This is a genomic window from Mycobacterium nebraskense, from assembly GCF_002102255.1.
Lineage (GTDB): Bacteria > Actinomycetota > Actinomycetes > Mycobacteriales > Mycobacteriaceae > Mycobacterium > Mycobacterium nebraskense.
Map to the genome: position 1 here is coordinate 1 of NZ_LQPH01000099.1, position 57,307 is coordinate 57,307.

Annotated in this window: 54 protein-coding genes and 2 pseudogenes (1 of these 56 cut by a window edge); 37 read left to right on the plus strand and 19 right to left on the minus strand. The window is 66.2% G+C overall.

The annotated features are described in order from the left end of the window. The 4 genes from AWC17_RS10240 to AWC17_RS10255 form a co-directional block, all read left to right on the plus strand. Window positions 1-903, plus strand: a 903-nt coding sequence (locus AWC17_RS10240) for an FAD-dependent oxidoreductase (RefSeq protein ID WP_141224573.1), incomplete at its 5' end; no start/stop codon positions are given. A gap of 154 nt (window positions 904-1,057) precedes the next feature. Beyond that, a complete protein-coding gene (locus AWC17_RS10245) occupies window positions 1,058-1,867 on the plus strand; it encodes an IclR family transcriptional regulator (RefSeq protein WP_141224575.1) in 810 nt (269 codons plus the stop codon). A gap of 10 nt (window positions 1,868-1,877) precedes the next feature. Next, the gene (locus tag AWC17_RS10250) at window positions 1,878-2,225 is read left to right on the plus strand and encodes a hypothetical protein (protein ID WP_046183905.1); all 348 of its coding nucleotides are present in this window, start codon (window positions 1,878-1,880) and stop codon (window positions 2,223-2,225) included. Continuing rightward, complete coding sequence (locus AWC17_RS10255; protein ID WP_046183904.1) at window positions 2,218-2,844, plus strand: Dabb family protein; 627 nt, start codon at window positions 2,218-2,220, stop codon at window positions 2,842-2,844. Before AWC17_RS10250 ends, AWC17_RS10255 begins: the two co-directional genes overlap by 8 nt. A gap of 26 nt (window positions 2,845-2,870) precedes the next feature. On the opposite strand, the gene AWC17_RS10260 is transcribed toward AWC17_RS10255, so the two are convergent. Continuing rightward, window positions 2,871-3,758, minus strand: coding sequence for an SDR family NAD(P)-dependent oxidoreductase (locus AWC17_RS10260; RefSeq protein WP_046183903.1), 888 nt, complete (start codon window positions 3,756-3,758; stop codon window positions 2,871-2,873). Then, on the minus strand, window positions 3,755-5,686 hold the full coding sequence (locus tag AWC17_RS10265) for a flavin-containing monooxygenase (RefSeq protein WP_046183902.1): 1,932 nt from the start codon (window positions 5,684-5,686) through the stop codon (window positions 3,755-3,757). Before AWC17_RS10265 ends, AWC17_RS10260 begins: the two co-directional genes overlap by 4 nt. A 102-nt stretch (window positions 5,687-5,788) precedes the next feature. Here AWC17_RS10265 and AWC17_RS10270 point away from each other — a divergent pair, with 102 nt between their 5' ends. The 7 genes and pseudogenes from AWC17_RS10270 (at window position 5,789) to AWC17_RS10300 (ending at window position 13,087) form a co-directional block, all read left to right on the plus strand. Next, window positions 5,789-7,375 carry an acyl-CoA synthetase gene (locus AWC17_RS10270; protein ID WP_046183901.1) on the plus strand — a complete coding sequence of 529 codons (1,587 nt, stop codon included), beginning with the start codon at window positions 5,789-5,791 and terminating at the stop codon, window positions 7,373-7,375. Window positions 7,376-7,400: 25 nt separating this feature from the next. Further along, entirely contained in the window at window positions 7,401-8,540 is a 1,140-nt protein-coding gene (locus tag AWC17_RS10275; RefSeq protein WP_046183911.1) for an acyl-CoA dehydrogenase family protein, read from the plus strand. After that, window positions 8,537-9,562: an acyl-CoA dehydrogenase family protein gene (locus tag AWC17_RS10280; protein ID WP_046183900.1), complete on the plus strand. Its 1,026-nt coding sequence runs from the start codon at window positions 8,537-8,539 to the stop codon at window positions 9,560-9,562. Before AWC17_RS10275 ends, AWC17_RS10280 begins: the two co-directional genes overlap by 4 nt. 70 nt (window positions 9,563-9,632) lie before the next feature. Then, a complete protein-coding gene (locus AWC17_RS10285; protein WP_046183899.1) occupies window positions 9,633-10,112 on the plus strand; it encodes a nuclear transport factor 2 family protein in 480 nt (159 codons plus the stop codon). After that, entirely contained in the window at window positions 10,109-10,981 is an 873-nt protein-coding gene (locus tag AWC17_RS10290) for an SDR family NAD(P)-dependent oxidoreductase (protein ID WP_046183898.1), read from the plus strand. Before AWC17_RS10285 ends, AWC17_RS10290 begins: the two co-directional genes overlap by 4 nt. A gap of 1 nt (window position 10,982) precedes the next feature. Further along, window positions 10,983-11,943 (plus strand): annotated as a pseudogene (locus AWC17_RS10295) (alpha/beta hydrolase); the annotation flags it as partial. Between the two features lie 67 nt (window positions 11,944-12,010). Further along, window positions 12,011-13,087, plus strand: a complete 1,077-nt coding sequence (locus AWC17_RS10300; RefSeq protein WP_046183896.1) for a hypothetical protein — start codon at window positions 12,011-12,013, stop codon at window positions 13,085-13,087. Between the two features lie 84 nt (window positions 13,088-13,171). Here the strand turns inward: AWC17_RS10300 and AWC17_RS10305 are convergent, their stop codons facing one another. Further along, window positions 13,172-13,462, minus strand: coding sequence for a hypothetical protein (locus tag AWC17_RS10305; RefSeq protein WP_046183910.1), 291 nt, complete (start codon window positions 13,460-13,462; stop codon window positions 13,172-13,174). Between the two features lie 5 nt (window positions 13,463-13,467). After that, window positions 13,468-14,598, minus strand: a complete 1,131-nt coding sequence (locus AWC17_RS10310; protein WP_046183895.1) for a 3-ketosteroid-9-alpha-monooxygenase, oxygenase component — start codon at window positions 14,596-14,598, stop codon at window positions 13,468-13,470. 150 nt (window positions 14,599-14,748) lie between these two features. Here AWC17_RS10310 and AWC17_RS10315 point away from each other — a divergent pair, with 150 nt between their 5' ends. After that, on the plus strand, window positions 14,749-16,413 hold the full coding sequence (locus AWC17_RS10315; RefSeq protein WP_231588573.1) for a 3-ketosteroid-delta-1-dehydrogenase: 1,665 nt from the start codon (window positions 14,749-14,751) through the stop codon (window positions 16,411-16,413). Here the strand turns inward: AWC17_RS10315 and AWC17_RS10320 are convergent. Next, on the minus strand, window positions 16,410-17,099 hold the full coding sequence (locus AWC17_RS10320; protein WP_046183894.1) for a PadR family transcriptional regulator: 690 nt from the start codon (window positions 17,097-17,099) through the stop codon (window positions 16,410-16,412). The genes AWC17_RS10315 and AWC17_RS10320 overlap by 4 nt on opposite strands. Window positions 17,100-17,232: 133 nt before the next feature. Here AWC17_RS10320 and AWC17_RS10325 point away from each other — a divergent pair, with 133 nt between their 5' ends. Further along, the gene (locus tag AWC17_RS10325; RefSeq protein ID WP_046183893.1) at window positions 17,233-18,165 is read left to right on the plus strand and encodes a TIGR03619 family F420-dependent LLM class oxidoreductase; all 933 of its coding nucleotides are present in this window, start codon (window positions 17,233-17,235) and stop codon (window positions 18,163-18,165) included. Here AWC17_RS10325 and AWC17_RS10330 read toward each other — a convergent pair. Then, entirely contained in the window at window positions 18,158-19,051 is an 894-nt protein-coding gene (locus tag AWC17_RS10330; protein WP_276038447.1) for a hypothetical protein, read from the minus strand. The genes AWC17_RS10325 and AWC17_RS10330 overlap by 8 nt on opposite strands. A 68-nt stretch (window positions 19,052-19,119) precedes the next feature. On the opposite strand from AWC17_RS10330, the gene AWC17_RS10335 reads away from it, so the two are divergent. Then, entirely contained in the window at window positions 19,120-20,244 is a 1,125-nt protein-coding gene (locus tag AWC17_RS10335) for an FAD-dependent oxidoreductase (protein WP_047323873.1), read from the plus strand. Window positions 20,245-20,256: 12 nt separating this feature from the next. On the opposite strand, the gene AWC17_RS10340 is transcribed toward AWC17_RS10335, so the two are convergent. Together AWC17_RS10340 and AWC17_RS33815 are read right to left on the minus strand one after the other, a co-directional pair. Next, a complete protein-coding gene (locus AWC17_RS10340) occupies window positions 20,257-21,681 on the minus strand; it encodes a multicopper oxidase family protein (RefSeq protein WP_276038466.1) in 1,425 nt (474 codons plus the stop codon). Window positions 21,682-21,727: 46 nt separating this feature from the next. After that, window positions 21,728-22,468, minus strand: a complete 741-nt coding sequence (locus AWC17_RS33815; RefSeq protein WP_046187001.1) for an arsenate reductase/protein-tyrosine-phosphatase family protein — start codon at window positions 22,466-22,468, stop codon at window positions 21,728-21,730. Between the two features lie 140 nt (window positions 22,469-22,608). Between AWC17_RS33815 and AWC17_RS10350 the strand changes: the two genes are divergently transcribed. The 10 genes and pseudogenes from AWC17_RS10350 to AWC17_RS10400 all read left to right on the plus strand — a co-directional run bounded on the left by AWC17_RS10350 (window position 22,609) and on the right by AWC17_RS10400 (window position 31,927). Continuing rightward, window positions 22,609-23,805, plus strand: coding sequence for an APC family permease (locus AWC17_RS10350; RefSeq protein WP_141224576.1), 1,197 nt, complete (start codon window positions 22,609-22,611; stop codon window positions 23,803-23,805). Beyond that, the gene (locus tag AWC17_RS10355; RefSeq protein ID WP_046186590.1) at window positions 23,802-24,296 is read left to right on the plus strand and encodes a DoxX family protein; all 495 of its coding nucleotides are present in this window, start codon (window positions 23,802-23,804) and stop codon (window positions 24,294-24,296) included. Before AWC17_RS10350 ends, AWC17_RS10355 begins: the two co-directional genes overlap by 4 nt. 38 nt (window positions 24,297-24,334) lie before the next feature. After that, window positions 24,335-24,661 carry an ArsR/SmtB family transcription factor gene (locus AWC17_RS10360; protein WP_046186591.1) on the plus strand — a complete coding sequence of 109 codons (327 nt, stop codon included), beginning with the start codon at window positions 24,335-24,337 and terminating at the stop codon, window positions 24,659-24,661. Then, window positions 24,658-26,164: pseudogene (arsB, locus tag AWC17_RS10365) on the plus strand (ACR3 family arsenite efflux transporter). The gene AWC17_RS10360 and the pseudogene arsB overlap by 4 nt, the downstream one beginning before the upstream one ends. A gap of 25 nt (window positions 26,165-26,189) precedes the next feature. After that, entirely contained in the window at window positions 26,190-26,606 is a 417-nt protein-coding gene (locus AWC17_RS10375) for an ArsI/CadI family heavy metal resistance metalloenzyme (protein WP_046186594.1), read from the plus strand. Between the two features lie 81 nt (window positions 26,607-26,687). Further along, window positions 26,688-27,185: a flavin reductase family protein gene (locus AWC17_RS10380; protein WP_046186595.1), complete on the plus strand. Its 498-nt coding sequence runs from the start codon at window positions 26,688-26,690 to the stop codon at window positions 27,183-27,185. A 2-nt stretch (window positions 27,186-27,187) separates the two neighbouring features. Beyond that, complete coding sequence (locus AWC17_RS10385) at window positions 27,188-27,874, plus strand: pyrimidine reductase family protein (protein WP_082147656.1); 687 nt, start codon at window positions 27,188-27,190, stop codon at window positions 27,872-27,874. A 144-nt stretch (window positions 27,875-28,018) separates the two neighbouring features. Then, window positions 28,019-28,360: a hypothetical protein gene (locus AWC17_RS10390; protein WP_046187237.1), complete on the plus strand. Its 342-nt coding sequence runs from the start codon at window positions 28,019-28,021 to the stop codon at window positions 28,358-28,360. Between the two features lie 102 nt (window positions 28,361-28,462). Beyond that, on the plus strand, window positions 28,463-30,253 hold the full coding sequence (locus tag AWC17_RS10395) for a serine/threonine protein kinase PknE (RefSeq protein WP_047322717.1): 1,791 nt from the start codon (window positions 28,463-28,465) through the stop codon (window positions 30,251-30,253). 159 nt (window positions 30,254-30,412) lie between these two features. Then, the gene (locus AWC17_RS10400; protein ID WP_046182104.1) at window positions 30,413-31,927 is read left to right on the plus strand and encodes a serine/threonine-protein kinase; all 1,515 of its coding nucleotides are present in this window, start codon (window positions 30,413-30,415) and stop codon (window positions 31,925-31,927) included. On the opposite strand, the gene AWC17_RS10405 is transcribed toward AWC17_RS10400, so the two are convergent. The 3 genes from AWC17_RS10405 to AWC17_RS10415 are packed head-to-tail and all read right to left on the minus strand — an operon-like array spanning window position 31,918 to window position 37,047. Next, entirely contained in the window at window positions 31,918-33,393 is a 1,476-nt protein-coding gene (locus AWC17_RS10405; protein WP_046182103.1) for an MFS transporter, read from the minus strand. The two genes, AWC17_RS10400 and AWC17_RS10405, sit on opposite strands and share 10 nt — an antisense overlap. 55 nt (window positions 33,394-33,448) lie before the next feature. After that, a complete protein-coding gene (ngg, locus tag AWC17_RS10410; RefSeq protein ID WP_046182102.1) occupies window positions 33,449-35,245 on the minus strand; it encodes an N-acetylglutaminylglutamine synthetase in 1,797 nt (598 codons plus the stop codon). Then, entirely contained in the window at window positions 35,242-37,047 is a 1,806-nt protein-coding gene (locus AWC17_RS10415; RefSeq protein ID WP_046182111.1) for an N-acetylglutaminylglutamine amidotransferase, read from the minus strand. Before AWC17_RS10415 ends, ngg begins: the two co-directional genes overlap by 4 nt. Window positions 37,048-37,618: 571 nt before the next feature. Here AWC17_RS10415 and AWC17_RS10420 point away from each other — a divergent pair. Continuing rightward, window positions 37,619-37,906, plus strand: coding sequence for a DUF732 domain-containing protein (locus AWC17_RS10420; protein ID WP_231588347.1), 288 nt, complete (start codon window positions 37,619-37,621; stop codon window positions 37,904-37,906). Window positions 37,907-37,930: 24 nt separating this feature from the next. Here AWC17_RS10420 and AWC17_RS10425 read toward each other — a convergent pair whose 3' ends face one another. Continuing rightward, window positions 37,931-38,353, minus strand: coding sequence for a hypothetical protein (locus AWC17_RS10425; protein ID WP_046182100.1), 423 nt, complete (start codon window positions 38,351-38,353; stop codon window positions 37,931-37,933). 204 nt (window positions 38,354-38,557) lie between these two features. Then, complete coding sequence (locus AWC17_RS10430; RefSeq protein ID WP_231588346.1) at window positions 38,558-40,060, minus strand: wax ester/triacylglycerol synthase domain-containing protein; 1,503 nt, start codon at window positions 40,058-40,060, stop codon at window positions 38,558-38,560. A gap of 572 nt (window positions 40,061-40,632) precedes the next feature. Between AWC17_RS10430 and AWC17_RS10435 the strand changes: the two genes are divergently transcribed. Further along, entirely contained in the window at window positions 40,633-41,436 is an 804-nt protein-coding gene (locus AWC17_RS10435; protein ID WP_046182098.1) for a transglutaminase-like domain-containing protein, read from the plus strand. Between the two features lie 159 nt (window positions 41,437-41,595). Further along, window positions 41,596-42,048, plus strand: a complete 453-nt coding sequence (locus AWC17_RS10440) for a DUF5994 family protein (RefSeq protein ID WP_046182097.1) — start codon at window positions 41,596-41,598, stop codon at window positions 42,046-42,048. 176 nt (window positions 42,049-42,224) lie between these two features. Here AWC17_RS10440 and AWC17_RS33420 read toward each other — a convergent pair whose 3' ends face one another. Beyond that, window positions 42,225-42,854, minus strand: a complete 630-nt coding sequence (locus AWC17_RS33420; protein ID WP_308292922.1) for a DUF5994 family protein — start codon at window positions 42,852-42,854, stop codon at window positions 42,225-42,227. 721 nt (window positions 42,855-43,575) lie between these two features. Here AWC17_RS33420 and AWC17_RS10450 point away from each other — a divergent pair. Both AWC17_RS10450 and AWC17_RS10455 read left to right on the plus strand, forming a co-directional pair. Next, window positions 43,576-45,210, plus strand: coding sequence for a fatty acyl-AMP ligase (locus AWC17_RS10450; RefSeq protein WP_046182110.1), 1,635 nt, complete (start codon window positions 43,576-43,578; stop codon window positions 45,208-45,210). A gap of 58 nt (window positions 45,211-45,268) precedes the next feature. Continuing rightward, window positions 45,269-46,072: a GAF and ANTAR domain-containing protein gene (locus tag AWC17_RS10455; RefSeq protein WP_046182095.1), complete on the plus strand. Its 804-nt coding sequence runs from the start codon at window positions 45,269-45,271 to the stop codon at window positions 46,070-46,072. Between the two features lie 4 nt (window positions 46,073-46,076). Here AWC17_RS10455 and AWC17_RS10460 read toward each other — a convergent pair whose 3' ends face one another. Beyond that, window positions 46,077-46,835, minus strand: coding sequence for a GAF and ANTAR domain-containing protein (locus tag AWC17_RS10460; protein WP_046182094.1), 759 nt, complete (start codon window positions 46,833-46,835; stop codon window positions 46,077-46,079). Window positions 46,836-46,877: 42 nt separating this feature from the next. Next, window positions 46,878-47,585, minus strand: coding sequence for a GAF and ANTAR domain-containing protein (locus tag AWC17_RS10465; RefSeq protein ID WP_046182093.1), 708 nt, complete (start codon window positions 47,583-47,585; stop codon window positions 46,878-46,880). A 241-nt stretch (window positions 47,586-47,826) separates the two neighbouring features. Here AWC17_RS10465 and AWC17_RS10470 point away from each other — a divergent pair, with 241 nt between their 5' ends. Further along, entirely contained in the window at window positions 47,827-48,063 is a 237-nt protein-coding gene (locus AWC17_RS10470; protein ID WP_085164603.1) for a hypothetical protein, read from the plus strand. A gap of 124 nt (window positions 48,064-48,187) precedes the next feature. On the opposite strand, the gene AWC17_RS10475 is transcribed toward AWC17_RS10470, so the two are convergent. Beyond that, window positions 48,188-49,408, minus strand: a complete 1,221-nt coding sequence (locus AWC17_RS10475) for a fatty acid desaturase family protein (protein WP_046182091.1) — start codon at window positions 49,406-49,408, stop codon at window positions 48,188-48,190. A 564-nt stretch (window positions 49,409-49,972) separates the two neighbouring features. Further along, complete coding sequence (locus AWC17_RS10480) at window positions 49,973-51,157, minus strand: glycosyltransferase (RefSeq protein WP_046182090.1); 1,185 nt, start codon at window positions 51,155-51,157, stop codon at window positions 49,973-49,975. Between the two features lie 258 nt (window positions 51,158-51,415). Between AWC17_RS10480 and AWC17_RS32630 the strand changes: the two genes are divergently transcribed. The 6 genes from AWC17_RS32630 (at window position 51,416) to AWC17_RS32635 (ending at window position 55,921) form a co-directional block, all read left to right on the plus strand. Next, complete coding sequence (locus AWC17_RS32630) at window positions 51,416-51,553, plus strand: hypothetical protein (protein ID WP_167385564.1); 138 nt, start codon at window positions 51,416-51,418, stop codon at window positions 51,551-51,553. A gap of 453 nt (window positions 51,554-52,006) precedes the next feature. Beyond that, window positions 52,007-52,441, plus strand: coding sequence for an STAS domain-containing protein (locus tag AWC17_RS10485; protein ID WP_052742702.1), 435 nt, complete (start codon window positions 52,007-52,009; stop codon window positions 52,439-52,441). Between the two features lie 151 nt (window positions 52,442-52,592). Continuing rightward, window positions 52,593-54,149, plus strand: a complete 1,557-nt coding sequence (locus AWC17_RS10490; RefSeq protein ID WP_046182089.1) for a succinic semialdehyde dehydrogenase — start codon at window positions 52,593-52,595, stop codon at window positions 54,147-54,149. Between the two features lie 117 nt (window positions 54,150-54,266). Beyond that, window positions 54,267-54,845, plus strand: a complete 579-nt coding sequence (locus AWC17_RS10495; protein ID WP_046182088.1) for a cyclic nucleotide-binding domain-containing protein — start codon at window positions 54,267-54,269, stop codon at window positions 54,843-54,845. A gap of 156 nt (window positions 54,846-55,001) precedes the next feature. Then, window positions 55,002-55,433 carry a DUF4383 domain-containing protein gene (locus tag AWC17_RS10500; RefSeq protein ID WP_046182087.1) on the plus strand — a complete coding sequence of 144 codons (432 nt, stop codon included), beginning with the start codon at window positions 55,002-55,004 and terminating at the stop codon, window positions 55,431-55,433. A 221-nt stretch (window positions 55,434-55,654) separates the two neighbouring features. Then, window positions 55,655-55,921, plus strand: a complete 267-nt coding sequence (locus AWC17_RS32635) for a DUF4189 domain-containing protein (protein WP_264055949.1) — start codon at window positions 55,655-55,657, stop codon at window positions 55,919-55,921. 76 nt (window positions 55,922-55,997) lie between these two features. On the opposite strand, the gene AWC17_RS10510 is transcribed toward AWC17_RS32635, so the two are convergent. Further along, window positions 55,998-56,774: a cutinase family protein gene (locus AWC17_RS10510; protein ID WP_046182085.1), complete on the minus strand. Its 777-nt coding sequence runs from the start codon at window positions 56,772-56,774 to the stop codon at window positions 55,998-56,000. A gap of 242 nt (window positions 56,775-57,016) precedes the next feature. On the opposite strand from AWC17_RS10510, the gene AWC17_RS10515 reads away from it, so the two are divergent. Then, window positions 57,017-57,307, plus strand: partial view of a DUF2510 domain-containing protein gene (locus AWC17_RS10515; RefSeq protein ID WP_085164604.1) — the 5' portion only. It continues 390 nt past the right edge of the window; the window shows 291 of its 681 coding nt (coding positions 1-291); the start codon lies at window positions 57,017-57,019; its stop codon lies off the right edge, out of view.

The following is a 57,307-nucleotide window of genomic DNA, read 5'->3' on the forward strand; positions in this document are numbered from 1 at the left end:
GTCGAGACCGCCACCGCGGCCGGCGCGCGCGCCCTCTACGACGTGCGGGTGCAACGCCTGGTCGTCGAATCCGACGGCCGGGTGGTCGGCATCCGCGCCCGCCAGTACGGCAGTGAAATGACGGTCCGGGCCCGCACCGGTGTTGTGCTCGCAACGGGCAGCTTCGCCTACAACGACGCGATGGTGGCCCGCTACGCCCCGCGGATCGCGGGGCGCCCGGCCGCCTCGATCGAGCAGCACGACGGGCAGGCGATCAGGATGGCCCAGGCGCTGGGCGCCGATTTGGCGCACATGGACGCCACCGAGGTCGCGATCTTCATCGACCCCCAGCAGCTGGTGCGCGGCATCCTGGTCAACGGGCGCGGCCAGCGCTATGTCGCCGAGGACACCTACCCGGGCCGGATCGGCCAGCTCACGCTGTACCAACAGGACAACATCGCGTACCTGATCATCGACGACGACGCGCAGCAGGAGGCCATGGCGTCGTGGTCGCCCAAGTTCATGCTGCGCCCGGCGACCTGGGTGGCCGGCACCGTTGCCGACCTGGAAAGCGACATGGGCCTCGCGCCGGGTTCGCTGCAGGCGACCGTCGCCGCCTACAACGAGGGCGCCGCCCGCGGCGAGGATCCGTTGCTGCACAAGAAGCCGGAATGGCTCAGGCCGATCGGTTCCCCGGTCGGCGCCATCGACCTGCGGGAGAACACCGGCGGGTTCACGTTGGGTGGACTGGCCACCACGTTGGACGCCGAGGTGCTCCACGTCAGCGGTGACCCCATCCCGGGCCTCTTCGCCGCCGGCCGTTGCACGGCGGGGCTGGCCGCCTGGGGCTACGCCAGCGGTATCTCGCTCGGTGACGGCAGTTTCTACGGCCGCCGCGCGGGCCGATCCGCGGCCAAGGGCTGAGCCCAGCCGCAACTTCACCGCCGCAACCACACTGCCTCCAAGCCCGCCGACTCCCCGGGTCCTCTATGCGTGACAACCGCCACACCGGTGTGCTAGGAATATATTCCTAATAGGAATATATCGGTCAGGTACATTTGGAGGAGCGATGTCAGGTATCGCTGAACCCGCCACCCCCACGGCCGTCATCGACCGCATATCGCTGGTTCTCGACGCCTTCGAGGGTCCGGGGCGGCTCACCCTGGCGCAGATCGTCAGGCGCACCGGCCTGCCGCGCTCGTCGGCGCATCGGATGCTCGAACGCCTGGTACAGCTGCGCTGGCTGCGACGCAGCGGCCGCGATTATGAGTTGGGCATGCGCCTCGTCGAACTCGGATCGCTCGCCGTGCATCAGGACCGGCTGGTGCGGGCGGCCGGCCCGCTGCTGGGTGAATTGCACCGCGCCACCGGCCTTGTCGTGCACCTGGCCGTGCTCGACGGCCCGGACGTTGTGTACCTGGACAAGATCGGTGACCAGAGAATCCCCACCCGGGTGGGTGGTCGCCAACCCGCCCATTGCACCGCAGTCGGCAAGGCGATCCTCGCCTATCGCGATGAGGATGCCGAGCTCGATCTGCGGGTTCGGAAGACGAGATACTCGATCTCCAACGGCACCCAGCTGGCCGTCGAGTTAGCCAAGGTGCGGGCCCATGGCGTCGCGTTCGAGCGCGAGGAGTCACTGCTCGGATTCGGTTGCGTGGCAGCACCGATCGGCGGGCCGGGTGAGGCGGTGGCGGCGGTGTCGGTCTGCGGTCCAATGAACCGCATGATGTTCGACCAGCGACTGACGGCCCCGGTGCGCATGACCGCGATGGGCATATGGCGCAACGTCGAGGACGGCCCGCAGCGCGTCGCTCCAACCCTGCAGCCGCTGCGCCCACTGCGTCCCGCAGGTCCGGCGGCGCGGCCCGCGCTTCAGTACGCGTGAACGCGTGCACATGGCGGGCGGCCACGTCTTCGTGATCGACCGGGTGGTTACCCGGCCCGGCTGCGCTCGGCGGTTCGTCGACGCCTACCTCGCCGAGTATGCCCCTGGCGCACGGGAGCGCGGGATGACGTTGCGCGATGTCTTGGTCAGCCCGCCGATCTGGTTCGATGACGAAACCAACACCGTGACGATCACCTGGACGCTGCCCAACGTGCGGGCGTGGTGGGAGATGACGTGGAAGGGCAGGCCGGACCCGGCCCTCGGCGAATGGTGGTGCAACATAGCCGAACTCGTACAGGAGCGGTCCCGATCGTTCGCGGCGACCCCCGAGGACGTGGACCGACTTTGCGATGTTTAGCGTCACCAGGTTGTTAGACGTCGTCAAGGATGAACGCGACCGGATGCTCACCGCGTTGCGGGCGGCCGCCCGCGACGCCCAAGCGTTGCGCTGGGTGGTGCAGCCGACTTTGCCGGGGGCGCGTAACGGCGGAGACATCCTGCTGCACCTGAGGTTCGATGCCGAAGACCGGGCCGGTCTCGCCCTACGGCGATTAACCCCTCTTCTTACCGACTTCGCAGTCACCCGGGTCAACGGTGCGAACTATTGGGGCAGGCCCGTTCGCCGCAGCGAAACCCCGGGCACGGTGTATCGCGCACTGTTACTTCGGGTGTCCTCCGACGCCCCGGCCGCGATGGTCGCCCGCTTCGAGCACGAACTGTCGTCGATGGCGCACTATGTCTCGTCCATCCGCGCATGGCAACTGAGCCGGGTGTCCGAGGGCGTCGGCACCTCCGCCTGGACCCACGTGTTCGAGCAAGAGTTCTCCGACGTCGGCGGACTGATGGGGCCGTATTTGATGCATCCGATCCACTGGGCCGTCGTGGACCGCTGGTTCGACCCCGAGTGTCCCGACGTCATCATCCACGACCGCGTCTGCCACAGCTTCTGTGTTTGCCACGACCCGGTTCTCGGCTGAAGGACGAGCGTCGCGGATGCGGCGAACTAGAGCCCCGCGGCCCGGATATTCGGGTTGGCCGTCGGCGGTGGTGGCAGCGGCGGCAGCACCGCGGTTCCATCCAGACTGTGCACGGGCAGTTGCTGCGACCACGGAAAGTGCAGGCTGAACGCGACGAGTCCGGTGCGCTCGGCGGCGGGCAGGTGACACATCGCCAGCACAGTCTCGGCCAGGTATTCCACCGGCTCGGTCGGGAAGCCATTAGGAATGAGCTGGGCAGCACCGGGAGTGCGAACGGCCGTCGATGGGCCGACGCAGTTCACCGCGATGTTGGCATCGAGCAATTCGGCGGCGACGCCCTGGGTGAAGCGATGCAGGGCGGCCTTGCATGATGCGTAGATCACGTCGCCGGAGGTCTTGTTGTAGTCGCGATACGGTCGCACCGGGGCAACGCCAGTCACTGAGCCGATGTTGACGATCCAGCCTGCGCCCTGCTTGCGCATCTGCGGCACAGTGGCTTTCGTCAAGACGAACGGCGTGCGCAGGTAGTGCTCCACCGTGCGGTCGAACGTTTCCAGACTCATGTCCTCCACCAGGGAGTAGTCCGCGAAACCTGCGTTGTTGACCAGGATGTCGATGCGGCCGGTGCGGTCGAGCACCTCGTCGATCAGCCCGTCGCGCTGCCCGGCATCCTCGAGATTGGCCGCGACGGCGAATGCCTTCCCGCCGGCGGCCTCGACCAACTCGACCGTCTCGGCGACGGTGCCAGGAAGCGTGGTCGCCGCTCCACCGCGGACGGATGACGACGCGGCGTGCGAACGGGCCGTGACTGCCACGGTGGCGCCTTCCGCAGCCAAGCGCTGGGCGATCGCCCGACCGATCCCGCGGCTACTGCCGGTGACCAAAGCCGTCCTCCCGGAGAGCAACTCGTTCATCGCAACTCGAAATCGTCCTCAACCGGTGCACGGTGATCACGCCATACGTCGATCAGCCGGTATGGGAAGGCTGTCACGATCCGCCCGCCGCCCGAACGGTAGTACGTGTGCGCGGACGGGGTGTGGCACCACACCGTGCCCTCCATCGTCGCGTCGATGTCGGCGACGTAGTCGTTGTACGCGCGCTGCTTCACTTCAATTGTCGGCGCCGCTCGCAGTGCCATGAGCTGGAGGCATTCCATGACGTAGTGCACCATCATCTCGACGCCGAAATTGTGGCCCGCACCGTGTCCCGGGCTGTAATTGGGCGCCGACGACATGAACAAGTTGGGAAACCCGGGGACGGTCCCACCGCGGTAAGCCCGCGGTCGGTTGCCCCACTCGTCGGCCAGCTTCTTGCCGTCTCGCCCCTGAATGTCCATGGTGGACAAGAAATCCAGATGGTAACCGGTCGCGTAGACGATGACGTCCAAGTCGATCTGCCGGCCGTCGGCCGTCACGATGCCCGCCTCGTTGACTCGGGCCGGCTCGCTCGCTTCGACGTCGACGTGCTCGCGGGCTAGCGCCGCATAGTATCCGCCGGGATCGCGGATGATCCGCTTGCCGTACGGCGCGAAGTCTGGCGTGACCTTCCGCGCCAGTTCGCTCCCGGCGCCGAAGACGTCGTCGATGTACTTCAGGCACATCTGCAGCAGCGCATCGTTGGCCGGCGAAATGGACATATGGCCGCGCGCCCATTCGGGGTCGTACAAGATTACGGGGTAGTTGTTGTCTGCGGTTCCCCAATAGGATTTGAGTCGAATCCAATTGGCGTAGAAAGGCAATCGGGTACCCAGCCATCGCTGATGGTCGGGCACGTCATCGGTGAGCCGCCGCCGCGGCGCCACCCAGTGCGGCTGGCGCTGGAACACCGTCAGGTGCGACACGTGGTCGACGCACGCGTCGACGATCTGCACCGCGGTGCATCCCGCACCGATGATGGCAACCCGCTTGCCGGTCAGATCTAGATCGGGAGACCACTGCGCCGAATGGACTTCGACTCCCGCGAAAGTCCCCCTTCCAGGGAGTTGCGGCCAGCGTGGCCGGTTGAGGTAGCCGGCGGCGGGGATCACCACATTGGCGTAGCTGATCTCACGGGCACCGTCGGGGCCCAGCGCACGGATCTGCCACTGATGACGTTCGTCGTCCCACCAAAGGGCTTCGACTTCAGTACCGAAGCGGGTGCGCTCCCGCAGTTCGTACTTGTCGGCCACCGACACCAGATAGGACTGATACTCCGGCCCCATCGGGTAATAGCTGGACCAGTCGCCGTTGACGTCGCGCGACAATGAGTAGTACGCCGAGGGGGTGTCCACACCGATTCCGGGATAGGTGGTCGTGTACCAGGTGCCGCCGACCTCGTCGTTACGGTCGAAAATCTGGTAGTCCACGCCGGCATCGGCCAACTCCAACGCGGCGGTCAATCCCGCAATACCGGCGCCGATGATCGCCACCCGGAAGTCGTCGGGGAGCTTCGCGGTGCGTGGCAGCACCGGCTGTGGCGGCTGGAATCCGCCCTGCTCCAACAGTAGCGGGATGTACTCGGGGCCGATCGTTCCGCCGAGTGCGAGCGGCGCGATCCGCGCGAACAGGGCGGGGTCGTCGGCAGGGGCGGCGTGAAGAGACCGGGGCATCTGCAGCGCGGTCACCACTGCCTCGACGATGGCCACCCTCGTCTCCGGGTCGGTAGTGCCCGCCTGCTCGGGCGGGTCGGGCACGTAGGTGATCTTCGGCGCGAAGCGGTCGACCACCCCGGCGTCACCGGTCAGTTGCGCCAGCACCGCGACGAGCACACCGGGGTCAGCCCGAAGCAGGTTGGCCCGCAGTTCGTCCGGGTCGACATCCACCAGCCCGGTGCGGTCGGCTCTCGCGGGTGCGCCAGTACTCATGACGCCGAGTATCGACGCCGCCCACCGCTAGCGGGCAGCCCTTGTCTACTCAGCGGGACACCGTCGGCAATCCGCCGGATATCAGGGCTTAGCGTGGCCCGCATGCAGTTGGGCGACCTTGACGTCACCGTCGCGCGCGCACGCAGCCATTCACTCGGCGACATCCCCGGCCGGTCGGCGCGCAGGCACCCGGACAAGATCGCGATTGTCGACGGTGACGTCGTGCTGAGTTTCGCCGAGCTTGAGAACCTGGTGGACCGCGCGGCCGCGGCATTGGGCGACAACGGTTTTAGACCCGGTGAGCGGTTGGCGCTCTTGTCGCACAACTGCTGGCAATACGCCGTCCTGGTATTCGCTACTGCACGGGTGGGGGTGGTCCTCGTCCCGGTCAACTTCATGCTCACCGCCGAGGAGGTCTCCTACATCCTCGGCCATAGTGACGCACGAGGATTCATCGTCGAAGCGGACTTGACACCCACCGCTGAGCAAGCCATGCGACTGGGTGGATCGGTAACGACGAAGGCGGCGCTGCTGCCGCCCGGGCAGTCCGCTCCGGCTGGCTGGTCTGACTTCGCCGAGTGGCTGAGCACCACATCGACGGCCCCACGTCCCCACATCGACGACGACCAACTGCTGCGCCTGATGTACACCAGCGGCACCGAATCCCGGCCCAAGGGCGCCATGCACACCAGCCGCAGCCTGATGTGGAACTACATCAGCACGATCCTGGCCGGCGACATGTGCGCCGACGATGTCGAGATCCATTCCCTGCCGCTCTACCACTGCGCGCAGCTCGACAACTTCCTGGCCACCGATGTCTATCTCGGCGCCACCAGCATCATCCTGCCGCGGCCGGATCCCGAACTCGTCCTGCGCACTATCGAGCGCTATGCCGTCACCAACTATTTCGCCCCACCGACGGTCTGGATCTCGTTGCTGCGATCACCCGTCTTCGATACCGTCGACCTGTCCAGCCTGCGCAAAGGGTACTACGGCGCCTCAGCGATGCCGATCGAGATCCTTAGCGAGATTCGGGAGCGCCTGCCGCGTCTGAGGTTGTGGAACTTCTACGGCCAGACCGAAATTGCGCCGCTGGCCTCCGCGCTCGGACCCGACGAACAGGACGCGCACGCAGGTTCGGCAGGGCGTCCGGTCGCTAACGTGGAGACGGCGATCCTCGATGACGACGGCGCCCCCCTTGCCCCGGGCGTCGTCGGTGAAATCGCCCACCGCAGCCCTCATTTGATGCTGGGCTACCTGGACGACCCACAGACGACAGCCGAGGCCTTCCGGGGCGGCTGGTTCCACTCCGGCGACCTCGGCTACTACGACGAGCACGGGCTGCTCCATGTCGTGGACCGCAAGAAGGACATGATCAAGACCGGCGGGGAAAACGTCGCAAGCCGGGAAGTCGAAGAAGTCATCTACCGACACAGCGGCATCGAAGAAGTCGCGGTGTTCGGCCTGGCCCACCCGGTTTGGGTCGAGGCCGTTGTCGCGGCGGTGGTGCTGCGCGACGGCGTCAACCTCGCCGAGGACGACATACTCGCACACTGCCGCGCGCACCTGGCCGGGTTCAAGACGCCCAAGCGAGTCTTCTTTGTCGATTTCCTACCGAAGAACCCCAGCGGCAAGCTGCTGAAACGCATGCTGCGCGAGCGATTCAGCTCGGGATCAGCTGATCGGTGAAATGCGCAGGGTGGAAGATACGGTGATGGCGTTCTCCCGGTTGGTGCCCCCTATCTCAGTCGACCCTTTGTCGACGCAGGGGCTTCGCGACGAGGTGCGGCAGTTCCTGGACGACCAACGGGCTGCCGGGGCGTTCACCCCGTCGGTGGACGCCTGGCTGTCGGGATGGGACGAAAACTTCACCGCCGCGCTCGCGGCTCGCGGCTGGTTGGGGATGACGGTGCCCGTCGAATATGGCGGCCACGGGCGTTCATTCCTGGAGCGGTTTGCCGTCACCGAGGAGCTGCTCGCCGCCGGCGCCCCCGTCGCTGCGCACTGGATCGCCGACCGGCAGATCGTGCCGTCATTGCTGAAATACGGCACAGAATCACAGAAGTTGGCTTTCCTGCCGGGGATCGTGCGTGGCGAGTGCTTCTTCGCCATCGGCATGAGCGAGCCGGAGTCCGGCTCCGACCTGGCCAGCGTGCGCACCAGGGCGACGCGCGTCGACGGAGGCTGGTCGCTGACCGGCACCAAGGTTTGGACGTCGGGCGCACACCTCGCCCACGCGTTCATCGTGCTCGCCCGTACAGCGCCACTGGATCCAGAGCACCGGCATGCCGGACTGAGCCAGTTCATCGTCGACCTACGCGGGCCCGGCGTCGACGTGCGCCCGATCGTCTCGATGAACGGCGCCCACCACTTCAACGAGGTGATACTCGATGAGGCGTTCCTCCCCGACGACATGGTGTTCGGCGCAATCGGTGACGGCTGGCGGCAGGTGACTTCCGAGCTGAGCTTCGAGCGCAGCGGACCCGAGCGGTACCTGTCGACCTTCGTCCTGCTGGCCGCCTGCGCCGACCGGATGGCGGCGAACGCCATTCCCCGCAACGCGGATCTGGGGAGGCTCGTTGCGCGTGTCACCGGTCTGCACCACATGTCCACCGCAGTTGCCGGCGCGTTGGAACGGCGCGAGCCGGCCGACATCCCCGCCGCCCTGGTCAAGGTGCTCGGCACCGTCACCGAAGGCGATATCGCAGAGTTCGCCGACCTGCAGGACTCCCCCGATCGGATCTTCGCGGAGTTGGTGCGTGCCGCCGTGGACCAGCGGCCGGGGTTCACCCTGCGGGGCGGCACCAATGAGGTGCTTCGCGGAGTCATCGCGCGCGGATTGGGGCTGCGGTGAGCACCAAGCCTTCCGTCGACGAAGCCCTGGCCGACATGATGGGTGCCGTCTTTGCCGGCCACCGCGAAAAGCTCGCGGGCGGAACGATCGTCGATCGGGGCTCTGACCTGTGGCACCAGCTCGCTGAGCTCGGTCTTCTGCGCCTCACCGGTGCGGTCGAGCACGGTGGCAGCGGCGCTGGGTGGTACGAGGCGGCCGAACTCCTGAAGGCGGCGGTGCGTAGCGGTATTCGAATCCCGCTCGCGGAGCACGACTTGTTGGCATGCTGGCTCCTGGAGGCCGGCGGGTTGGCCGCCGACGGCGCGGCGCGGACGGTCTGCCTGGTCGACAAGCACGGCGTCGCGACGCACGTGCCATGGGCGAGCATGGCCGATCGCGTGGTGGTCGTATGGCACGTCGACCGGCAATATCGCGTCACCGACGTTGCAGCCGAAATGCTCACCATCACCCCCGGCGCCAATTTGATTGGTGAACCACGTGACACCGTGGCTGCCGAACTCTCCGGCTGGCAGGGAACGCCCATCGGCGCGGGCCTGGTCAGCCAGCTGCGGCTGAAGTCGGGGTTGGTGCGGGCGATCCAGGTGTGTGCCGCCCTGGATTCAATACTGCAACTCTGCATCGAGCACGTGACCTCACGAACCCAGTTCGGGCGCCCGTTGTCGAAATTCCAAGGCGTTCAGAACCTGGTCTCCGACGTTGCCGCCGAGGCCGCGCTCGCCCGGGCCGCAACCGAGGCGGCGTTGACGGCCGGCATCACGGGAGAGTGGTCGGGCCCGACCTTGGAATTCCTTGTGGCCGCGGCGCGCTCGTGTGCGGGCCACGCGACATCCCTGGTGGTGAGAAACGCCCACCAAGTGCACGGTGCCATCGGCACCACCCGTGAGCACCGCCTGCATGAATTCACCAGGGCTGCGCTCGCGTGGCGATCGGAGTTCGGTTCGATGCGCTACTGGGACGACGTCGTCGCCGACGCTGCAATGCACGCGAGCGTCGGGGGCTTGTGGAGCCTCATCACCGAGTGATGCGGACGGTGTTCCACTCATCGGGCAGTCGCCGTGCCGCCGCGGCCACAGTGGAGTTTCATTCCATGACATGAACAACGACATCACCCTGTCGGAGCTACAGGAGTTCATCGGCGAGTTCTGGTACCACTACGACGAGGCCCACTACGACGAGCTCGCGACTAGATATGCCCATGACGTGCACTACGTGACTAGAAGTGACTCGGGCGCAAGTCCTTTCGAGGAACTCATGTCGCCCGAGCTCAACGGCCGGGACGCGGTGATGGAGTGGTTGTCCCAACATCGCAAGCAGAGCCCGTACCCGTTGCGTCACCACGCCACCAATGTCCACCGCACCGGCGCCGACGGTGACGTCACCCGCGCGCGGTTCTACATACTCGTCAACCAGATCGCCAATTTCGTGCCGTTCGCGGTCTCCAGCGGGATTGTCAACGTCGCTGTCCGACGCGGCGACAATGGGCTGCAATTCACCAAGATGGACGTCGTTCTCGATGCGACCAACTCGGTCCTGCTGGCCGACCTGCATGCCGACAGCACCGCCCCATCATGACCGCCCGCGGCACATTCTCCGGCGGCGTCGCCGTCATCACCGGGGCTGGATCCGGGATCGGTGCCGGTTTGGCGCGGCACGCCCACCGGTTGGGCATGACCGTGGTGCTCGCCGACATCGACGCCGACGGCATCGCCGCGCTGCGCGACGAACTGTGCGCAACCAGAGGTACGGCCGTCGACATCGTCTGCGACGTGCGTGATCCCGCGGCGGTACAGGGCCTCGCGGACCGGGTTTATCGGGATTTCGGCGCGGTGCGGCTGCTGGTGAACAACGCGGGTATCGAACAGTTCGGCTATCTGTGGGATACGCCGGTGACGAACTGGCAACGCGTCGTCGACGTCAACATCAGCGGAGTCTTCCACGGCGTGCGGGCATTTCTGCCGAAAATGATGGCCGTCGACGAGCAGGCGTGGGTGTGGAACGTTGCGTCAGTCGGCGCTGTTGTGACAATGCCGCTGCAGACGCCCTACATCGTCAGCAAGCACGCTGTGCTCTCAATGACCGAATGCCTCTGCACTGAGGTCCAATTGGCGGGACACGACCACCACATACATGTGCAGGCCGTGTTGCCCGGGCCGGTGGTGTCCAACATCTTCGAATCCGCGGGGGGTGTCGATGCCACGGAGGCCGCTGACATCGGCGCCGCCGAGACGCATCGCGAAGCGATGCTGGACATCAAAGCGGTCGCGATGGACCCATTGGCGGCCGCCGAAATACTGTTCCAACAAGCCGCCGAGGGCCGTTTCTACCTGCTCACCCATCCCGCATATGTCGGCTCGGCGATGGCGGAGCGCGCGGAAGTGCTTGCCACGCAACGACGGCCGGTACTGCGCACGGAACGCCGGTTCGGTGCCAACCAGCTCTGACATGGGGACCTCCGAGCTGGACCCCGATGCCGCCGCCCGCATCGCTTCGTTCGGTGACATCCCACCGATGCGCCAGCGCGGGCTCGCGGCCGTGCGCGCCGCGCTCGAATCCGCGCCACCGCCCGAGTCGATGACCGAGATGGCCGCCGTCACAGAAGTAGCCATACCCGGTCCCGCGGGCGACATCCCGGCACGGGTCTACCGCCCCGACGCCGAGAGCGGCGGACCCGTGCTGGTGTATTTGCACGGCGGCGGCCTCGTGATGGGGTCGAACCACTCGTTCGAGCCCCTGGCGCGTGAGCTGGCTGCGGCGTCGGCAGCCACCGTCGTAGCGGTCGACTACCGCCTGGCCCCGGAGTGGCCGCCGCCCGCGCAGTTCGACGATGCGTACGCCGCGACGGAATGGGTGTCACGGAATGCCCGTCATCTAGGGGTCGACCGCGAACGACTCGGGGCGATCGGCGACAGCTCGGGTGGCGCACTCGCCGCCGGCGTTGCGCTCGCCGCGCGCGACCGTGGCGGTCCGCCGATCTGCGCGCAGGTGTTGCTATATCCGGGCCTGGACCGCGACATGACGGCTCCGTCCGTCACCTCCCTGGCGGACGCCCCGATGCTCACCCGCGACGACATCGACTACATGCACTCCCTGGTCGACGGCGACGCGGGTCCGCCCAGCAGCCCATACCTGGTTCCCGCCTACGCATCCGAGCTTGCCGGCCTCCCGCCGGCCATCGTCGTCACCGCGGAGTGCGACCCGATCCGGGATTGGGGTGAGCGGTATGCGACACGGCTGCGGGATGCCGGCGTGCAGACCACCCTGACCCGTTATCCCGGGATGTGCCACGGATTTCTGATGCGTTCCGATGCCACGGCGCGGGGTCGGCTGGCCATCGCCGAGATCGGCGCGCTACTGCAGGCCAAGTTCGGCCATCCGGTCCGGTTTTGACGTCCCGGTGACCGGGCTGCCGCCCCGCACATCGCAACCGCGCCGCCCACAATCAGAGCACGAACTGCAAAAGGAGACAGCCGATGCTCAGCGACGACCGGCGGATCGAGCTTTCCGACGTGTTGCGGCCGGCCGCGCCGCCGCGCGAGGTCGACAACGTCTATACCGACGATCAGCGCGAACGCCTGCTCGACGTGGTACGCACCGAGGGGCCGTGGCGGTTGATCATTGCGCAACACTTCGCGTCCCCCGATGAACTGATCGCCACCATGAGCGGCCTTTTCCCAGAGGGATTCACCCCATCGCTCGACCTGTTCCTCACACCGACCTTCCGCGGCTACCTCGCCAACTACGGCGCGGTGCTCTACCCACAGCTGCACGACTGCTTTTATAACGCGCGGTTCCTCGAGATGGCCAAAAGCTACTGGAACGCCCAGTACGCCAAACCGCAGCTGATGCTGTTCAATATCAACGGGCCCTGTGCCAACCGCGACCCGGGACATCTGGACTCCCCGAGCTTTCGCGGCGTGCGTCACGAGAACGCGCCGACCTGGCTCACCAGCGTGATGGGCAAATCCGGCCTGTTCGGCGACTACCTGATCAAAATGGCGCAGGTGATCACTTGGTTCTCGCTCGACCCCGGGAGCGGATTCACCTACTGGCCCGACGGGCCGCTCGAGGCACCCAAACGCGTTTTGCCGCCGATCAATAACCGTGGCGTGGTGGTGCAGAACGAAATGATGGTGCATCGCGGCGAAGCGAACGGACCACTTGAGCAACAAGTTCCGGCCGGATTGTCCTTCGACACCGTCTTTTCCGGTGACCCCAGTGACCGGGATCAGTGGTTGCTCAAAAACGGCGACGAGGTGATCGCCCGCCACCACACCGACCAGCTGCGGTTCCTGGTGCACTGGTCCGCCGAGGTGTTCACCGACCACGACGAGCTGAAGAAGAACATGGAGGGCTCGCACGACCTGACCATCGAGAAGGCCATCGACATCATGGTCGACGACCTCAACGGCAGGGGCATCAAGCTTGACATTCCCAGCGAACCATTGCACGACCCGGCGTTCATCAGCGCGCTCAACGCCGGCTACGACCTGGGCGGCCCCGCCGTCTATCCCGAAGAGGCGCCCATCAGCGCCTTCCAGTTCGCATGATGGGATCACCTCACCGCCCAGCGTCGACTTATTTGCGCGAAAGCCTTCAACGGCACCATAATTCGACGTTCGGCGGAATAAGGGTCAAACAGTTTCGTCAACGATGGCCAAACCGCCACGTCGCACGGCTTCGAGCATCGACTGCTGCAACGCCGAACACGCCAGGAACACGCCGCGACCGCCGGGCGTGGAAATCCTCTGCGCTTCGGCACGCTCAACGCACCGGGCCGTCGCATCGGCGTTCCACTGCACGCTGGTCTGATTCCAGCTACTTTTGCGAGCAAGTACCTGCGCCCCGCACCTACGGCACCCCACAGGGCGCATCGGCATCTCGTCGAGGCGATTATCTTTCCGCACAGACGAATCGAGCGACATCACACCTAGCCAGCACCCTGCGCGGCCATATTGGCCTCGACCTCTTTCATCCACGCCTCGTAGGGCCGGGTGGTGTCGAGTTCGAACTCGAAGCGGTCCACCATATCCGGTTGGACGTCGGCGGCGTCGACGTAGAACTGCTGGTACCAGCGACGTAACTGGTAGACCGGCCCGTCCTCCTCGACGAGAAGCGGGTTGTCGATGCGCGCCTTGTGCCGCCAGATCTGCACGTCCTGCTCGAAACCGATCTTGACGAAGTCACCCAGGCTGATCGCAGTCTTCAGCGCCTCATCGCCAGGCAACTTGTCCGACTTCTTGACGATGATGCCATATTGCAGCACAAAGGAATTCGAGTCGATCGGATAATGGCAGTTGATCAGGATCGTCTTGGCGTCGCCGTCGGTGTAGTGGTAGGTCAGGTCATCGATCATGAAGGACGGCCCGTAGTAGGACGCCACCGACGTGGTCCCCAGCATCGTGGTCCCCTCGGGGCTACCGATGTCGGGACGACTCCCGCCGTTCATGTACTGCGTGGCCACATGCCCTTCGAAGATGTTCTTGAAATACGTGGGTAACGAGCCGTGGATGTAGAAGAAGTGGGCCATGTCCACCACGTTGTCGATGATCTCGCGGCAGTTACTGTGCACGACCGTGGTGTACCAGTGCCAGTCGGTCCACTCGTCGCTGGTGGCACCCTCGATGCGGGGGATCGTGACCCCCGCGGGCGGCGGTTTGCGCTCCGGGTCGTTCCACACGAACAACATCCCGTCCTGCTGCAGCGTGGTCCACGCCGCAGTGCGCGCCAGCTTCGGCGTGCGCCGGCTGTAGGGCACCTGCTTGCACCGCCCGTCACCGCCCCAGCGCCAGTCGTGGAACGGGCAGGCGATCTCGTCGCCCTTGACTTCGCCCTGCGAGAGATCACCGCCCATGTGCCGGCAGAAGGCGTCAAGGACATTGATGGTGCCGTTCGCGCTGCGGAAGACAACGAGCTTTTGTCCGAAGGCGTTGATCGCGTGCGGCTTGCCATCACCGAAATCCCGGATCAGGCCCAGGCAGTGCCAGCCGCGGGCAAACCGCATCGGCACGGCCTGCGCTTCAATCTGCCGAACTTCGTCGACCTCAGACTGCGTCGTCATAGGGAAGATTAAACTCCCGTCGCCCCGTTCGCGGGGCCGCTTATTCCCACTGATCAGGACGGCTCTTCCGTTGCCGGGCGGCCGCGGCATACGGTTTTCGGCGTGAACCCCCAGAGCACGACGATCCCCGCCGGGCTTCCCGTGGCCGATATGACGGTCGACCTGCTGGTGGTCGGGTCCGGGACCGGCATGGCCGCGGCACTGGCCGCCCGCGAACTCGGGCTGTCGGTGCTGATCGTGGAGAAGTCGTCGTACGTGGGCGGGTCGACAGCCCGGTCGGGCGGCGCGTTGTGGCTACCCGTCAGCCCCGTGCTGCGAGATGCCGGCGCCGAGGACTCCCCCGAGCGCGCCGCCGCGTACTTGGACTCGGTAGTGGCGGGTTCGGCTCCGCCGCAGCGATCGGCCGAATTCGTGGCTCATGTCCCGGCGACGGTCGACATGCTGCGCCGAACGACCCCGCTGCGGCTGTTCTGGGCCCGTGACTACTCCGACTACCACCCCGAGGAGCCGGGTGGCAGCGCGGCAGGCCGGACGTGCGAATGCCACCCGTTCGACACATCGATCCTCGGCCGGTACCGCACCCGGTTGCGGCCCGGCGTGCTCGAGGCCGGCGTCTCGATACCGACGACGGGAGCCGACTACCGGTGGATGAACCTCGTGGCCCGGGTGCCGAGCAAGGGCATTCCGACGTTCGGCAAGCGGGTGGCGCAGGGGTTCGGCGGGAGGATGATCGGTCGGCGCTACGCCGCGGGCGGCCAGGGTCTGATGGCCGGGCTGTTTGCGGGGGTGCTGCGCGCGGGTGTCCCGGTGTGGACCGACAGCCCGCTCGTGCGCCTGGAAGGCGACGGGGAGCGGGTGACTGGCGCGGTCGTCGACCATGACGGGCACGAGCTGACGATCACCGCCCGGCGCGGAGTGGTGCTGGCAACCGGTGGTTTCGAGCACAGCATGGACATGAGGTGGAAGTTTCAGTCCGAGTCGCTGGGCGCCAATCTGAGCCTGGGTGCCACATCCAATACGGGCGACGGCATTCGTGCGGGGCAGGAATTCGGCGCCGATATTGCTTTGATGGCTCAAGCCTGGTGGTTTCCCGCCATCGCGCCCCTGCCGGGCAAGACGCCGGCGGTAATGCTGGCCGAACGTTCACTGCCTGGAAGTCTCATCGTCGACCAAAACGGCCACCGATTCTCGAACGAGTCCGCAGATTACATGTCGTTCGGCCAGCGATTGCTGGAGCTGGAGCGGTCGGGCAGCCCGGTGGAGGCGATGTGGATCGTCTTCGACCAGCAGTACCGCAACAGCTATGTCTTTGGCGCCGAACTGTTCCCGCGCATGCGCATCCCGCAAGCCTGGTACGACGCGGGCATCGCGGTGCGGGCGGACAACCTAGGCGAGCTGGGTGGCCGAATGAACGTTCCGGTTCCGGAATTCTGCGAGACGGTGACTCACTTCAACCAAAACGCCGCTGTCGGTGAGGATCCCGACTTCGGCCGAGGGCGCAGCGCCTACGACCGCTATTACGGCGACCCGACGATCAAGCCGAACCCCAATCTGCGCCCGTTGGCCAAGGGCCCGTTCTACGCCGTGAAGATGGTGCTCAGCGACCTCGGCACGTGCGGCGGGCTGAAGGCCGACGAGCGCGCACGGGTGCTCCGCGAGGATGGAAGCGTGATCGCCGGCCTGTATGCAATCGGCAACACCGCCGCCAACGCGTTCGGCACGACGTACCCGGGCGCGGGGGCGACGATCGCGCAGGGCCTGGTGTACGGCTACATCGCGGCCCGCGATGCGGCGGCGCCGGACGCGAAGGGCTAGTCCGCTTTGCGTTTGGCCTCGACCTGCTTCTCGACCTCACGCCAGTAGCCAGGCATCGGGCGCGGCTGACCGAAGCCCCCCTTGGCCGCCTTCTTCAGAATGGCGTCCGCCTCGTCGATGTCCTTCATCAGTTCGAGCGCGAATTCGCGCTCCGCGGCGTAATACTTGGCGGCCCAGCGCAGCGCGATCACCGAATACGCCCATGCGGGTTGGGCCTCGGCGCCGTCGGCGTCCTCGACCGCTTTGCGGTGCCTGGCTTCGGCGTAGGCGACGTGTTCCTGCAGCAGCTCCTTGAGCCGGGCCGGGTTACTGAGGTGACCAAACGTCACCCGCAGCAGGACGCTGTGCTTGAGCACCGGGGGGTCCACCGGGGCGTTGTTGGTCCAGTCGGTGACGGCGGCCATCCCGGCTGGCGTGATCCTATAGAGTCGGCGGCTGCGCGTACCCTCGTCGCGCTCAACGCGTGAGGTCACCAGGCCAAGCCCCTCGAGCTTCTTCAGCTCGGTGTAGATCTGGCTGTACGACGGACTCCAATAGTAGAGATCGACGCTCCAGTCGATCCACTTTTTCAGGTCGTAGCCGGAGACCTCCTCCTCGTAGGACATCATGCCCAGCAGCGCCCAACTCGTAGCGGCAAGCGCCGCCTTCGACTTGTTTTCGCCGGTAGGGTCCGGTTCGGAGTCCACGGCGCAAGGTTAACAACCCGGGACGAGGATCTGTTTGATGCGGACCGCTAGGCGGGATGCAGTGTTGTGGGCGATGGTCGCAAGAAGATAGCCGGTCCCCGGACCTGCGTGATGGCTTTGGAGGAAACCCAAGATGAAATTCGCCTTCCCCCTTCCCCACATGCTGCGCCTGCCGGCGATGACGCAGCCCTGGGAAGCCGCAGTCACGGGACCCGACCAGACCCGCATGGTCAGATGCGCCGACCGGTGGGGCTACGACATGATCGCCGTCCCCGAGCATCTCGTCATCCCCACCGAGCACGTCGAGCTGTCCGGGCCCCACTACCTGCACTCGACGGCCGCCCAGGCCTACATCGCCGGCGCGACCGAACGGGTCGCCGTCAATTCCTGCGTCACCATCCTGCCGTTGCACCAGCCGATCGCCCTGGCCAAGGCGCTGGCCACCGCGGACTGGATGAGCGGCGGCCGGATGATGGTCACCTTCGGGGTCGGCTGGCTGGCCCGGGAGTTCGAGCTCCTCGGGGTGCCCTTCGGCGAGCGGGGCCGGATCGCCGACGAATACCTGGCGGCCATCGTGGAGCTGTGGACCAGCGACACACCGCGATTCGACGGCCGCTACGTGTCGTTCGACGACATCGCGTTCGAACCGAAACCGGTTCAAAAGCCCCACCTTCCGATCTGGATCGGCGGCGATGCGGATGCGGCGCTGCGCAGGGCCGCCAGGTTCGCGTCCGGCTGGTGGCCGTTCCTGACACCACCCGAGCAGATCGCCGAAAAACTGGACTACATCAAGTCCCAGCCGTCCTATGACGGCCGACCGTTCGAGGTGATGCACGGGCTGAGCACCAACCGGGTGGGCGAAGGGCACGTCGCCCGTGACGACCCGAACGGACGGCCCGGCATGAGCGCGCAAGAGATCGTCGAGCGGTTGGGCTGGCTCGCCGAGCAGGGCGTGACGATCAGCGCGGTACCCATCCCCGCCGTCGGCGGCGTCGACGAATACCTCGACTACGCGCAATGGGTGATTGAGGAGATCAAACCCAAGGTGCCGCAACCGATCACCTGATCGTCAACCCGCGCTTGCGCACCCACAACACCGCGGCGACGGTGCCGGTGATCCAGACAGCCACGGCGATGGCCAGGTGCACGAAGCTTTTGGTGTCGCGCCCGAACACCGGCCAGATCATCGCGGGCAGCTTGGTCCAGAGCACTTTGTGCTCGACCCCGTTCATCGGGTCGGCGACGTAGTACAGCACGTACGGCAGGGTCAGGACCGCCAACCAGCTGCCGGTGCGGCGCCGGTCACCGCGCTGGCGCCATCGCCGGGTCAGCGGCTCGACGCCGACCGGGTGCAGCACCGAGATGACATTTCCCAAACCCAGCCAGGACACGATGGGCACGGCGACGGTGGGAATCGTGATCGCCAGCCGCTGCGGCGTTTCCAGGCACAGCGTCAACACCATCGCCGCCACCAAGGTGGGCAGCCCGACGATGGCAAGCAGGGCAAGGTTTTTGATCAGCAGGATCCGCCAGAACGGCACGCCGTCCGACAGGCCCGCCAGGACGCGGTAGTGATCGGCGCCGAACAGATTGGTCGTGGTGACGTCGGCCAGCACCCACGACGAAAAGTAGGTGCCCACCAGGATCACCCAGTCGGTGTGGTGGCGGCCGACGGTCAGCGGCTGCACCAGCAGCCACGCCGCGGCGAAGATCACGTTGGCGACCACGCCCATCAACCAGGTGCGGGGCGCGGTGAACGCCCAGCGGATCTCCGCGAGCACCGCCGCCCCCAGGGCGCGCTTTTCGAAGTCCTTGGCGGCCCGCCGGGCGGCGGCCGGGCGGGGGGTCGAGGCGCGCACGGCGGCGTGCAAAGCGGCACGCGCGCGTGGCTGCAGCGACCGCTGCGACTCGGTGATGCGTTCGAAGCGATCACTCCGGGGCGAGGCGATCAAGTGACGTGCTCCTGGCAATCGATCGGTCAGTGGGCGGTCCCGAACTTCATGCCAGGCAGGATAGCGACATGAACCGCAAGCGTGTCGTCATTGCCGGGCTCGGAGACGCGGGTGTCCTGGCCGCGATCCGGCTGTCCGGGTACGCCGACGTCGTTGGCATCTCCGTCAAGCCCGCGCTGGTCAGCGGTCAGGAACTCGGCGTTCGGCTGTCCCGCCCCGACGATTGGGCGCGCGACTACTGGATTCCGTTCGACAGGTTCCGGCGTCTGGACCGGGTGCGCACGGTGCAGGCCCAGCTGACCGGCGTGGACCTGGCCGCCCGCACCGTCCTGGGCAAACGCGCCGACGGCGCGGCCCTCGCCGAGGAGTACGACGCGCTGATCATCTCGACCGGGGTCAGCAACGGCTTCTGGCGCCGGCCCACGCTGCAATCGGCCGCCGACGTCGGCGCGGAGCTGCGCGCCGCGCATGACCGGCTGGCTGCCGCCGGCTCGGTCATCGTCGTGGGCGGCGGCGCGGCCGCGGTGAGCAGCGCGCTCAACATGGCCACCACCTGGCCGCAGAAACGTGTCGACCTCTACTTCCCTGGACCGCGGGCTTTAGCTGAGTACGACCCACGAAGTTGGGACCGGATTCACCGGCGACTCACCGGCCTGGGCGTGGGCATCCACCCGGGCCACCGCGCCGTGCTGCCCGACGGCTTCGCGGGCGACGAGATCACCAGCGAACCGGTGCGCTGGAGCACCGGACAACCCCCGGCCGGCGCCGACGCCGTGCTATGGGCGATCGGGCGGGTGCGACCCAACACCGATTGGCTGCCGCCGGAGCTGCTCGACGAGCGCGGGTTCGTGCGTGTGACGCCGGAGCTGCGGGTGCCCGGATATCGGGGCGTCTTCGCGGTCGGCGACGTCGCGGCGACCGATCCCCTGCGCAGCTCGGCCCGCAACCGGGGGGATGCGCTGGTGGCCCGCAACGTCCGCGCCGAGCTCGGCGGCGGCAGGCTGGGGGCGTACCGGGCGCCGACGCGGCGGTGGGGTTCGCTGGTGGGTATCCAGCCCGACGGGCTGGAGGTTTTTCTGCCCACCGGCCACGCGTTCCGGTTCCCGACGTGGTCGGTCGAGCGAGTGGTGATGCCCTGGATCGTGCGATGGGGCATGTATCGCGGAGTGCGCGAGAACAATCCGCTCGGATAATGAGTGGCCGAATCAGCCGCTGTTCAGCAGCAGCATGAGGCCGTAGTCCATGTGGATCTGCTGGTGGCAATGCAGCAGCGACAGGCCGGGCTGGTCGGCGACGAAGTCGACGTCCATGCTCTGGTACCCGCCCAGCATCGCGACGTCCTTGCGCACGCCGGCCGTTGGCGTGCCGGCGAATTGGGTGATTTCGAAAGTGTGCCGGTGCAGATGCATCGGATGCAGGTCGTCGCTGGCATTGCGGAAGCGCAGCCGGTAGCGCTTGCCCCGCTGCACATCGAGCACGGGCTGGTTGGCGTCCATGGAAAAGGGCGTGCCGTTGAACGTCCAGAGGTTGAAGCCGTTGTCGGCGGCGTTGCGTTTCTCGATCAGCATCTCGATGGTGTGCTCGGGCGGCGGAGCGCTTGCCGGGTTGGGCGCGGCGAACAGCCGGTAATCCCAGGCGAACGGCGGGGGCGACGCCCATTGCGGATCCCCACCGCGCCCGGCGTATTCCACGACGACGCCCATTCCGTGGCCGCGGTCATCGTCGGACAGGTCACCCAGCACCCACACCCCCGGATTGTTCATGGTCACCAGCGCCGAAATGCGTTCGGCCGCACCGAGCCACAGCACGGGCACGGCGGCCGGATTCGGCACCGGGTTCCCGTCCAGCGCGACCACGTTGAAGGTATGCCCGGGCAAGGCCAGGCTGCGCGATTCGGTGGCGCTGCCGTTCAGCACGTGCAGCAACACCCGCTCGCCGGCCCGAACGCGGATGGGGTCGCCGTGGCCGAGCATGCGACCGTTGACGGCGAACGCCCCGTAACCGACCTCGTAGCCGCGCGGTTCGCCCCGCGCCAGCGAGGCCGCCATCGACGACTCGCCCCTGGCCTTGAGATCCGGGTCCTGCGCTCCGGCCAGGAAGTCACTGGCCATGTCGCCGCCGCGGCTGAACGTGGGCTCGAATTCCTTGAGCGTCAAGAAGATCTCTTGGTCGTAGGCGCCGGCGTCCTGCCGGGGCTCGATGTAGACGGGGCCGACCAGTCCGCTGTACTGACCGCGGGACAGGTCGGAGCGCGGCACGACATGAGTGTGGTAGAAGCGGAAACCCGCCGGGCCGGGGATGAAAGAGAGCCGCCGCATGCCGTGCGCGGGGATGTATGGCGTCCCCTCCTCGGCAGAGCCGTCGACGTCGACACCCACGTGCTGACCGTGCCAGTGCAGCTGCTCGGGGGAACCGGTGTCGTTGAAGACATCCACCGACGTCCGTTGACCCTCTTTGAATCGCAGCAGCGGGCCGGGGAATTGGCCGTTGTAGGTCAAGGTCGACACGACGTGGCCCGGCGCCAATTCGACTGCGCCGGTACCGATCCACAGCGTGTAATCCGCCTTACCACCGGGTGGTGGCCGCCCGCAGGCGGCCGCGGCGCCGGCGCTTCCACTTGCGGCCAGCATCGCCAACCCGCCCCATTTGAAGAAGTCACGCCGATCGAGCGACACGTCATCGCCTCCGCGGATACGCGTCGAGGGCGGGCAACAAAAAGTCGATGCGGTCATCCAATTCGCTTGCCACCCGGTCGAATTCCCGATAGCCGGCGCCGGTGGCGGACGGGTCGGGCAGGCTCCAGTGCATCGTCGTGGCCACGCCGTGGTCACGCGCATACTCGCGAACCCTGTCGCACAGGGTGATCACGCAATCGAAGCGGCGCCGGGCCACCGCGGTCAACGGTTGGGGCCGATGCCCGCCGAGGTCGATGCCGTACCTGTCGCGCATGATGCGTATCGCGTTGCGGTGCAGGTGCGGTTTGGGATGACTGCCCGCGCTCGCGGCACGAATGCGGCCCTGGCCCCGGCTCTGAAGCAGCGCCTCGGCCATCGGAGAACGCGCGCTGTTGCCGGAACACAAGAACAGCACCGACCGCGCCGCGGGCCTGGCGACCGGCGTTGGTCCGAGTGCCGGATGCAATGCCGCGGCCGCCGCGTGGAATGCCCCGGCGCACCCCGTCAGGTTCAGGCGGTAGTAGGTGTTGCGGCCGTCGAAACTGCTGCGCCGCGCGTCGACGAGCCCGGCCGAGCGCAGCAGCCGCAAGTGATACGAAACCAGGTTCTGCGGCTCGCCGACGGCGGCAGCCAATTCCCGCACCCGGTGGTCGCTGCCCGCCAATTCGGTCAGCAGCGCCCAGCGCACCGGATGCGACGCCATGTGCATCAGCGACGGGACCGCCGTCTTGCTCGCCACCATCCTCGGCGAGGATACATCAAACTCATTTGATAGGTTGGCCGCTGCGTGCGCGGTGAGGAGACGCATTGGCCGACAGCAACACCGGCGAGCTTCGCCGAAGCCTGGGCTTGTTCGACGCGGTGACGATCGGACTGGGCTCGATGATCGGCGCCGGGATTTTCGCCGCGCTCGGCCCGGCGGCGCGCGCGGCGGGCTCGGGGCTGCTGCTGGGCCTGGCGGTAGCCGCGGTGGTGGCCTATTGCAACGCCACCTCGTCCGCGCGGCTGGCCGCCCGCTACCCCGCCTCCGGCGGCACCTACCTGTACGGCCGCGAGCGGCTGGGCGAATTCTGGGGATACCTGGCGGGGTGGGGCTTCGTCGTCGGCAAGACCGCCTCGTGCGCCGCGATGGCGTTGACCATCGGCTCCTACGCGTGGCCGTCACACGCGCACCCGGTGGCGGTCGCCGCCGTGGTGGCGCTCACCGCGGTGAACTACGCCGGGGTGCAGAAGTCGGCCTGGCTCACCCGCGTCATCGTCGCGCTCGTCTTGGCCGTGCTGGCCGCGGTGATCGTCACCGCATTCGCCTCGGGAGCGGTTGGCGCCGAACAACTTCGCCCGGTTGGTACGAGCGTCGGTGGGGTGATTCAGGCCGCGGGGCTGTTGTTCTTCGCCTTCGCCGGCTACGCGCGCATCGCCACCCTGGGCGAGGAGGTGCGCGACCCGGCGCGCACCATCCCGCGCGCGATACCGATCGCCCTCGCCATCGCCTTGGCCCTCTACGCCCTGGTGGCCGTCGCGGCGCTCTCGACGCTGGGGCCCCGGCGCCTCGGCCGAGCGACAGCGCCGCTGGCCGACACGGTGCGGGCGGTCGGGACGGGCTGGCTCGTCCCCATCGTTCAAGTGGGCGCGGCGGTCGCGGCACTCGGCTCGCTGCTGGCGTTGATCCTGGGTGTCTCGCGCACCACGTTGGCCATGGCCCGCGACCACCACCTGCCCCATGCCCTTACCGCCGTGCACCCGCGGTTCCAGGTGCCCCACCGCGCCGAGTTGCTGATCGGCGCCATCGTGGCGGTGTCGGCCGCCACCGTCGATCTTCGGGGCGCAATAGGTTTTTCGTCATTCGCCGTGCTGATCTACTACGCGGTTGCCAACGCTTCCGCTTTCACCCTCGGGCCCGATGAGGGCCGCCCGCACCGCGCGATCCCGGTGCTCGGCTTAATCGGGTGTGTTGTGCTGGCATTCGCGATGCCGCTGACTTCGGCGCTGTCCGGACTGACGGTGCTGGGCATTGGCGTCGCCGCCTATGCAATTCGGCTCGTCGCGACCCGATTTCGGCAGAAGGGAGACCGCACATGACTCGACCCGCATCCCGACTCGCTCCAGTGCTTTCGACGCGCGCCCCGGCCGCGGTGGTGCTGATTCGTCTCTATGTGGGCCTGGTATTCGTCTGCGAGGGCGCGCTGAAGTTTCTTCGGCCGGCCTCGCTTGGCACTGGCAGGTTCGATAAGGCGGGCATCCCCGCGCCCGCGTTCTTCAGCACCCTGGACGGAATCTTCGAGATCGGCTGCGGCGTCCTTATTCTCCTCGGGCTCCTGACGCGGCTGGCCACCCTGCCGATGATCGTCGACATGGGCGGGGCGCTGTTGATCACCAAGCTGCCCATCTTCTGGGGACGTGCCCCGCTCTTCCGCGCCGAACACGGGTGGTGGGACTTCATCCACGAATCCCGCGTCGACTTGGCCCAGCTCTGCGGCAGCCTCTTCCTGCTTTTCGTCGGGGCCGGCGCCTTGTCACTCGACGCCCGGCTCAGCCGATCCGCCCTACGGTCGCCGCCGTCGATGACGTAGGGTTTGCGCACTGATTCGATAAATGCTTATATAGAAGAATGTCGAAACAAGAGCTGGCATGCTGTCCCACCCTGGGGACGGCCGCCATGGCCGAGTCCCAGGCCACGGAATTGGCGGCGATGTTCAAAGCGCTGGGCGACCCGGTGCGGCTGAGGTTGTTGAGCCTGATCGCCAGCCACCCCGGCGGTGAGGCCTGCGTCTGCGAGATCTCGGCCACCTTCGACGTCTCCCAGCCCACGATCTCTCATCACCTCAAGCTGCTGCGCTCGGCAGGACTGCTGGACTGTGAGCGCCGGGGCACCTGGGTGTACTACTGGGTGGTTCCGGCCGCGCTGCAGCAACTTTCGTCGGTCCTGCGCCCATGAGCAGCACCCACACGCCGGCATCCACCGCAGCCGCGACGGTGACCCGGCTCCCCACCCTCGACCGATTCCTGCCGGTATGGATCGGCGCCGCGATGGCGGCCGGCCTGCTGCTGGGACGAATCGTCCCAGGGCTCGGATCGGCCCTGAGTGCCGTCGCCGTTCAAGGGATTTCGTTGCCGATCGCGGTCGGCCTGTTGGTCATGATGTATCCGGTGCTGGCCAAGGTCCGCTACGACCGGCTCGACGAAGTCACCGCCGACCGCAAGCTGCTCGCATCATCCTTGTTGCTCAACTGGGTGGTCGGTCCCGCGGTGATGTTCACGTTGGCCTGGTCGCTGCTGGCGGACCTGCCGGAGTACCGCACGGGCCTGATCATCGTCGGGCTGGCTCGCTGCATTGCGATGGTGATCATCTGGAACGACCTGGCCTGCGGGGACCGCGAGGCCGCAGCCGTGCTGGTCGCCCTGAATTCGCTGTTCCAGGTGGTCATGTTCGCCGCCCTGGGCTGGTTCTACCTCTCGGTGCTGCCGGGGTGGTTGGGCCTGCCCCAAACCGGCATCCATGTCTCCCCATGGCAGATCGCCAAGGCGGTGCTGATCTTCCTCGGCATTCCGCTACTGGCCGGATACCTGTCCCGCCGGCTGGGCGAACGGTTCCGGGGCCGCGACTGGTACGAGACGCGGTTCCTCCCCCGCGTCGGGCCATGGGCCCTGTACGGGTTGTTGTTCACCATCGTGATTCTCTTCGCCCTGCAAGGCCATGAGATCACCTCTCGGCCATTGGACGTGGCCCGCATCGCGATCCCGCTGCTGGCCTACTTCGCGATCATGTGGGCCGGGGGGTATGCCCTCGGACTCCTGCTGCGGCTTGGCTACGCACGCACCGCCACCCTCGCGTTCACCGCCGCCGGAAACAACTTCGAACTGGCCATCGCGGTGGCCATCGCGACCTACGGCGTCACGTCCGGGCAAGCCCTGGCCGGGGTCGTCGGCCCACTGATCGAGGTGCCCGTGCTGGTCGGGCTGGTCTACGTTTCGCTTGCCCTGCGGGCCCGGCTGTTCCGCGCCGACTCAACCCGAGGAGTCGCCGATGACCGGTAAGCCCAGCGTCCTGTTCGTCTGCGTGCACAACGCCGGACGCTCGCAGATGGCCGCCGGCCTGCTGAGCCGGCTGGCCGAAGATCGCATCGAAGTCCGTTCCGCCGGAACGCAACCCGCCGATGAGGTCAACCCCGTCGCCATTGCCGCCATGGCCGAGCTAGGCATCGACATCACCGCGGCCAACCCGAAAATCCTCACCGGCGAAGACGTGCAGACGAGCGACGTCGTGATCACCATGGGCTGCGGCGACACCTGCCCTTACTTTCCGGGAGTGTCCTACCGCGACTGGAAAGTGCCCGACCCCGCCGGCCAACCGTTAACCACGGTGCGTGCCATCCGCGACGACATCGCCCAGCGCGTCGAGGCGTTGATCGCCGAACTCCTGCCCACCACAACCCCATAGCCGCACCGAAAAGAAAGGACATCTCATGTCTCGTGTGCAACTCGCCCTCAACGTCGACGACCTCGGCGAGGCGATCGCGTTTTACTCCAAGCTGTTCGACACCGAACCGGCCAAGGTCAAACCCGGCTACGCCAACTTCGCGATCGCCGAACCGCCGCTCAAACTGGTGCTGCTCGAAAACCCCGGTCACGGTGGCACCCTCAACCACCTCGGCGTGGAAGTCGCCTCGAGTGACACCGTGCACGCCGAAATCGGCCGCCTCACCGAACGAGGGCTGGTCACCGAGGAGGAGCTCAACACCACTTGCTGCTTTGCCAGCCAGGACAAGGTTTGGGTCACCGGCCCCGGCGGCGAACGCTGGGAGGTCTACACCGTCCTCGCCGACTCCGAGACCTTCGGAGAAACCGCCGACGAATCCGAAGCGGCCTGCTGCCAGGCCTAGCCCCGCACGGCCGAGGGCCCGCGGCGCGCCGTGGTCGCGGCGATGCGGTTCCGCCGCGGGCCAAACGGGAAGACTGAGCGGATGGCCGACCCGGGAGAAGATGCGTTCGAAAAGCTGGTGGCGCTGCTGAACTACCCGATGTACGTCGTGACCACGCGGGCCGACGACATCGCGGCGGGCTGTCTGGTCGGATTCGCCAGCCAGACCAGCATTCACCCACCCCGGTTCCTGGTCGGCCTCTCCAGGAAGAACCACACCTTCCGGGTCGCCACCAAGGCGACCCACCTGGCGGTGCACGTGTTCGACCACGAGCACCTCGACATCGTGGAGCTTTTCGGCAGCCAAACCGGCGACACGATCAACAAGTTCGACCGGTGCTCATGGCACAGCGGCCCGGAGCAGATGCCCATCCTCGACGACGCGGCCGCATGGTTCGTCGGCGAGATTCTCGAGCGTTTCTCGCTCGGCGACCACGTCGGGCATCTGCTCGCGCCGACAGCCGGCCGTCCCCCGCGGGAACTGGAAAGCTGGGTGTCTTTCGGCGACGTCCGCCATCTGGAACCCGGCCACGAGGCGTAGCAGTGATTCCCCGGGTGGGCACCGTCGCCGGCATCACCGAACTCGCCTCGTTCTACGCCGATCCCCCGCAGGGGGTGCGGGCCAACATGATCTTCAGTGCCGACGGCGCCGCCGCGTTCGGCGGCCGGGCCGGTCCGCTGTCGTGTCCCACCGATCAACAGCTGCTGAAAATCCTGCGCGGCTTAGCCGACGTCGTCCTGGTGGGCGCCGGCACCGCCCGCGCAGAGAACTACGGCCCGGTGCGGCTGACCGATGCGGGGCGGACCGCGCCGCCCCCGATCGCGGTGATCAGCCGCAGCGGCCGGCTGCCGTCCAGGCTGTTCAGCGACCCCGACCAGCCGCCGATCGTGGTGACGTGCGCGCACGCCGCGGCGGCGCGAGACGACCCAGGCGACGGCCGCCGGCAGGTACTGCTGGCCGGTGAGGAGTCCGTGGACGTGGCGCACGCCGTCGCGCTCCTGCGCGCACGAGGCATGCACCGCATCCTTTGCGAGGGTGGTCCGACCGTGCTCGACGAACTGGTGGAAGCCGACGCCGTCGATGAGATCTGCGTGACTCTGGCCCCCAAGCTCGCCGCCGGCCAGCCGGTGGGCCGCCTTACGCCGTCGCCGCTGCCCGCACCGGTGACGATGCGCCTCGAGCACGCCCTGGTTTGTGACGATTACCTGTTCTTGAAGTACTGCCGCTGATTCCGCTCGACATGCAGCCGGCGAAACCGCTTCCTATGATGGAAATGCCCGGTTGCACACTCGTATCGAATCGCCTGCGCGGCATCATTTTCAGTTCCTCGCCGTCCACTTTCTCGAGCCACACAGAGGAGGACCATCGGCCAGGTGAGCAGCTCAAATGACGACCATGACTACCGCAATCTGGCGGTGAACCGGCTGCGGCCCAGCGAACTTCAATGGGCGCTGAACCACGACGCCGTGCACGGGATCGCGTACGCCTTCAAGAATCCCGTCGCCGTCGCCGAATCCATTGACGATCCGGACGACGACAGAAAGACCTATCTCATCCGCGTCAAGCGCGACGACCTGGCCAACGCGTTCGGCAAGATCAACGATTGGATCACCGAAAACCCCGGCCCCGCCGGCATGCAGGCCTTCGGATTCGTCCGGGCCCTGTCCCGCGAAGGGCTCACAGAACGCACCAGCGGTGACGACGAGCTCCGTTGATCCGGGTTATCTGATTAGCTGGCTTTCGCTATTCGGCGTGCCCAGCAGCGTGTGAAACCTTAGCCTTATGCCTGCGCAACGGTCGGTGACTGAGGAGTCGTGATGGGTGACACGACCGCGGATTCGCGGGAGGGTTCGCAGTTCGGTCCGTATCGGCTGCGGCGGCTGGTCGGCCGCGGCGGCATGGGTGACGTCTATGAGGCCGAGGACACGGTGCGCGAGCGCGTCGTGGCGCTGAAACTGATGTCGCAAACGCTGTCCAACGACCCCGTCTTCCGCTCACGCATGCAGCGCGAAGCCCGCACCGCGGGCCGGCTGCAGGAACCGCACGTCGTGCCGATTCATGACTTCGGCGAGATCGACGGCCAGCTCTATGTCGACATGCGCCTGATCGACGGCAAAGACCTGGCCACCATGCTGAGCCGGTACGGACCGCTGGCCCCGCCGCGGGCGGTGGCCATCGTGCGCCAGATCGGCTCGGCGCTCGACGCCGCGCACGCCGCCGGGGTCCTGCATCGCGACGTCAAACCGGAAAACATCCTGGTCAGTAGCGATGACTTCGCCTACCTCGTCGACTTCGGGATCGCCAGCGCCACCGCCGACGAGAAGCTGACGCAGATCGGCACCACCGTGGGCACCGTCAAGTACATGGCCCCGGAGCGGTTCGGCGACTCCGAAATCACCCATCGGGCCGACATCTACGCCTTGGCCTGCGTGCTGTACGAGTGCCTGACCGGCTCCCCGCCGTACACCGGCGACCAGGTCAGCGTCATGGGCGCCCACCTGCACCAGGCGATCCCGCGGCCCAGCGCCGCGCGGCCCAGCATCCCGGTCGCCTTCGACGGGGTGATCGCCCGCGGCATGGCCAAGGATCCCGCGGACCGCTACGCCACCTGCGGTGACCTATCCGCGGCCGCGTACGCGGCGCTGGCCGAATCCGACCAGGACCGGGCCACCGACATCTTGCAGCGCAGCCAGGTCGCACGGCTGCCGGCCGCGGTCGCCGGCCAGCAACCCGGCGCAATCGCCCAGGCCGCCCCCGCGCACGCCCCGTCGTCCGGCCCGATGTGGGCGGCGCCGACGCCTCCCGGTGGTCCGGTCCCCCAGCCGACGGGATGGGCCGGCGCCCCCGCCTGGGGCCCCAGCACCGCCGGGCCCGTCGGGGCGCCGCCGTGGGGTCAACCGCCGCGGCCGAGCCGGAAGCCCTGGCTGTGGGTCGGCGTCGTCGGCACCGCCCTGGTGGCCATCGTGGGCGTGGTCCTCGCGGTCGTCCGGCCATGGGAGTCGTCGCCTTCGGCGGCGCCGACCAAGCAACCGCCGCCGCCGGACGCCGTCGCGCTTCGGGTTCTCGACGACGGCGTGTTCGTCGGCAGCTCGGCAGCATCGATGACGATCGACATCTTCAACGAACCCATCTGCCCACCCTGCGGCAGCTTCATCCGGTCGAATGCGGGCGACATCGAAAGCGCCGTCAACAACAAGAAGCTCGCGGTGCGCTACCACCTGCTCGACTTTCTCGACGACAAGTCGCATAGCAAGAACTACTCGACGCGGGCGGTGGCGGCGTCGTACTGCGTCGCAGCGCAAAACGACGCCAAGGTGTACAGCGACTTCTATTCCGGCTTGTTCGCCAGCAACTTCCAGCCCGCGGAGGACGCCGCGGAGGACCGCACCGACGGAGAACTGGCCCAACTGGCCAAGACCGTCGGCGCGGACGCCGACGTCATGACCTGCATCAAGTCGGGGGACGACGTCGGCACGGGCAAGGCGAAATCCGCGAACGGGTACGCGACGCTGTCGGGCCTCAACGCGAATTCCACGCCGTTCGTGTGGGACGGCACCGCGTCCGTGAACTATCAGGACCCGACCTGGCTGACGAAGCTGATCGGGTAGCCGAAACACGCTGCAGCATCGGGGCTTAAGAAGTCACGGGAAGGTGCGCCAGCGGCCCCTGCGCCGGCGGAGCCAACGGTCCGACGGGGGATGTTGTACTTTTCCTGCGGTGGGATTGGTGGGCCCTAAGAGGACTTGTGAGTTGATGGGAGTCACTCGATGACCGGCGCACAGGGCTCGCGGGCGGGGACGATGTTCGGCCCCTACCATCTCAAGCGGCTGCTCGGGAGTGGCGGGATGGGCGAGGTCTACGAAGCCGAGCACACCGTCAAACAGTGGACGGTAGCGCTGAAGCTGATGTCGCACACCTTCAGCCAGGATCCGGTGTTTCGCAAGCGAATGGAACGCGAGGCCCGCATCACCGGCCGGTTGCTGGAACCCCACGTGGTCCCGATCCACGACTACGGCGAAATCGACGGGCAGCTGTATCTCGAGATGCGCCTCATCGAGGGGATCGACCTGGGCAGCCTGCTCGAACGCGACGGGCCGCTGCCCGCACCGCGGGCGGTGGCCATCATTCACCAGATCGCCTCGGCGCTGGACGCCGCGCACGCCGCCGGGGTGACGCACCGTGACGTCAAGCCGCAGAACATATTGATCACCGGCGACGACTTCGCCTATCTCGTCGACTTCGGGATCGCCAGCGCACAGTCCGACGAGAAACTCACCCAACTGGGCACCGCCGTGGGCACCCTGAAATACATGGCACCCGAACGGTTTTCGAGCGACGAGGTGACGCCCCGCGCCGACGTCTACGCGCTGGCCTGCGTGCTCTACGAATGCCTGACCGCGACCCCGCCCTATCGCGCCGACAGCACCGGGATGCTGGTCAGCGCCCACCTGATGCAGCCCATCCCCAAACCGAGCGAGCAAGGCTCCGGAGTGAGCCCGGCATTCGACGCGGTGATCGCGGGCGGCATGGCGAAGGACCCGATCGAGCGCTATCCCACCGCCGGCGCCCTGGCCGAGGCCGCGCACAGGGCGCTCAGCAGCCCCGAACGCGAACGAGCGGAAACGATTCTGCGCCAAAGCGAAATCCTCTCCCCCGCGCCGGACTCCGGGCAGCCGGGCACCCCGGCCGCGTCGCGCCCGCGCAACCGCTGGCCGATCGTGGCCGCCGCCGCGGTGGTCGTCGTCGCCGTCTGCGCCGTTGGGATCTGGCTCGTGCTCAAGCCCACCGGCCAGCGGCACGCCAAGGCGACCGTCGCGAAAACCCCGCCGCCGTCAACGGCCGCCCCCAACGACGAGCAGGCCCGGCTGATCAGCCTCCTCCCGCCCGGCTACCTGGCCGGCACGTGCACCCCGGCCACCCCGGAGTCGGGCAGCATCTGGGTGCACGCGGTCGCCATGGTGACCTGCGGGCAGAACACCCAACCCGGCGGCCCCACCCGCGCCACCTACGGGCTGTTCGCGACGCCCGACAGGCTGAAGAGGGCCTTCAACGACGACATCGCCAACGTCAGCCTGGTGAACTGCCCCGGCGAGGGCCGCTCACCGGTCAGCTGGCACTACGACCAGACCCCCAACGACATGGCCGGGCTGATCGCGTGCGGCACCTACAACAACCACCCGAACGTGATCTGGACCAACGACGAAAAACTGATGCTCGACGACGTGTCCGGGGACCCGGCCACCGTCGAGGACCTGCACACCTGGTGGGACGCCTACGGCTGATCCCGCCGACTCGCCTCGGCGTCGTCGACCGTCAGGGGCAGGGCCAGCTCTTCGAGCGGGCGTCGTTCGGCCGCGATCCCGAGCCGCAATTCGACCAGGCCCGCGATCGCCATGACCGCGGCGCCCGTCAGGAACGACCACATCACCTGACCGCGTTCCCCCGAACTGATCAGCTGCCCGAACAGCAACGGGCCGGTGATGCCGCCGATCGCGGTTCCCACCGCGTAGAAGAACGCGATCGCCAGCGCCCTGGTCTCCATCGGGAAGATCTCGCTGACCGTCAGGTAGGCCGCGCTGGCGCCCGCCGACGCCAGGAAGAACGCGACCGTGAGCACGGCGATGAACGCCCAGACGCCGCCGGCCTGGGTCACGAACACGACCGCTAGGACGATGGCCACGGCCGCGGACCCGATGTAGGTGGCCGTGATCATCGGCTTGCGGCCGATGCTGTCGAACAGGTGGCCGAGCGCCAGCGGGCCGATGAAATTGCTCAGGGCCCACAGGATGAAGAACAGCGGCACCTTGCCCGACGGCACTCCGTAGAACCCGCTCAACAGCGTGCCCAGATTGAACGTCACGCCGTTGTAGAGGAACGCCTGCCCGGTGAACAGCGCCAGCCCGAGGATCGCGCGCTGCGGATACAGCTTGAACGCCACCCTGGCGATTTCGCGGAACGAAATCGTCTCGCGCTGGCGGATTTTGAGCATGCGCCCTTGCGGCTCGGGCAGCGGGTGGCCGGTCTCCTGCCGGACCGCTTCCTCGACCTCGCCGACGATCCGCTCGGCCTCCTCGTCGCGGCCGTGGATGAACAACCACCGCGGACTCTCCGGAACGTTGCGCCGGACGAGCAGGACGAAGATGCCGAAGATGGCGCCGACGCCGAAGGCGAGCCGCCAGCCGATGTTGGGCGCGAAGTTGGATGTGTCGAGAAGGACGAGCGCGCCGGCCGCTCCCGCGGCCGAGCCAAGCCAGTACGTCCCGTTGATGATCAGGTCGACGCGGCCGCGCAGGCGGGCGGGGATCAATTCGTCGATGGCCGAATTGATCGCGGCGTATTCGCCGCCGATGCCGGCGCCGGTGAAGAAGCGCGCGACGAAGAAATACCAAGGGGCGAAAGCGAATGCGGTCGCGACCGTGGCGGTCAGGTAAACCGCCAGGGTCAGCATGAACAGATTGCGCCGCCCGAAGCGGTCCGTCAGGTGACCGAAGAACAGCGCGCCCAGGCACGCACCGGCGATGTAGAACGCGGCCGCCATGCCGATCTGCGCCGCATTGAGGTCGATGCCGCTGCCCTTTTCCGTGAGGCGGGCGGACACGTTGCCCACCATCGTGACCTCGAGCCCGTCGAGGATCCACACCCCGCCGAGCCCGATGACGACGCGCCAGTGGAATCGCGACCAGGGCAGCCTGTCCAGCCGCGCCGGCACGTGGGTCGTGATGGTTCCGGTTTGCACGCTTCCGCTCATCTGGCTCCTATCTGAATGATCTCCAGAATTACCCAAGCGAAGCGCATGGCAAGCCTCAGCCTCGGTCCGCGCGCGACTCCTCAGGGGTCCAGGCCGCCGGCTGGCCCGGGTGGCCGGGGAACAGGAAGTCGATGAAAGCCGCGGCCGTGGGCTGTGGTTCGTGGTTGGCCAGCCCCGGTCTTTCGTTGGCTTCGATGAAGGCGTACTCGGCGCCGGTGACGTCGGGCACCAGCAGGTCGATGCCCGTCACGGGGATGCCGATCGCCTCGGCCGCCGTCACCGCGACGCGACACAGTTCCGGGTTCACCACGGCGGTGACGTCGTGAATCGTGCCGCCCTGATGCAGGTTGGCGGTGCGGCGAACGCGCAGGCGGGCTCCCTGGGGCAGCACGTCGTCCAGCGTCCAACCCGCCTCGGCGACCGTCGCCTCGGTGAGGTCGTCGAGCGGGATGCGCGACTCGCCACCGGTGGCCGCGGAGCGCCGCCGGCTTTCGGCCGCGATCAGGTCCCGGATGCTGTGCTCCCCGGTGCCGATGATCTCGGGTGGCATCCGCAGCGCGGCGGCAACCACCCGGCCGTCGATCACCACCAGCCGAAGGTCGTCGCCCTGCACCCGCTGCTCGATCAGCACATCCGGGTATTGCTGGCGCGCGCGGGCCAGCGCGGCGGCGAGCTCTTCGGGACCGTGGTCGGCGGTCACGCCGACGGTGATGCCCCTACCCTGTTCGCCGCGGGTCGGTTTGACGACGACCTCCCCGACCTCGGTGAGGAAGTTGTAGTCGCCTTCGTCGAAGGTGGCCAGGCGGGCGCGGGGCACCGTGATGCCCGCCTCCGAAACGAGGCGGCGCGTCAGGCGCTTGTCGTCGCAGCGGCACATGGCGACCGCCGAGGTGTACTCGGACAGCGATTCGCGGGTGACCACGCTGCGGCCACCGTGGGTGAGTCTCATCTCGCCGGTCTCGGCGTCGAGCACCTCGACCCAGATGCCGCGGCGCAGCGCCTCGTCGGCGATGATCCGGGCGTAGGGGTTGAGATCGTCGACCGTCTCGGGCGGCGGGCTGAACAGCGGCTCATTGATCGCGTTCTTGCGCTTGATCGCCAGCACCGGGACGCGGCGGAAACCCAGCTTCTCGTACAGGCCGATGGCGGCGGCGTTGTCGTGCGCGACCGACAGGTCCATGTAGGCGCGGCCCGCGTTGCGGAAGCGCTCCGCCAGGGCCCGGGTGAGGGCCGCACCGATTCCGGGGAGTCCGGCCGCCGGATCGACCGCCAGGGTCCACAGGCTCGACCCCTGCTCCGGGTCGTCGAACAGCAACTCGTGGTCGACGCCGGTGACGGTGCCCACCACGGCGCCGTCCGCGTCCCGCACCGCCAGCAGGTAGGTCACCGCCGGCACGTTCAGGTGGTTGTTCCAGATGACGTCGACGCCGGCGGGCACCATTCCGCAGCGCACGTAGACGCGGTTCATGGCATCGGCATCGACCGGGTCGTTCAGCGTGCGCACGGTCACGCCGAGCGGCGCCGGCGACAGGTCCTCCGCCGTCGGCGAATCGGTGAAGCGCAGGCGATAGGTGTGGCTGGGGTCGATGAAGAGCTCGCTCGGCGCTTCGGCGACCACCACGTGGGATTCGCGTGCGTAGATGCAGATGTCGCGGCGCCCGGGCCCTTCCCGGCGCAGCGCCTCGACCAGCTCATGGGCGTCGGCGAAGGTCTGACCGAAAATGAGTCGGCCCCAGCCTAATTCGAGCTCAACGTCCTTGGCCATCGCCTCGACCAGCTCCGGCGGCGAGGCGTCGTGCAGGCCGAGGGTGATCGCCTCGGTGGGGTCGCCGGAGGGATCGATGACGGTCATGCCACCGGGCCCGTAATCCCGTGGCGCTGCAGCCAGAGTTCGAGCAGGGCTATCTGCCAGAGTTCGTTGCCGCGCAACGGGGTCAGCTTGCTGTTGGGGTCGGCCAGTAGGGCGTCGACCGCCTCCGTGCGAAACAGCCCGCGCTCCTTGGCGACCGGCGCGTAGAGCGCGTCGCGAACCATGTCGAGGTAGGGCCCCTCCAGGTGGGTCAGCGCGGGAACCGGGAAATACCCCTTGGGCCGATCGATCACCTCGGACGGAATCACCCGTCGCGCAGCCTGTTTGAGGACGCCCTTGCCTTCGTGCGCGATCTTCAGCTCCGGCGGGCAGGTCGCCGCCAGTTCGACGAGCTCGTGGTCGAGGAACGGCACCCGGCCCTCCAGTCCCCAGGCCATGGTCATGTTGTCGACCCGCTTCACCGGGTCGTCCACCAGCATCACGGTGGTGTCGAGTCGCAGCGCGCGGTCGACGCCCGTCTCGGCGCCGGCGCGCGCGAAGTGCTCGGTGACGAAGCGCTCACTGGGGTCGCCCGGGGCCATGATGCCCAACCCCAGCAGGCCCGCCATTTCCGCAGAATCGCGGTCGAAGAAGGCGCCGCGGTACTCGGCGACCGAACCCGCCAGCGAGGCCGCGGCCGGCGAGCCCATCGGCGGGTACCAGTGGTAGCCGGCGAACACCTCGTCGGCACCCTGGCCGGACTGCACGACCTTCACGTGGCGCGACACCTCTTGGCTGAGCAGGTAGAAAGCGACGCAGTCGTGGCTGACCATGGGCTCGCTCATCGCGCCGATGGCCCCGTCGAGCGCGGGCAGCATCCGGTCGGTTCCGATGCGGATCTGATGGTGGGCGGTTTCGAAGCGTTCGGCGATGATGTCCGACCACCGGAACTCGTCGCCCTCGACGCCGCCGGCGGACTCGAAGCCGATGGAGAAGGTCATCAGGCCGTGCTGGCCCGCCTCGGCGAGCAGCCCGACGATCAGGCTGGAGTCGACGCCGCCGGACAACAGGCAGCCGACCGGCACGTCGGCGACGAGTCTGCGCTTGACCGCGATGCGAAGCGCGTCGAGCACCGCGTCTTCCCAGTCGGTTTCCGACCAGCGGGCGCGGTCGTCGTGCCGGGTGAAGTCGGGGGTCCAGTAGGTCGTCGTGGTGCGGCGGCCGTCGGGCTCGATGGCCACCAGCGAAGCGGGCGGCACCTTGCGGACCCCCCGCAGGATGGTCAGCGGCGGCGGGACCACCGAGTGAAACGTCATGTAGTGGTGCAGCGCGACCGGGTCGATGCGGGTGTCCACGCCGCCGCCGGCCAGCAGCGCCGGCAGGGTCGAGGCGAACCGGATCCGGTGCCCGTCCTCGGTTAGGTAGAGCGGCTTGATTCCGAGCCGGTCGCGACCGAGCAGCACCCGTCCGCTGTCGCGTTCGACGATGGCGAAGGCGAACATGCCGTGCAGGTGGCTGACGAAGTCGTCGCCCCAGTGGCGGTAGGCCTTGAGCAGGACCTCGGTGTCACTGTGCGAGAAGAACCGATAGCCGTGCCCGCTGAGTTCGCGGCGCAGCTCCTTGTAGTTGTAGATGCAGCCGTTGAAGGCGATGGCCAGGCCCAGCTCCGAGTCGACCATCGGCTGGGCGCCGGCCTCGCTCAGGTCGATGATCTTGAGCCGGCGATGACCGAGCGCGACGCGGCCCTGTGACCAGGCGCCGGACGCGTCGGGCCCCCTTGGGGTCATCACGGCGGCCATTGCGGACACCGCTGCTACGTCGGGGACCCGCCCGTCGAGCCGTACCTCCCCGGTGACTCCGCACACTCCTTGGACCATACCGAAGGCGGTTGCGGCGCGCCCGTAAGGCCACCGTGAAATGCACCGGCGCCGGTTCGCCGGTCGCGGGTAAACGTCGTATTCTGGCTCGGGTCAACTGGCGGCGGGACCCACCGCGGCGAGTGAATAAATCGGGCGGGAATTATCCGCCGCAGGACCGGATTTTGCCGACGGTGATCCCCCGACTGTTAAATCTTGGTTGCGCCCTGCTCTCGCCGTTGGCGCCGGCGCGGGCCGGTGGCGTCGTCCCACCCTCGCGGCTTTCGCTCGCGGGCAGGTTACCCGAGCCGATAGGGCGAATGGGAATGCCTGCGGCGCAATCGATTGCAACGTTCCAGGGGTCAGCGGCGGTCCGGGGCGCTCGGATATTGACCGTCGAGCCCCCGACTGATTCGGGCCGATTTGTGTGAGGTGGCGCGATTGACGCCGACGAGAGAGATGCGCCGATTCTGGCTAATCTTCAGCCACCGTTATTGCAGAAAGCCCAGCCGCCACATTGAGGAAGACCTTGCCGCGAATGAATGCGCATCTGGGGATCCGGTCGACAATAGGCGCGGTCGTGCTCGCCGGCGCCGCTGTGCTTTTCGCGGCACCGGCGTCCGCCGATCAACACGATGATTCGTTCATCGCGGAGATTCAGCGAAACGGGATCGTCTTCACCGACCGCGGCGCCGCAATCGCAGCGGGACACAACATGTGCGCCGGACTCGATAAGGGTAAAACGCCAACCTCCCTGGTGCTGAATGTCGTAAGGGCCACCGACCTTTCGGCACATGAAGCCGGCTACCTGCTCGGCGCTTCCGTGGCGTCCTATTGCCCCCAACACAAAGCCGTTATCGGCAACTAGTCCAGAGCCGCTGCGCAAGGGTTGTCAGCCGGCGCGCTCCCCGGGGAGCTTGTCGTCCCGCGTCGCCGCGCCGTGGGCCAATTCGAGCCGACGTTCCGCAAGGACCAGCAGATGCGTGAGCCGTTGTCCGTACAGACCCACCGACTCGTTGGTCAGCGTGTCGTTATGCGCGCGGTCGACCGAATACGTGAGGATTTCGCCGGAGACATGGGGACGCCAGGATTGCACAAGGAATGCAGTGCGATCGTCTTCGTCGCGCGTGGCCGAGAAGATAGTGATGTCGCCAGTGAAAACGCTTGGCTCATGGATTCGGTACCGCGCGACGTTTTCCCGAGCGTTTTCGGCAAGCAGATCGAAAAGCCGCTGGGATCGCGAGGCCTCTGCCATCACCTGTTGGTCGCCCAGGGTGTCCTCCGGCGGGACGGCGCCGTCGACACCACCGTTCATTGCGGGTTGGGTGTCGAGCAGGATCAGGCGGAGGCTCGGGCACCGAGTGACGGGGCCTCGACACCCGCGCCGCTGGGATGCAGCAAGCCGCCCATGGCGGTTTGGGCACAAGGGCGCCGTGAGTCTCGTCTGAATGGGTCAACGGGCTCGCCGGCGAACCCGAGGCCCGAGCCGATCTCGGACCCCGTTTGGGCACAGCAATTCTCAAGTTCCCCAGGCACTGCCGCGTGAACGGGTAGCGGGGTGCGTGACCATCTCTGTGACGACGGAACGGCCGTGCCCGCGAGGCGATTGGTGCGCGGCCGCCACCAGAGTAGCGACTGAGCGCACGACCCCGGTCGCGATATCGTCGACCGCGGGCACGTTGTCGGGGCACGCGCACACGCTCACATCCAGCTCCTCGCCGCGGGTGGTCAGCGCGATGTTCAACCCGCTTTCCTCCGAAAGCGGCCCCACGGTGTACACGCGGACGACCTTCGAGCCGGCGCAGTACGCTAGCTTCGGCTCAACTGCGATGCAGGAGACGTTACCGTGGCAAATCGGTTTGAGCTGATGCCGCATGCCCGATCGACTGTAAAGCTGCATCCCCAGCTGAGCTATCACCGGCGGGATGAGCGAAGCAACGATTTCCGAATCAGTTGTCGAAGAACGATTTTCGTAGCTACGCCTGCGGATGGCGGCCAGCCTCTCGGTTGCGGTATGGAGGTTGGCGAGCATCTGCACCGGGTCGTCGAGGTGCACCGGGATGCGTAGCCGGCCGACGGTCATAGCCTTGCCAGTTCTGGGGTGATCTGTGGGGGGCAATTCGAACGGCATCCGCATCAGCAGCGGACAATCGGGTACTGTGTCGTGTTTTTGCAGCCACGCTCGCAACGACATTGCACAAGCAGCGAGAACGACGTTGGTGGTGCTGCCCCCGAACGCGTCGCTGACTGTCCTCGCGTCTGCGAGCGGGATCGAAGCGAAAGCCACCGCACGCCGCTTCGTCAGCGCCGCATTGAACACTGTGTGGGGCACGGGCCCGCTGATCGAAGGTGCCGCCTGCGCCGTCGGGCCCGGGACGCGCGAGCGGAGCAGCCGACTTGTCGAGCCCTGCAGCATACGAGAAGCAGTATCGGCGATCAGCCACATGCTGGTGGCGTGGTTTTCGACGATCTCGTGAAGCACATCGGTAACAAGCTCGCCGAGCGAAGGAGCCGAACCTAGGTACGGCTCGGTGGGCAGACCGTCGTCCGGGCGATCGCGCGGCCCTGTGGTCAGCAACCGCGGCAAGACAGACGCTGCCCCTGCGGCTCCGTCATTGAGTGCCGGCGACGTCTTCACCGCCAATGCCCATTGGCCGTCCGCCAGACCATTGATGCTCCAGGCTTCCCACAGTCGCTCACGACAATCCAGTCGCCGGGCACTGAGCTCGGCGATGAGGTCCGCGAGTTCGGCCCGTCCGCCGGGAGCGCGAACGGTTGCGCAATGAATTTGCGACGATGGGTCATAGTCGTCGATCTCCGCCCACAGCGGCTGACCCATACCCAGGGGCTTGGCCACCAGTCGGCTGCGAAAGCGCGCCATTTGCGGTAGCGACGCTGCCACCAGTTGATGTAGCCGCAGGTGACTGAGGCGATCGGACGCTTCGATGGTGACCAGAGTGAGGGTGTGAGCGGGCGTATTCGGGCCCTGCGTGTGCAGCGACAGGGCATCGATCCCCGACAATCGCGTACCCATCAGCGCACCATCCCCTTTCGCGATAAAGCCCCGGCTCCAGAACCTCTAGACCAGTGCGCATCGATGTTGACAACAACCGGAACTATGCAACGAGGCGGTCAAACGATCTTAGTTGTCGACACACTCAATCAGCTTGCGTCAGTTTCATTTTCGATTCGCCGGTCAATTCTCGGGCCCATTGCTGCGTAGGCGGCGATGCTGGGCACCAGAGTTGGGCTGCGCATCCGCGGCGCCGGACCGCAGTGCGCTTCAAGTTCCAATCGAAAGCGCGGCGCGGGACCGCCCAGTGTTGCGGTCGCGCCCTCGTTGCCGTTGCGCCTCGGACCTGCCGGCTACTTCGGCCGCCATCGCGAGTTCCCGTCTTGACCACGAGTCGGTCAATCACTCGAGTCGGCAGCGGCACGACCTCAGACCGGCAGCGCACGGAAAACCACCTAACCGTTCCCACCCTACTCCGACCTGGTCGCAATCATTGGGCGCCGGCAACGAGCGCCCCCGACTACGGTTCGGACGCACCGAGACGGGTCGCGAATCCCGAACGACTGGCGCATCATCGCCCTATGAGACGAGAAGTGGGCGCCCAGATCGAAGTCGAAATCACCGCTCCTACGACGCTGGAGTTCCAGATCGCAGTCGCTCCGCACCCGAAGACCGAAGTCCTCGAATCGTTGCGCTTCATGTTGGACGGACGGCCAGTCCAAGCTTTGGAAGTCAGCGGTGTCCATGGCAATCGCATTCACAAGTTCGATGCAGCGGCGGGCACACTGAAAGTCGACTACGCAGCGACAATCGTGGGCAAGACCGATCCGGCCCCGGTGACCGACTACGACATGTCGGTGTATCTGCGACCCAGTCGGTACGCCGAGGCCGACAAGTTCTATGGTTTCGCCGCAACGGAGTTCGGCACCTACGGCGATTCGGCCACGTTGTTGGAAAATGTCAGCTCATGGGTGGGCACCAGGTTGAATTATGTGCCCGGCTCAAGCGATCCCATCGACGGGGCCGTGGAGACCTTGCTCTCCGGTGAAGGTGTGTGCCGCGACTACGCGCACCTGGTGGTGGCGCTGCTGCGCGCGGTCAACGTCCCGGCCCGCCTGGTGTCGGTGTACGCGCCTGGCCTGTACCCGATGGACTTCCACGCGGTGGCCGAGGCCTTTGTCGAGGGCCAATGGAGGGTCGTCGACGCGACGTTGCTGGCGCCGCGGCAAACACTGGTGCGTATAGCCACCGGTCGTGATGCCTCCGACACCGCGTTCCTCGACAATCACAAGGGGGCGATCACGCTGAACCAGTTGGTCGTGACCGCCGTGGTTGACGGCGACTTACCAGCGGATTCTATCGACCAACTCGTTTGTATCCGCTGAGCGCACACACCCAAATCACTCAAGGTCCTCAGCCGCGTCCAAGGTGAGCACATGTGTAGAGTAGGGAGCATCGGCGATACCTCGCACCTGACTAGCAAGCCATGTCGTCGCCGATTCGAATGATTTGACCGGTTTCGCGGTCAAGACGGGAGCGTCGTCATGACGCCGAAAAATGACCACATGGATACCGGCCACCGGCATACCGCCCCGGAACACACACCCCGTTTGAGGTTAAAGCCCAAAGGCCCGCAGAGCGGCTATGTCGATGGGGCGTGGTGGCCGCACAGTGACGACCTGAGGGCAGAGCTCCCAGACCTGCTGTCGGTGCTGTCAGTTCGGCTTGGTCCGATTGGCCGTGTCAACTACCAACTGGATGAATGGCCGGAATTACCAGCAAAATTCGCCATCGAGGGGCGAACGGTACGACTCGACGGATTCCGCCTCCAGCCCGCCAACACCATCGAAATCCTCGGGCACAATCGTAAACGACTTGTCCTACTGGTGGTTTCCCCGCATGCCGACCCAGACCAAGCACACGCCATCATGATGACGGCAGCCGGCCCGAGTAATGCCTCGACCGTCGATAGCCTGCTCATGGCAGGCGCGCAATAACCGGCAGCCCACGTGTGAGCGTGGCGGACTTCCGCCACGTAAATTTGCAGGGAGTCAACGTATCTCGCTGAGCATCGACTTTCCCGCGCTAGCCTCTGGGCAGGTGGTGGGCTACATGCGCGGCGGGCGAACCCGAATGTTCCCACCGCTCCCTGCGGTATAGCTATGACATCAGCTCACCGCGAGCGCCGCGATCCAAACATTTGCTCGCCCCGGGCCATGCGGACAATGCAGTCGGCCCTCTGGAAGGCTCGGGAATCACGATGTGCGTCGTACACGGGCAAGCCGGCAGCCTGACGCAACACCATTACCGCAAGGGCCGCACCAGTGCGATGCGGAACGATCAGAAGCTGTGCCCGTGCATCGCGGCCGCCAACTGTCATGACGTGTGGCCGTATCCCATGCCAGCAGTCCCAATTCAGGTCCTGCTGGCTTTGCAACGATGACCAGTTGACGTTAATGTCGGTGACTCGGCCTAAACGGCCGCGTAAGACAGCGATCAACTCGATGATCTCTCGCGAGATCACCCCTGTCCGGGGCCACCACGCTCCGTCGACTTTATTTCCGAGTTGGGATGTCAGCGTGAGCCGCACCGGGCTCACGGGGCGGTGCGGTCCCACCGTATTGATCAGATACGAAGTCGGTTCCCCCCCGCACCGGTGCTCCACAGAGTCGACTACGGAGTGGGTTGTTGGATTCCGCTGAGAATCAATGAAACTGACCGCCGGTACCGCTCGATTCATGGGTAGAACCCTTCGCAGTTCGATGCGATCAACCCGCGAAACGGGCCGACGGAGGGATTGCATTGCCCGTGATCTCGATGGGGAATGACGGTCGAGGCTGTGCCGACAATGAAACAACTCTCTTAGTTACGTTACGCCGATATCTGCCCATGTGCCGCAAAGAGGGGCGTCGGCGCTCGTTGTACGGATCGCCCGGCCTACCTCAGGAGTCGCATGCCGAATCAGTACTCGGCGCCGCTGCGTCGGCCCGATGAAAACCCACCGGTCGGCTCTCGACGAGCGAGCGCACTCGGTACGACGCATCCGCGAACAGGCGCGTACCCACAAACGCTTAGTTCAAAGACATCTATTGGTATACAAGGATTTATGGCGACTTATGAACGGCCATACGCCCCGGCCTGGTATCAGGCCTACGGGTACTTCGCAGACATCCATTCCGTCGGAATGGTCTACCCAGGGCTGACTTCGACGGTGGGGTGTGTCTGTAAGCCGCTTGAAGCTTTCAGCGATTCCCGACCGACCGTTGCGGTATGGTTTGGCGAAGGTTGACTCCGCAGCCTCCCAGAAACGTCCGACGGCGATCTGTCAATTGGTCCCCGCCGCAACGCGTCTGCAAACCCGGTAAAGCCGACTGTCAAATTGTGCTTTCGGATTGCCCCCAGAGCTCGCGGCGCATTGCCTACACGTTTGGCTTAGCTCGCGCGTTCGGGCCCCCGATCCAACGACCCGCCGCACGGTCGCAGACCAGCCGCGACGTCGCCGCACCGGAGAACGAGGAATGGCCTTGAGCAAGTTCACCGAAACGATGTACAGCACCGCCCATTCCAGTTCGAAAGGCCTGGTGACCGGAGAGCCGAATCGCCCCGTCCGGCATACCTGGGGTGAGGTGCATAACAGGGCACGACGGATTGCAGGCGGCTTGAGCGCGGCCGGGGTCGGCCCCGGTGACACGGTCGCGGTGCTGGCCGGCGCCCCGGTGGAGATCGCTCCGACCGCACAGGGTATCTGGATGCGCGGCGCCAATTTGACCATGCTCCACCAGCCCACCGCGCGTACCGATCTTCAGCGATGGGGCCGAGAGACGACCGCTGTCATCGAGATGATCGGTGCAAAAGCGATAGTCGTCTCCCAGCCTTTCATGGCCGCGGCCCCATTGCTGTCTCAGCTCGGTATGCGAGTGCTCATCGTCGATGAGCTCCTCGACAGCCGCCCGATCGATCCCCTCGATACCAGCGACGACGACCTGGCACTGCTGCAATTGACTTCCGGGTCTACCGGGTCACCCAAGGCCGTACGGATCACACACCGCAACATCGTTTCCAACGCTGAGGCGATGTTCGCCGGCGCGAGCGTTGACATCGACACTGACGTCATCGTGAGCTGGTTGCCGTTGTTCCACGACATGGGCATGACTGGGTTCTTGACTGTGCCAATGTATTTCGGCGCCGAGCTGGTCAAGGTTACTCCGATGGACTTCCTGCGTAACACGCTGCTGTGGGCCGAGCTCATCGACAAATACAAAGGCACGATGACCGCCGCACCGAACTTCGCCTACACGCTGTTAGCCAAACGGCTTCGCAACCTGGCCCGCCCCGGCCAGTTTGACTTGTCGACCCTGCGATGGGCCCTGTCGGGCGCCGAACACGTGGAACCCGCGGACGTCGAGTACCTCTGCGAGGCCGGCCGGCCGTTCGGGTTACGTCCGGAGGCAATCCTGCCGGCCTACGGCATGGCCGAAGCGACCGTAGCGGTGTCGTTCTCCGATTGCGGCGCAGGCCTTTTGGTCGATGTGGTCGACGCGGACCTGCTCGCCGTACTGCACCGGGCCGTCCCGGCGACCAAGGGCAATATCCGGCGACTGGCCACGCTCGGCCGACCGTTGAAGGGGCTGCAGGCTCGCGTCGTCGACGAAGACGCCACCATCCTGCCCGCGCGGGGCGTCGGCGTACTCGAGGTGCGCGGTGAACCAGTGACGCTGGGCTACGAAACGATGGCCGGATTCGTCGCCGCTCAAGACGACCAGGGTTGGTATGACACCGGCGACTTGGGCTACCTTACCGAGACCGGCCATGTCGTCGTCTGCGGCCGTGTCAAGGACGTGATCATCATGGCCGGCCGCAACATCTACCCGACCGACATCGAACGCGCCACCGCGCGCGTCTGCGGGGTCCGGCCGGGCTCTGCCGTCGCGGTGCGCCTGGACGCCGGACACGCACGGGAGACGTTCGCCATCGCCCTGGAGTCCAACGACTGGCAAAATCCGGCCGCGGTGCGCCGCATCGAGCATCAGGTGGCACACGAAGTGGTCGCCGAGGTCGACGTCCGCCCCCGCAATGTGGCCGTACTCGAGCCGGGAACGATCCCCAAGACCCCGTCGGGGAAACTGCGGCGCGGCCATGCGTTGGCGCTCATCGACTGATTTTTCCGGGCTCGGCGGGGAGTAGATTCGCGGTCAAGGGTGCACGGGAGGAGGGACGTTGGCCGACTTCGACGCTCAGCCCGGTCGCGAGGCGCCGCAATCGCCCCAACTCTCCCCTGCCCAACGGGACGCGGACGAGGCCGAACTGCACGAGGGGCTCCGCGGAGTTGCCGGAATTGTGGCCGGCGCCCGAGGGGTGGTCGACCTTCTGCGGGACGTGGCAGAGTTCGCGGCCCAGGCGATTCCGGGTGCCGACGGCGTGGGCGTCGCATTGATCGATCCGCAGCACGGGTTGTCCAGCGCCCAGACCTGGGCGGCGACAATGGAACTCGTCCACGAGATCGACACGATCCAGTACGACGAACTGAACGAGGGGCCGTGCATCACCTGTATGCAGTCGCGACGCCCCACGGTGAGCGGATCGCTGGGCAGTGACAGCCGTTGGCCGCACTTCGGTGGCCGGGTAGCCCGGATGCGGATGCACTCCGCGCTGGCGCTGCCGCTAATCGTTGGCGACGACGTGATCGGCTCGATCAACGCCTATGCCGCACAACGCGACGCGTTCGCCGAGCACGCCGTGCGACTGGGCGCCCAGTTTGCCAGGCCCGCCGCGGTGTCGGTGTATAACGCGCAGTTGCTGGCCGACGCACACGAACGGACACTGCGCTTGCAGCGCGCATTGAACAGCCGATCGGTGATCGACCAGGCGATCGGCATCATCCGCAGCCGGTCGGGCGGCAGCGCCGATGAGGCCTTCGAACGGCTCACCCGCATCAGCCAGACGGAGAACGTCAAGCTGCACTCCGTCGCCGAGCGGCTGGTCGAAGAGGCCGCGCGGCGCGCCCGCGCATGGCGTCGCTGACTCGTTATCCCGGTGGCGCGGCCAACAATTCGGCCAACGCCGCCACCAGTAGCAGCCGGGAATACCGATCGGTCATCAATCTGCGTGACACATCGGTCAGGTGTTCCCCGTTGGCCCGCGCGTAGGTCCGCAACAGATCGAATGCCTGCTCTACGGAGACATCCAGCTTTTCGCAAAGGAAGCCCTTCGCCTGCTCCACGATGACGCGGCTGGTCAGCGCGGTGCGTAGCGGCGGCATGACGGTGAAGGCTGTGGGTGAGTGTTCCTGGAGGATCGCGACGCATGCGATATGTGCCAGGGTCTGCCCGACGAGCAGATCTGCCTCGGTGAGCTCGCCGGGGCTGCTGCCGAACAAGTTGAGTGCGCCCAACACCATGCCGGCGGCCCGCATCGGGACGGCATGCACGGAGGCGAAACCGGCGCCGACTGCGGCGGGAACAAACCGCGGCCAGCGATCTGTTGCCGCTCGGAGGTCGGTAACCGAGACCGGTTGGCCGGTGGCGTAGCAGTCCAAGCATGGGCCTTCTTCGGCTTGCAGCTGGAAGACCTCGAGTTCGTGGGCCTGCTCCGACGTCGCGGCCAGCAAGCGGAGCTGATGTAGTGGGTCGGCGAGCAGAATTCCCGCGGCTGCGACGTCGAGCAACTCAGCACATTGTTGTGTGAGCCCGGTCAGCAGGTCGACCACGTCGAAGTCATCGAGCAGGCTGTCGACTAGCGCGACGACGGCGTTCAGCACCCGGGTTTCACGAGGGGTGTCAGTCACGTTGTCCTTCTTTCTGGGCTTTCCGGGTCCGCCGAGCGCGCATCAGTCGATTTCGAGCTTCAGTCGGCGGTCGAGGATGTCGCGGGCGACGTCGGTGGCGCTGCGGCCGGTGGCGTAGGCGTGAGCGCGCAGCCGGACAAGGGCCTCGGCCGGTTCGACCTCCAGCTGGGCGACGACCATGCCGGTGGCCTGGCTGACCTCCGCGCGGCTCAGCGTGCTGAGTTCGGCCCAGGCATTGCTGGTGGGGTCGGCGACGGCGGCCTGGAGGTCTCCGTCAAGGAGGTCCAGAAGCGGCACACCGGCGAGCTCCGCGGCGGCGACGGCACCGGCCACGTCATCGTCCAGCAGCCGGCCCGGCTGCGCGCGGAAGAGGTCGAGGGCGCCGACATATTCGCCGGCCACCACCACGGGTATCGCGTAGACGCATCTGATCTGGTGGGCCACCATGGCGGGCGCGTAGGCCGGCCAGCGAGCCTCCTCCGGATCTGCGAGGTCGACGACCAGGATAGGAATCCGCTGTGCGACGGCGTCCAGGCACGGTCCCTCGCCGAGAGTGAACTGTAGTTCGTCGTATATGCGCGCGGGCGCCCCGCTGGATCCCAGTGTTCCGCTGCTCGCGCCTTCGAAAACGAGCGAGATGGCCGCCGCGTCAACGTCGAGAAGACCCACACACGCCTCACACAGCCGGTCGGCGGCCTCTACCCCGCGCCGGCCGTCGACCGCAGCGAGGAGCTGCTTGTGGATCGCCACATTTAGCCGGACGGGGCTTGGGCTGCGGAAACGGCCGGGTCGGGCGGCGGCAAGGTCATCCCCTCAGCCTTTCACTTCCTGCGGCGATTTACGAGCAACGATCCCAGTCCCCTGGTCGGTGGCTCGGCGTCGGATGAATCGGTGATTGACCGGCGCGGTTGACCGGAGAATCCTCGAATGATCGCCGGGATGATCCCCGGAGGGTGGATACCGCCGACCGGCCAGGACTATCGGGAGAGCAATGAGTTCCGAACATGCAATAGAAAAGGTGCCATTGTCGGAGATCCGGGAAGGCGACATGCTTCAAGATCCGAAGTCTGGAAACTGGATCAAAGTCACCCGTACGGCCGACACCGCAATGGGCATCACCGACACGCACTCAGGCGAGGAACACTACCGCGTCTACTACGGCGATGGCGGTGAAGAGATCGATTCCCGATTCGTTACGGGTGTCGTCAACCGCCAGGTGCGCGAGTAATCGCGACGCCGCGGCCGGGCAAGTCACCCGACTGCAGGTGGGTATATAGCATTGTGCCGCAGCATTTTTCGAACGTGCAGCAAGAGCGGGCGGACATCCAAAGCGCCCGAGGTCAGGCCGTGCCTCACTGGGGCAACATCGACTTTCCGGTAAGTAGTGCCGTCGCCAATCCGCGTCGCCGCCCATTGTCCCCGACGCCTGAGTTCGGTCGCTTCGCGACGTTCCGGAATTTGTCCTCGGACGCTGTCTCGGGCGCGTCGTCGGAGGTAGCGGTGAGAAACCGGTCCGGCAGCGCCAGTTTGCAGATTGTGCGCGCGGTGAGCAGGAACTGGCGGTGCAACGGGCCGGTCGTGTACGGCAGGTCGTAGGTGAGGCACAAGTCGCGTACCCGATGGGCGATTTCGGGGTAACGATTACTGGGCAGATCGGGGAAGAGGTGGTGTTCGATTTGGTAGCAGAGGTTCCCGCTCATGAACGCCATCACCGTCCCGGCCCGAAAATTGGCGGTACCGAGCATCTGCCGCAGATACCATTCGGGCTTCCTCTCGCCCTCCAATGCCGACGGGGTGAACTTTTCCGCGCCGTCCGCGAAATGACCGCAGATAATCACGACACACGCCCACACGTTGCGCAGCCCGTTGGCAACCACGTTGGCCCACAGTGTGCGGCGCCATCGCCGACGACTCAGCGCGGGAACGAGAACGTAGTCCTTGCCGACCTGTCGGGCCACCTTGCGAAGGAGCGCTGATTTGTGGGCGGATCTGCCGGCGTCGGTGTCCTCGCGCTCCTGCACCGCATACAAGCCGTGCAATGCGACACCCCATTCGAACGCGAGCGCCAGCAGCACCGCGCGCAGCGGCTGCACCAACGCGCTCGGCCGCCACGCTTGATCCCGAGTGACCCGCATGACTCCAAATCCGAGGTCGTCATCCACCCCGACGATGTTCGCGAAGACGTGGTGCCGGTAGTTGTGGGAGTGCTGCCATTGCGATGTGAGAGCGGCCATGTCCCATTCCCACGTACTGGAATGGATCTCGGGATCGTTCATCCAATCCCATTGACCGTGGCTGATGTTATGGCCGAGTTCCATGTTCTCGATGGACTTGGCCGCGGCCAGGGCGGCGGTTCCGACAGCCCAGCCAAGCTTGCCTTTGCTCCCCGCAATCGCTAGCCTCGCCGCGATTTCGAGCCATCGCTGTAAAGCGATGGCGCGCACGATGTATGCCCGATCTTTCGAGCCACGCGCAGCCTCGATATCGCGACGGATCTCTTCCAGAGCGGCCGCGAGCTCCTCGAGGTCCGCATCGCTCAGATGGGCGTATTCAGGTACTTCGGTGATGGCCATCTCAGTGAGATCCGGGCGCGGTGGCGTGCGTTGTCCGCATGACGATGAGCGGAAGGTTTACGTACCGCAACAATGTGGATCACGTCCGATCTTTTGATTGGTGTCGACGGGCGAGCGGCGCGAGGTCCGACGATCGGGAAGCTGTTTGATCAACAAAGCTGAACGGCGGCATCGGGACGCAATCGACCTTCGAGTGCGGTCGCCGATTACGGCTGCACAGCTGATGCGGCTGTCGTGGTCACCCTCGTCACGGGAGTCGGGCGGCACGGAAGCCCGCCCGGAGCCTGGTGGTCCCGGTGGACGGCTGAGCCATCTATCGAAGTATTTGCCAAAATCGGCTCTGTGCCGTAAGTCCTGACCGTAGCACGCCAGATTCCCGCGAACACCATCGCGCCTGCGGGCCGGGCACGAACGACCGCGTGCCGCTCCCGGACGGCCGGGCGGATAGGGCTGAGGGCTACGCTGAGCCACCCTGACCGAAGCCATTGCCGCGCAAAGATGATCGTCGCGCATGCTGCAACGTCGAGATCACCGCCAGAATGGATGCCGCGCCCTGGGCACTATTCACCCGGTGCGCGTGCCTGCCCGCCGCCGCGTGAGTAGCCGGTGCGCGACCCTCACGTACGCATCCGCGACCACCGGCCAGGCCATCTCGGGCGCCATTCGGCGTGCCTCGGCCGCCATCGCACCGGCGAGGCGGGGCTGCGTCAGCACACGACGCAGGGCCGATACCAACGCGTCCGGATCGTCGTGCGGGACAACGATGCCCGCTCCACTGGCGAGCAATTCAACAGCGTGCGGAAATGCGGTCGCAACAACCGGCCGGCCGTTCGCGACGGCCTCGACCAGTACACCGGAGGTCGCTTGATCAGTCGAGTCGTAGGGCAGGACGACGACGGCTGCGGACTGGACGAGTGCGGTCAGCATCGGGACATTGCGGTAATGCCCATCGAAGCACACGGAGCGCTCGACGCCGCCCTGCCGCGCCTGTTCTATCAGGGCATCCCGGTACGCCTCGCTGTCGGCAGCCAGCACCTTGGGGCGCGTTCGCCCGGCAACGACGTACCGCGGCTGCCCTGGCAAGTCATGAAGCGACCCCATCGCGTCGATTACCCGCTCGATGCCCTTGCCCGGGCCCAGCAGGCCCCACGTCAAGAGGGTCGGCCGACCGCCTCGTATGCACGAGGTCGTCGGGATGGTGGCCCCATGGGGAATGGTGGCGACTTTGTGGCGGTCGATATCGAAGCCGCAGAGCAGCCGTTCACTGGCGGCATCGGACATCACGATCACCTGATCTGCCCGTGCTGCAATCGCCTCGAGAACCGAACGCTGGTGTCGCGTAGGGTCTTTGAGAATAGTGTGAGCGACCACGATCGAAGGCACGCGCAGTTCGTCGATGAGTCCCACGACTTCGTCTCCGTCAACACCGCCGTAGATCCCGTAGTCGTGCTGGATGACCGCAACATCGCTCTCGTTCAGCAACTCGGCGCATGCCGCGACGGATGCCGGTGAGCCCTCGACGAGCTCTCCGATGACACGGACGCTCGAAGACGGTGGCCCGTCGGACACTCTCACGACCCGGACGTCGGCGCCAGTGGCGACCAGTCCGTGGGCCAGGGCAGCACTGAAGGTGGCAAGCCCGCACGGTGTCGGCGGATAGGTACTCAGGAGGCCGAAGCTCGGAGAGCCAGAGAATTGCTGCGCGGCAACGGAATCCGTCGAAAATGGAAATGTAGCTAAAGCACTCAAAGCGATCCCAACTCCGGGTTTGTCACCGGCATTTCCGGCGTAAGCGATTGCTCGGCGCGGTCAGCAAGAATTAGCTGACTCATCCCGGACCAGCTGGGTTTCCGATCTGTTCAACAATACACCCTAAAACGGTCCGTGACGTCGCCCCGAGCGATGGCCTCACCACACCGCGCCCCCGCGCACGACCCCACGATATACCGACGTGGAGTAAAGTTCGCGGATCGGGACCAACCAGGCCCCATGGCGAAGGGGCCAGCAATGTCAGACAAATCTCCCCGAAAATCCATGAGCAAGAAGTCCGGAAAGTCATTGAAGGAGAAGCGCGCCGACAAGCACCTCAAGGCAACGCGCCGTGAGGCCACCACCGAGGCGGTACTTCACGACAAGAGGCGCTAACCTGTTGAAGGCTTTTAGATCTGGCGGCCCCGGCCAACCGCCTGCCTAACACCGGGGCCTACCCGCCAACACCTTTACGAAACACATGCCTTCGGAATCGGGGCCGCCTGGTGTCCGGCGTGTAGTTGCGGGTCGGATCCGCCAGCCCGAGGCAGTACCGTTTCTTCGAGAGCAGTTGTCCTGCAATGACTTTCAAACGATCGACTTCCGATGCCGAGTCAGATCCCTGCACATCACTCGAATCGGTGCGAGCGGTCGCTGTTCACGTCACCGAAAGTAAGCTATCCTTGCATCAGGGTTGAGTCCCCAGCCTGTGGACACGCCGGATAGTGCATCAAACAATTTCTTTCTTAGCATTTATCACGGATCTTGAAGATTGGCATCGCCATCTATTCGATTCGGTCGTCGCGTATCACATTCGCTTTACACCCACGATCGAATCGAGATCACCTGATGATCGCTCCTATCTCTGCCAATACCGCTTCCTACGCCTTCACGCCCAACGGCTCCGTCGTCGATTGCAGCGGCGCGCAACTACGCGCATATTGCCGAGACCAAGTGACCGTTGTGCAGGTCACCGGTGACATCGACGCTACTAACATCGGCCGCTTCTACGATTACGCCAACCGGTTCGTCGGAGAGGCTCCTGCGCTGATCCTCGACCTCAGTGGGGTGGATTTCCTTTGCGCTAGCGGTGTTTCCGTCCTTATCACGCTCGATAACGACTGCAGCGCCGCGGGAACTCGCTGGGCCATTGTTGGCAGCCGATGTGTCCGACGCCTGCTGCACCTAGGTGATCCTGGCGACACGCTGCCCACGGCAAGCTCGGAGCGCCAAGCATTCAACACCATCGCTGCACAAGGCCAGGCGAGTCAGGCGGCGTCGTAGCCCCTCGTCGGACCGCGTGCGCACCTAGAGGGTCCTCGCCTCCGGGCGGGATGCACGCACCACGTGGACGTCGCGGCCACCAAGGGGCCTGGCATTGCAACCCCATATTCTGGTGTCCTGGAGGTCTGTGCTTCTTGCGAGAGGGAACGACATGCCTGCACCGTCAACCGAGGTCTTCGACCGCCTGCGCCAGCTCGCCGCGATAAAAGACGCCACCGCACGCCAGACCAAGACGATCGACGAGGTCTTCACCGGCAAGCCGCTGACCACGATCCCGATCGGCACGGCCGAAGACGTCGAAGCGGCATTCGCCGGAGCGCGCGCCGCGCAGATCGACTGGGCGAACCGTCCGGTCGCCGAGCGCATCGACGTCATCAGCCGCTACCGCGACCTGGTCGTCGAGAACCGCGGGTTCCTGATGGATCTCCTGCAGGCCGAGGCCGGCAAGGCCCGCTGGGCGGCGCAGGAGGAAATCGTCGACCTGATGGCTAACGCGAATTACTACGTGCGCGTTTCAGCGGACCTGCTGAAGCCTCGCACGGTGCAGGCGTTGCTTCCGGGGATCGGTAAGACCACGGTTTGTTACCAGCCCAAGGGCGTGGTCGGGGTGATTTCGCCGTGGAACTACCCCATGACGCTGACGGCGTCCGACTCGGTGCCGGCGCTCCTGGCGGGTAACGCGGTGGTGCTCAAGCCGGACAGCCAGACCCCGTATTGCGCGCTGGCATGCGCCGAGCTGCTCTATCAGGCCGGGCTGCCGCGGGCGCTCTACGCGATCGTGCCGGGTCCGGGCTCGGTGGTCGGTACCGCAATCATCGACAACTGCGACTACCTGATGTTCACCGGCTCGACCGCCACCGGCAGGCAGCTCGCGGAGCACGCGGGCCGTCGGCTGATCGGCTTCTCGGCCGAACTCGGGGGCAAGAACGCGATGATCGTCACGCGGGGAGCCAACCTCGACAAGGCCGCCAAGGCGGCCACCCGCGCGTGCTTCTCCAACGCGGGCCAGCTCTGCATCTCCATCGAGCGGATTTACGTCGAGAAGGACATCGCCGACGATTTCATCGGCAAGTTCGGTGCCGCGGTGCGGAATATGCGGCTGGGCACCGCGTATGACTTCTCGGTCGACATGGGCAGCCTGATCTCGGCGGGCCAGCTGGACACGGTGACGGACCACGTGGACGACGCGAAAGCCAAGGGCGCCAAGGTGATTACGGGCGGCAAGGCGCGGCCCGACATCGGGCCGCTGTTTTACGAGCCGACGGTGCTGACCGATGTCGCGCCGGAGATGGAGTGCGCGGCCAACGAGACGTTCGGTCCGGTCGTCTCGATCTACCCCGTCGCCGACGTGAATGAAGCCGTCGAAAAGGCCAACGACACCGAGTACGGGCTCAACGCCAGCGTGTGGGCCGGCTCCTCCGCGGAGGGCGAGCAGATCGCCGCCCGGTTGCGGTCCGGGACCGTAAACGTCAACGAGGGTTATGCGTTCGCCTGGGGCAGCCTGAGCGCGCCGATGGGCGGGATGGGCCAGTCCGGCGTCGGCCGCCGGCACGGTCCCGAGGGCCTGCTGAAGTACACCGAGTCCCAGACGATCGCGACCGCACGCGTGTTCAATCTCGATCCGCCCCTTGGCATTCCGAGCACTCTGTGGCAGAAGTCGCTACTGCCCATCGTGCGGACGGTGATGAAGCTTCCCGGCCGGAACTGACTTCGACGTTTTCCGGCGGGCCGGGTTTAGATTTACGTCGCGATCTTCTGCCATTTGTATCGCAAATTCGCGTTACGCTCGTCGTTGTAGCGTCACATCGCACGTCAGGAGCTCGCTATGAAGGCCGACGCGAAGCAATATGAGGAAGACGCCCGTCGGTTACGCCAGTACGCCACCTTCGATAAATTCTCGGATGCTGAACTGCAGCGTCTCGCCCAAGCAGCTCATCGCACTTCGACGTCGGCCCCATTACCGCTGATTCATGAGCAGACGCCATCGGACTCCTGCTACATCCTGCTCAGCGGGGAGGTGGGCGTGTACGTCGGCCGGGACCGCATCGCCGTGCTGGGGCCGGGCGAGGTGATCGGCGAATCGGCGCTCCACCGTGGGAGACTGCGTTCTGCGACCGTAACGACGATCGGGCCGGCCGAGGTATTGCGTATCGAACGCGATGATCTCGCTAGAGTGCTCGACGAGATACCGGCACTTCGCGAAATCATTGACGCGTCAGTCGCGCGACACGTGCCTGTAGACCTGCCGCCGAAGCCAAAACCACCGCGCACCAAGTTGGGCGCCTCAGTCCGCACCGAGTTGGTCGAGCGGTTTGAGCAGGCCGCCGACAGCACCGGTGTGGACGTCGCGACCGCGCTCGAAGACGCTATTACTCAGTGGATCGAACGGAACAGCACAGCGTAGCCACTGCGGCCCAGCCGTTTCGAATAACAGGTGCCGGCGTTGCCGCGCTCCCCCGACTTGGTTCTGGGATGGTGTGGATGACTCACCGTTCTCGTTGCCAGGCTCTACTACCGAGCGTAGTATTCGGGCTACCCACCGTGCACAAGGAGGTGCAACGTGAGGTGGAGTTTCGCCCAGATCGGGCTGCTGATCATCTGCGCTTTTCATGTCATTCAGGCTGTGATCGGCCTCATCGTCAACCCGAGCTTCGCGACCGGGCCCACCGCGCCGACCGTGCAACTGCTGGGAATGGATTACAACGGCTGGCACGCCATAGCCGGTCTCGCCTTATTCGCCCCGGGCCTGGTGTTCGCGCTGCGCAAGTCCTGGGCCGTGCTGTATCTTCTGGTCGCCGCGATAGCCGGTGCGCTGCCAGGCATTTGGGCCTTTTTCTCGCACCAGGTCGCCTTCGTGTTCACCTTTCCCAACAACGTCACCGACGCGGTCGTGCACTTGGTGACCGCCGCAGTGATGGTGGCGGTGGCGGCGGTGCAGATCCGGTTGGACGGTGGGCTGAGGAACTCGCTCGCCGATCTCCGGAAAGCGTAGTAACCCAAACGGCTTGCAGCAGCCAAGGATTTCTTGAGGATTTCGCAAGCGGCTCAGCCGATGGTGAGTTGGTCCACGGAAAACAACTCACGAGGTTCCGCAATGATCAGCCATCGTCTGTCCGCCTTGATCGCCTCGGCCGGCGCCGGCGCCGCCCTCTTCGGCGCCGCGGCCGCGATGTCACCCGCTGCGCAGGCGGCGGCACCCGACCGTTACGCCTGATTGCCTACTCCCCCGTGACCGGCTGGACGGGTTGGGAGAACAACGGCACCACCATGGAGGAGGCCACGCACATCGCGCTGGGCAACTGCCAGGTACACGGCGCCGGATGTACCGTCGCGGCGTGGGCTCGAAACGCTTGCGTCGCTTTGGCTCTCGGATCCGGTCGGTGGGGCGCCCACTGGGGCCCGACCCCGGCGGCCGCTCAAAACGCGGCGCTGGCCATGGTCTCAGCCGGCCGCGTCGTCGAGTTGCATTGCACCGGGTAGTGACGAGTCACCCGCGCCTGGCTAACGGCCGCCACCAGGCGGACGCCAGACGGGCGAAACCGCTGCCGAGCTGGGATTAACCGGCAGAACCTCCGTTTGGAGACGGCGACCCCACGGCGGTCGTCGGCGCGCCAGGACCCGCACCCGCCGGCACGCCGGGACCGCCACCAAGACGACTGGCCGCAAACGCCGCACCCTGGTCAATGATTGCCGTGTTGCTCGAGTACGTGTCATGGGCGACGAAATTCATCCCGTCGGAGCAGATCGGGTCCCCGGCGGCGCATACCTGAATGGTCTTGGCCTGATAGAGCGGACCGATGACGACCGGCGGCTCGCCGAAGAAGTTCATCGCCTTGTCGCTTGGCAATGCGAAGAGCACGACCGAGGAGACGTGGTTGACCACCTCGGGATCCATCGGTTTGGGTACGCTCGCCGGATCGATCCCAGCCGGTACGGCGGCCGAGGTGACGAAGCCCATCACGGCCGCGCCTTGGGAATAGCCGCCGAGCACCATCTTGGTGTTGGGGCAGTCGTGCGCCATCGAAACGACATGCGCGCCCGCGTCACGAACGCCTTCCTCACCCGCGTTCGTCCAGTCGTGGGTAGCGGGATAGTTGACCGGATATACGTCGAGCGAATTTGCGCCAACGCGCGGGCGCAGGGAGTCGATGAATGCCTGTCCGGTCGGGCCGAGACCAGGCGGGTCATCGGTGCCGCGGGCGAACACCACCTGGACATCCGGGCACGGATCGGCGGAGGCAAACGGGATTGCAGAAGCGAGGACCGAAGCGCTAACGCCCGACACCGCGACTACCGCGGGAGCAAGGAAACCGGGGATGTGACGTGCGGTCATGGCGCAGATGTGCCCAACACATGCGATTTTCAAACCACGACTTTTCATGCGCTGACCGCCATGGAACAGCACCGCCAGATGGTGGGCCGACTACGACGCGACCGGACTGCGCGCCGGAACCCGCCGAGCCGGAGCGCGAGGACTGAAAAAGTAGGAGCATGACGGCTCACGAAACGGGATCCGTTTCAAGCGGCCATCGCCGCGGGTAGCCGGGATGTCTTCGTCGCGACGAAAATGGATTGATGGCATCTGAGCAGCCGCCACCCCCGCCTAAATCGGCGCCGGGCTGGTACCCCGATCCCGCAGGGGTAGGCCACGGGCTGCAACGGTACTTCGACGGCACCAGGTGGGCCAGTGAGTGGGCGTTCTGCACAGAACCGCAGAAGAAGGGCGCCCCCGGAAAGCCGGCCCTGGCCCTCGCGGCGCTGGGCGCGCTCGTTCTCCTCGTCATCGTCGGCAAAAGCTGGGTTTTCGATCCAAAGAAGGACAGCCAATCGATCCCACCGAGCAGTTCGGTCACGGCCGGACCACCG

Bases quoted from the DNA above. Each gene is read 5' to 3' on its own strand.
- AWC17_RS33815 (WP_046187001.1), bottom strand. From the start codon at position 22,468: ATGGTGGCGAGCAAGACGGCGGTCCCGTCGCTGATGCACATGGCGTCG.
- AWC17_RS10440 (WP_046182097.1), top strand. From the start codon at position 41,596: ATGACGCCGAAAAATGACCACATGGATACCGGCCACCGGCATACCGCC.
- AWC17_RS10425 (WP_046182100.1), bottom strand. From the start codon at position 38,353: ATGAACGGTGGTGTCGACGGCGCCGTCCCGCCGGAGGACACCCTGGGC.
- AWC17_RS10400 (WP_046182104.1), top strand. From the start codon at position 30,413: ATGACCGGCGCACAGGGCTCGCGGGCGGGGACGATGTTCGGCCCCTAC.
- AWC17_RS10380 (WP_046186595.1), top strand. From the start codon at position 26,688: ATGGCCGACCCGGGAGAAGATGCGTTCGAAAAGCTGGTGGCGCTGCTG.
- AWC17_RS32630 (WP_167385564.1), top strand. From the start codon at position 51,416: ATGTCAGACAAATCTCCCCGAAAATCCATGAGCAAGAAGTCCGGAAAG.
- AWC17_RS10490 (WP_046182089.1), top strand. From the start codon at position 52,593: ATGCCTGCACCGTCAACCGAGGTCTTCGACCGCCTGCGCCAGCTCGCC.
- AWC17_RS10260 (WP_046183903.1), bottom strand. From the start codon at position 3,758: ATGAACGAGTTGCTCTCCGGGAGGACGGCTTTGGTCACCGGCAGTAGC.
- AWC17_RS10340 (WP_276038466.1), bottom strand. From the start codon at position 21,681: ATGCTGGCCGCAAGTGGAAGCGCCGGCGCCGCGGCCGCCTGCGGGCGG.
- AWC17_RS10255 (WP_046183904.1), top strand. From the start codon at position 2,218: ATGTTTAGCGTCACCAGGTTGTTAGACGTCGTCAAGGATGAACGCGAC.
- AWC17_RS10510 (WP_046182085.1), bottom strand. From the start codon at position 56,774: ATGACCGCACGTCACATCCCCGGTTTCCTTGCTCCCGCGGTAGTCGCG.
- AWC17_RS10250 (WP_046183905.1), top strand. From the start codon at position 1,878: ATGGCGGGCGGCCACGTCTTCGTGATCGACCGGGTGGTTACCCGGCCC.
- AWC17_RS10470 (WP_085164603.1), top strand. From the start codon at position 47,827: ATGAGTTCCGAACATGCAATAGAAAAGGTGCCATTGTCGGAGATCCGG.
- AWC17_RS10350 (WP_141224576.1), top strand. From the start codon at position 22,609: ATGATCGGCGCCGGGATTTTCGCCGCGCTCGGCCCGGCGGCGCGCGCG.
- AWC17_RS10270 (WP_046183901.1), top strand. From the start codon at position 5,789: ATGCAGTTGGGCGACCTTGACGTCACCGTCGCGCGCGCACGCAGCCAT.
- AWC17_RS10335 (WP_047323873.1), top strand. From the start codon at position 19,120: ATGAACCGCAAGCGTGTCGTCATTGCCGGGCTCGGAGACGCGGGTGTC.
- AWC17_RS10495 (WP_046182088.1), top strand. From the start codon at position 54,267: ATGAAGGCCGACGCGAAGCAATATGAGGAAGACGCCCGTCGGTTACGC.
- AWC17_RS10360 (WP_046186591.1), top strand. From the start codon at position 24,335: ATGTCGAAACAAGAGCTGGCATGCTGTCCCACCCTGGGGACGGCCGCC.
- AWC17_RS10305 (WP_046183910.1), bottom strand. From the start codon at position 13,462: ATGTCGCTCGATTCGTCTGTGCGGAAAGATAATCGCCTCGACGAGATG.
- AWC17_RS10475 (WP_046182091.1), bottom strand. From the start codon at position 49,408: ATGGCCATCACCGAAGTACCTGAATACGCCCATCTGAGCGATGCGGAC.
- AWC17_RS10485 (WP_052742702.1), top strand. From the start codon at position 52,007: ATGATCGCTCCTATCTCTGCCAATACCGCTTCCTACGCCTTCACGCCC.
- AWC17_RS10285 (WP_046183899.1), top strand. From the start codon at position 9,633: ATGAACAACGACATCACCCTGTCGGAGCTACAGGAGTTCATCGGCGAG.
- AWC17_RS10435 (WP_046182098.1), top strand. From the start codon at position 40,633: ATGAGACGAGAAGTGGGCGCCCAGATCGAAGTCGAAATCACCGCTCCT.
- AWC17_RS10310 (WP_046183895.1), bottom strand. From the start codon at position 14,598: ATGACGACGCAGTCTGAGGTCGACGAAGTTCGGCAGATTGAAGCGCAG.
- AWC17_RS10265 (WP_046183902.1), bottom strand. From the start codon at position 5,686: ATGAGTACTGGCGCACCCGCGAGAGCCGACCGCACCGGGCTGGTGGAT.
- AWC17_RS10355 (WP_046186590.1), top strand. From the start codon at position 23,802: ATGACTCGACCCGCATCCCGACTCGCTCCAGTGCTTTCGACGCGCGCC.
- AWC17_RS10325 (WP_046183893.1), top strand. From the start codon at position 17,233: ATGAAATTCGCCTTCCCCCTTCCCCACATGCTGCGCCTGCCGGCGATG.
- AWC17_RS33420 (WP_308292922.1), bottom strand. From the start codon at position 42,854: ATGCAATCCCTCCGTCGGCCCGTTTCGCGGGTTGATCGCATCGAACTG.
- ngg (WP_046182102.1), bottom strand. From the start codon at position 35,245: ATGACCGTCATCGATCCCTCCGGCGACCCCACCGAGGCGATCACCCTC.
- AWC17_RS10275 (WP_046183911.1), top strand. From the start codon at position 7,401: ATGGCGTTCTCCCGGTTGGTGCCCCCTATCTCAGTCGACCCTTTGTCG.
- AWC17_RS10300 (WP_046183896.1), top strand. From the start codon at position 12,011: ATGCTCAGCGACGACCGGCGGATCGAGCTTTCCGACGTGTTGCGGCCG.
- AWC17_RS10315 (WP_231588573.1), top strand. From the start codon at position 14,749: ATGACGGTCGACCTGCTGGTGGTCGGGTCCGGGACCGGCATGGCCGCG.
- AWC17_RS10290 (WP_046183898.1), top strand. From the start codon at position 10,109: ATGACCGCCCGCGGCACATTCTCCGGCGGCGTCGCCGTCATCACCGGG.
- AWC17_RS10405 (WP_046182103.1), bottom strand. From the start codon at position 33,393: ATGAGCGGAAGCGTGCAAACCGGAACCATCACGACCCACGTGCCGGCG.
- AWC17_RS10395 (WP_047322717.1), top strand. From the start codon at position 28,463: ATGGGTGACACGACCGCGGATTCGCGGGAGGGTTCGCAGTTCGGTCCG.
- AWC17_RS10375 (WP_046186594.1), top strand. From the start codon at position 26,190: ATGTCTCGTGTGCAACTCGCCCTCAACGTCGACGACCTCGGCGAGGCG.